Annotated in this window: 49 protein-coding genes, 1 pseudogene and 1 riboswitch (1 of these 51 only partly in view); of the genes and pseudogenes, 21 read left to right on the top strand and 29 right to left on the bottom strand. The window is 60.6% G+C overall.

Annotation, left to right across the window (positions count from 1 at the left end; genetic code table 11):
- Positions 1–373: the start of an LPS export ABC transporter permease LptF gene (gene lptF, locus G5182_RS15450; RefSeq protein ID WP_421223087.1), read on the bottom strand. Its footprint begins 740 nt before the window's first position; the window shows 373 of its 1113 coding nt (coding positions 1–373); it begins with the start codon at positions 371–373; the stop codon falls past the left edge of the window.
- Between the two features lie 172 nt (positions 374–545).
- Between lptF and pepA the strand changes: the two genes are divergently transcribed.
- The 3 genes from pepA (at position 546) to G5182_RS15435 (ending at position 5601) form a co-directional block, all read left to right on the top strand.
- Positions 546–2054: a leucyl aminopeptidase gene (pepA, locus tag G5182_RS15445; protein WP_005336423.1), complete on the top strand. Its 1509-nt coding sequence runs from the start codon at positions 546–548 to the stop codon at positions 2052–2054.
- Positions 2055–2228: 174 nt separating this feature from the next.
- Entirely contained in the window at positions 2229–2684 is a 456-nt protein-coding gene (locus tag G5182_RS15440) for a DNA polymerase III subunit chi (protein ID WP_040068777.1), read from the top strand.
- A gap of 64 nt (positions 2685–2748) precedes the next feature.
- Positions 2749–5601, top strand: coding sequence for a valine--tRNA ligase (locus G5182_RS15435; protein ID WP_421254513.1), 2853 nt, complete (start codon positions 2749–2751; stop codon positions 5599–5601).
- A 69-nt stretch (positions 5602–5670) separates the two neighbouring features.
- On the opposite strand, the gene G5182_RS15430 is transcribed toward G5182_RS15435, so the two are convergent.
- Positions 5671–6657 (bottom strand): sodium:calcium antiporter, encoded by a 987-nt coding sequence (locus G5182_RS15430; protein ID WP_227341555.1) that lies wholly within the window; start codon positions 6655–6657, stop codon positions 5671–5673.
- Between the two features lie 88 nt (positions 6658–6745).
- Positions 6746–6852, bottom strand: a riboswitch (yybP-ykoY riboswitch).
- 169 nt (positions 6853–7021) lie between these two features.
- Here G5182_RS15430 and G5182_RS15425 point away from each other — a divergent pair.
- Positions 7022–7609: a superinfection exclusion B family protein gene (locus G5182_RS15425; RefSeq protein ID WP_216952701.1), complete on the top strand. Its 588-nt coding sequence runs from the start codon at positions 7022–7024 to the stop codon at positions 7607–7609.
- 96 nt (positions 7610–7705) lie between these two features.
- On the opposite strand, the gene G5182_RS15420 is transcribed toward G5182_RS15425, so the two are convergent.
- Positions 7706–8560: an AraC family transcriptional regulator gene (locus tag G5182_RS15420; protein WP_421172994.1), complete on the bottom strand. Its 855-nt coding sequence runs from the start codon at positions 8558–8560 to the stop codon at positions 7706–7708.
- Between the two features lie 4 nt (positions 8561–8564).
- Entirely contained in the window at positions 8565–9062 is a 498-nt protein-coding gene (locus tag G5182_RS15415) for a GNAT family N-acetyltransferase (protein ID WP_216952700.1), read from the bottom strand.
- Between the two features lie 644 nt (positions 9063–9706).
- Here G5182_RS15415 and G5182_RS15410 point away from each other — a divergent pair.
- A complete protein-coding gene (locus G5182_RS15410; RefSeq protein WP_421251964.1) occupies positions 9707–10873 on the top strand; it encodes a hypothetical protein in 1167 nt (388 codons plus the stop codon).
- Between the two features lie 109 nt (positions 10874–10982).
- Positions 10983–11762, top strand: coding sequence for a substrate-binding periplasmic protein (locus G5182_RS15405; protein WP_421254512.1), 780 nt, complete (start codon positions 10983–10985; stop codon positions 11760–11762).
- 7 nt (positions 11763–11769) lie between these two features.
- Here G5182_RS15405 and G5182_RS15400 read toward each other — a convergent pair whose 3' ends face one another.
- Positions 11770–12579, bottom strand: coding sequence for a helix-turn-helix domain-containing protein (locus G5182_RS15400; protein ID WP_227341557.1), 810 nt, complete (start codon positions 12577–12579; stop codon positions 11770–11772).
- A 145-nt stretch (positions 12580–12724) separates the two neighbouring features.
- Between G5182_RS15400 and tyrS the strand changes: the two genes are divergently transcribed.
- From tyrS to G5182_RS15385, 3 genes are all read left to right on the top strand, one after another.
- On the top strand, positions 12725–13990 hold the full coding sequence (gene tyrS / locus G5182_RS15395) for a tyrosine--tRNA ligase (protein WP_227341558.1): 1266 nt from the start codon (positions 12725–12727) through the stop codon (positions 13988–13990).
- Positions 13991–14158: 168 nt separating this feature from the next.
- A complete protein-coding gene (locus G5182_RS15390; RefSeq protein WP_216954489.1) occupies positions 14159–15070 on the top strand; it encodes a lipase family alpha/beta hydrolase in 912 nt (303 codons plus the stop codon).
- Positions 15067–15807: a lipase secretion chaperone gene (locus tag G5182_RS15385; protein WP_216952695.1), complete on the top strand. Its 741-nt coding sequence runs from the start codon at positions 15067–15069 to the stop codon at positions 15805–15807. Before G5182_RS15390 ends, G5182_RS15385 begins: the two co-directional genes overlap by 4 nt.
- Positions 15808–15851: 44 nt before the next feature.
- Here G5182_RS15385 and G5182_RS15380 read toward each other — a convergent pair whose 3' ends face one another.
- Genes G5182_RS15380 through sgrR form a run of 3 tightly spaced genes read right to left on the bottom strand, consistent with a single transcriptional unit; the run spans position 15852 to position 18760 of the window.
- Complete coding sequence (locus G5182_RS15380) at positions 15852–16553, bottom strand: hypothetical protein (protein ID WP_216954488.1); 702 nt, start codon at positions 16551–16553, stop codon at positions 15852–15854.
- 44 nt (positions 16554–16597) lie between these two features.
- The gene (locus tag G5182_RS15375) at positions 16598–16993 is read right to left on the bottom strand and encodes an acyl-CoA thioesterase (RefSeq protein ID WP_216952694.1); all 396 of its coding nucleotides are present in this window, start codon (positions 16991–16993) and stop codon (positions 16598–16600) included.
- A 48-nt stretch (positions 16994–17041) separates the two neighbouring features.
- Complete coding sequence (gene sgrR, locus G5182_RS15370) at positions 17042–18760, bottom strand: HTH-type transcriptional regulator SgrR (protein ID WP_421254511.1); 1719 nt, start codon at positions 18758–18760, stop codon at positions 17042–17044.
- Positions 18761–18860: 100 nt separating this feature from the next.
- Between sgrR and G5182_RS15365 the strand changes: the two genes are divergently transcribed.
- The 3 genes from G5182_RS15365 to G5182_RS15355 all read left to right on the top strand — a co-directional run bounded on the left by G5182_RS15365 (position 18861) and on the right by G5182_RS15355 (position 21191).
- A complete protein-coding gene (locus tag G5182_RS15365; RefSeq protein ID WP_216952692.1) occupies positions 18861–19037 on the top strand; it encodes a hypothetical protein in 177 nt (58 codons plus the stop codon).
- Between the two features lie 152 nt (positions 19038–19189).
- Entirely contained in the window at positions 19190–20458 is a 1269-nt protein-coding gene (locus G5182_RS15360) for an O-acetylhomoserine aminocarboxypropyltransferase/cysteine synthase family protein (RefSeq protein WP_005336464.1), read from the top strand.
- A 106-nt stretch (positions 20459–20564) separates the two neighbouring features.
- On the top strand, positions 20565–21191 hold the full coding sequence (locus tag G5182_RS15355; protein WP_216952691.1) for a glutathione S-transferase family protein: 627 nt from the start codon (positions 20565–20567) through the stop codon (positions 21189–21191).
- Between the two features lie 64 nt (positions 21192–21255).
- On the opposite strand, the gene G5182_RS15350 is transcribed toward G5182_RS15355, so the two are convergent.
- Both G5182_RS15350 and G5182_RS15345 read right to left on the bottom strand, forming a co-directional pair.
- Entirely contained in the window at positions 21256–22155 is a 900-nt protein-coding gene (locus tag G5182_RS15350; protein ID WP_216952690.1) for a DMT family transporter, read from the bottom strand.
- A gap of 72 nt (positions 22156–22227) precedes the next feature.
- Complete coding sequence (locus G5182_RS15345; protein ID WP_216952689.1) at positions 22228–22668, bottom strand: DUF2214 family protein; 441 nt, start codon at positions 22666–22668, stop codon at positions 22228–22230.
- A gap of 83 nt (positions 22669–22751) precedes the next feature.
- Between G5182_RS15345 and G5182_RS15340 the strand changes: the two genes are divergently transcribed.
- Complete coding sequence (locus G5182_RS15340; protein WP_421254510.1) at positions 22752–24392, top strand: sensor domain-containing diguanylate cyclase; 1641 nt, start codon at positions 22752–22754, stop codon at positions 24390–24392.
- A gap of 98 nt (positions 24393–24490) precedes the next feature.
- Here the strand turns inward: G5182_RS15340 and G5182_RS15335 are convergent, their stop codons facing one another.
- Genes G5182_RS15335 through G5182_RS15310 form a run of 6 tightly spaced genes read right to left on the bottom strand, consistent with a single transcriptional unit; the run spans position 24491 to position 29755 of the window.
- Entirely contained in the window at positions 24491–25144 is a 654-nt protein-coding gene (locus G5182_RS15335) for an HAD family hydrolase (protein WP_421254509.1), read from the bottom strand.
- 39 nt (positions 25145–25183) lie between these two features.
- A complete protein-coding gene (locus G5182_RS15330) occupies positions 25184–26191 on the bottom strand; it encodes an ABC transporter ATP-binding protein (protein ID WP_421254508.1) in 1008 nt (335 codons plus the stop codon).
- A 6-nt stretch (positions 26192–26197) separates the two neighbouring features.
- Positions 26198–26974: an ABC transporter permease gene (locus tag G5182_RS15325; RefSeq protein WP_005355251.1), complete on the bottom strand. Its 777-nt coding sequence runs from the start codon at positions 26972–26974 to the stop codon at positions 26198–26200.
- Positions 26967–27866, bottom strand: a complete 900-nt coding sequence (locus G5182_RS15320; RefSeq protein WP_216979680.1) for an ABC transporter permease — start codon at positions 27864–27866, stop codon at positions 26967–26969. Before G5182_RS15320 ends, G5182_RS15325 begins: the two co-directional genes overlap by 8 nt.
- Positions 27866–28699: an alkaline phosphatase family protein gene (locus tag G5182_RS15315; RefSeq protein ID WP_421254507.1), complete on the bottom strand. Its 834-nt coding sequence runs from the start codon at positions 28697–28699 to the stop codon at positions 27866–27868. Before G5182_RS15315 ends, G5182_RS15320 begins: the two co-directional genes overlap by 1 nt.
- Before the next feature lie 9 nt (positions 28700–28708).
- Positions 28709–29755, bottom strand: a complete 1047-nt coding sequence (locus G5182_RS15310) for an ABC transporter substrate-binding protein (RefSeq protein WP_047440511.1) — start codon at positions 29753–29755, stop codon at positions 28709–28711.
- Between the two features lie 264 nt (positions 29756–30019).
- Here G5182_RS15310 and G5182_RS15305 point away from each other — a divergent pair, with 264 nt between their 5' ends.
- Positions 30020–30784 carry a UTRA domain-containing protein gene (locus tag G5182_RS15305; protein ID WP_394817999.1) on the top strand — a complete coding sequence of 255 codons (765 nt, stop codon included), beginning with the start codon at positions 30020–30022 and terminating at the stop codon, positions 30782–30784.
- A gap of 150 nt (positions 30785–30934) precedes the next feature.
- Here the strand turns inward: G5182_RS15305 and G5182_RS15300 are convergent, their stop codons facing one another.
- Complete coding sequence (locus tag G5182_RS15300) at positions 30935–31699, bottom strand: helix-turn-helix domain-containing protein (RefSeq protein WP_005336490.1); 765 nt, start codon at positions 31697–31699, stop codon at positions 30935–30937.
- A 1276-nt stretch (positions 31700–32975) separates the two neighbouring features.
- On the opposite strand from G5182_RS15300, the gene G5182_RS15295 reads away from it, so the two are divergent.
- Positions 32976–33602 carry a porin family protein gene (locus G5182_RS15295; RefSeq protein WP_227341564.1) on the top strand — a complete coding sequence of 209 codons (627 nt, stop codon included), beginning with the start codon at positions 32976–32978 and terminating at the stop codon, positions 33600–33602.
- A gap of 75 nt (positions 33603–33677) precedes the next feature.
- On the opposite strand, the gene G5182_RS15290 is transcribed toward G5182_RS15295, so the two are convergent.
- Both G5182_RS15290 and G5182_RS15285 read right to left on the bottom strand, forming a co-directional pair.
- Entirely contained in the window at positions 33678–34676 is a 999-nt protein-coding gene (locus G5182_RS15290; RefSeq protein ID WP_216952682.1) for a sensor domain-containing diguanylate cyclase, read from the bottom strand.
- A gap of 190 nt (positions 34677–34866) precedes the next feature.
- The gene (locus G5182_RS15285; RefSeq protein ID WP_227341565.1) at positions 34867–35763 is read right to left on the bottom strand and encodes a helix-turn-helix transcriptional regulator; all 897 of its coding nucleotides are present in this window, start codon (positions 35761–35763) and stop codon (positions 34867–34869) included.
- A gap of 75 nt (positions 35764–35838) precedes the next feature.
- Here G5182_RS15285 and G5182_RS15280 point away from each other — a divergent pair, with 75 nt between their 5' ends.
- Positions 35839–36237, top strand: a complete 399-nt coding sequence (locus G5182_RS15280) for a VOC family protein (protein WP_421205737.1) — start codon at positions 35839–35841, stop codon at positions 36235–36237.
- Positions 36238–36472: 235 nt separating this feature from the next.
- On the opposite strand, the pseudogene G5182_RS15275 reads toward G5182_RS15280, so the two are convergent.
- The 8 genes and pseudogenes from G5182_RS15275 to G5182_RS15240 all read right to left on the bottom strand — a co-directional run.
- A pseudogene (locus tag G5182_RS15275) lies at positions 36473–37228 on the bottom strand (AAA family ATPase); the annotation flags it as partial.
- A gap of 15 nt (positions 37229–37243) precedes the next feature.
- On the bottom strand, positions 37244–37735 hold the full coding sequence (locus tag G5182_RS15270) for a ParA family protein (protein ID WP_421254506.1): 492 nt from the start codon (positions 37733–37735) through the stop codon (positions 37244–37246).
- A 160-nt stretch (positions 37736–37895) separates the two neighbouring features.
- Positions 37896–39959: an exodeoxyribonuclease V subunit alpha gene (gene recD / locus G5182_RS15265; RefSeq protein WP_421254505.1), complete on the bottom strand. Its 2064-nt coding sequence runs from the start codon at positions 39957–39959 to the stop codon at positions 37896–37898.
- Complete coding sequence (gene recB, locus G5182_RS15260) at positions 39956–43564, bottom strand: exodeoxyribonuclease V subunit beta (protein ID WP_421254504.1); 3609 nt, start codon at positions 43562–43564, stop codon at positions 39956–39958. Before recB ends, recD begins: the two co-directional genes overlap by 4 nt.
- Entirely contained in the window at positions 43564–46917 is a 3354-nt protein-coding gene (recC, locus tag G5182_RS15255) for an exodeoxyribonuclease V subunit gamma (RefSeq protein ID WP_227341570.1), read from the bottom strand. Before recC ends, recB begins: the two co-directional genes overlap by 1 nt.
- 258 nt (positions 46918–47175) lie before the next feature.
- Positions 47176–47568 (bottom strand): DoxX family protein, encoded by a 393-nt coding sequence (locus G5182_RS15250; RefSeq protein WP_005342720.1) that lies wholly within the window; start codon positions 47566–47568, stop codon positions 47176–47178.
- 39 nt (positions 47569–47607) lie between these two features.
- Positions 47608–48294: a pirin family protein gene (locus tag G5182_RS15245; protein ID WP_421254503.1), complete on the bottom strand. Its 687-nt coding sequence runs from the start codon at positions 48292–48294 to the stop codon at positions 47608–47610.
- Positions 48295–48324: 30 nt separating this feature from the next.
- Complete coding sequence (locus G5182_RS15240; RefSeq protein ID WP_013723379.1) at positions 48325–48657, bottom strand: hypothetical protein; 333 nt, start codon at positions 48655–48657, stop codon at positions 48325–48327.
- A 258-nt stretch (positions 48658–48915) separates the two neighbouring features.
- Between G5182_RS15240 and G5182_RS15235 the strand changes: the two genes are divergently transcribed.
- Positions 48916–49830, top strand: a complete 915-nt coding sequence (locus G5182_RS15235) for a LysR family transcriptional regulator (RefSeq protein ID WP_043821788.1) — start codon at positions 48916–48918, stop codon at positions 49828–49830.
- A 99-nt stretch (positions 49831–49929) separates the two neighbouring features.
- Positions 49930–50349: a hypothetical protein gene (locus tag G5182_RS15230; RefSeq protein WP_216952673.1), complete on the top strand. Its 420-nt coding sequence runs from the start codon at positions 49930–49932 to the stop codon at positions 50347–50349.
- 162 nt (positions 50350–50511) lie between these two features.
- Here G5182_RS15230 and G5182_RS15225 read toward each other — a convergent pair whose 3' ends face one another.
- Positions 50512–50862 carry a hypothetical protein gene (locus tag G5182_RS15225; protein WP_005355311.1) on the bottom strand — a complete coding sequence of 117 codons (351 nt, stop codon included), beginning with the start codon at positions 50860–50862 and terminating at the stop codon, positions 50512–50514.
- A 199-nt stretch (positions 50863–51061) separates the two neighbouring features.
- Here G5182_RS15225 and G5182_RS15220 point away from each other — a divergent pair, with 199 nt between their 5' ends.
- The 3 genes from G5182_RS15220 to G5182_RS15210 all read left to right on the top strand — a co-directional run bounded on the left by G5182_RS15220 (position 51062) and on the right by G5182_RS15210 (position 54708).
- Positions 51062–51784 (top strand): response regulator, encoded by a 723-nt coding sequence (locus tag G5182_RS15220; protein WP_005336534.1) that lies wholly within the window; start codon positions 51062–51064, stop codon positions 51782–51784.
- 33 nt (positions 51785–51817) lie between these two features.
- A complete protein-coding gene (locus G5182_RS15215; protein ID WP_216954487.1) occupies positions 51818–53179 on the top strand; it encodes an ATP-binding protein in 1362 nt (453 codons plus the stop codon).
- Positions 53180–53319: 140 nt separating this feature from the next.
- Entirely contained in the window at positions 53320–54708 is a 1389-nt protein-coding gene (locus tag G5182_RS15210) for a diguanylate cyclase domain-containing protein (protein WP_421251974.1), read from the top strand.
- A 67-nt stretch (positions 54709–54775) separates the two neighbouring features.
- On the opposite strand, the gene G5182_RS15205 is transcribed toward G5182_RS15210, so the two are convergent.
- On the bottom strand, positions 54776–56728 hold the full coding sequence (locus G5182_RS15205) for a ligand-gated channel protein (protein WP_421251975.1): 1953 nt from the start codon (positions 56726–56728) through the stop codon (positions 54776–54778).
- Between the last annotated feature and the right edge of the window lie 638 nt (positions 56729–57366).

Raw genomic sequence — 57366 nt, 5'->3', positions numbered from 1 at the left:
GCGGGGCGATCCAGCCGGTGTTGAACGCTGCGACTGCAGCGGTCAGCAAGGCCAGCAACATGGCGCTGCGCATTACGAAACGGTGGCTGAAACCCACCGCATGCATCACCGTCATCTCGCTTTCGGCGTAGAGGCGACCATGGGCAAACAAAATGGCTAAAAAGAGACTGATAGGTAGCATCAACAGCGCCATATTGGGCAAGTTGAGCAGCAGCAGGGTGGAGACCAGACGTGTCGGCACCTCGCCATCGGCGGCATCACCGATGATCTTGATAAATTGTTGGCTGACAAAGATAAGCAGCAATACGAATAACACTGCCAGCTGGGTTTTCAGGGTTTCCCTGAACAAATATCGGAAAACGATCACAGTCATTCCCAAGTAAACTTGTGTTTTTAGTCGAATGCCTGAAAAATAGGGCCGTATATTGGATTTTTACCAGTTTGAACTGCGGAGCCTGTGGCTGTTCGCTCCGCCTCTGATACCCCAACAAGCACCGCATTATTCAATAAAAGGTGCCTTTTGTCTTTAGGATGTAGGAGATTCCATGGAGTTCAGTGTAAAGAGTGGCAGTCCAGAGAAGCAACGGAGCGCCTGCGTCGTAGTCGGCGTATTTGAGCCGCGTCGCCTCTCTCCGGTTGCCGAACAACTGGACAAGATCAGCGATGGCTATATCAGTTCGCTGCTGCGCCGTGGCGACCTGGAAGGGAAACCAGGCCAGATGCTGCTGCTGCATCAAGTACCGGGCGTGCTCAGCGAGCGCGTACTGCTGGTCGGATGCGGCAAGGAGCGGGAACTCGACGAACGCCAGTACAAGCAGATCATCAACAAGACCATCACCACCCTCAACGAAACCGGCTCCATGGAAGCGGTCTGCTTCCTCACCGAGCTGCACGTCAAGGGTCGGGATACCTATTGGAAGGTGCGCCAGGCGGTAGAAACCACCAAGGCGGGCCTCTACAGCTTTGATCAGTTCAAGACCAACAAGGCCGAGCCACGTCGCCCGCTGCGCAAGCTGGTATTCAACGTGCCGACGCGTCGGGAACTGACCATTGGTGAAAAAGCCATCGCTCACGGTCTAGCCGTGGCCAAGGGTGTGCGGGTCTGCCGCGACGTGGCGAACATGCCGCCCAACGTCTGCAACCCGGCCTATCTGGCCTCCCAGGCCCGTCGTCTGGCCGATGCCTACGACAACATCACCACCAAGGTGGTGGGCGAGCAGGAGATGGCCGAGCTCGGCATGAACTCCTACCTGGCGGTGGCCCGCGGCTCCGATAACGAAGCCATGATGGCCATCATCGAATACAAGGGTCATCCGGATGCCAAGCCCATCGTGCTGGTCGGCAAGGGTCTGACCTTTGACTCCGGCGGCATCTCCATCAAGCCGGCCGACGGCATGGACGAGATGAAGTACGACATGGGTGGCGCCGCCTCCGTGCTCGGTACCATGCATGCGCTGGCCCAGCTGCAACTGCCGATCAACGTCATCGGCGTGCTGGCAGGCTGCGAAAACATGCCGGGTGGCAACGCCTATCGCCCAGGTGACATCCTCACCTCCATGTCCGGCCAGACCATCGAAGTGCTCAACACCGATGCGGAAGGTCGTCTGGTACTGTGTGATGCGCTGACCTATGTGGACCGCTTCGATCCGGAAACCGTGATCGACGTGGCGACCCTGACCGGTGCCTGCGTCATCGCGCTGGGCCACCACACCTCGGGTCTGCTGGCCAACCACAACCCGCTGGCCCACGAGCTGCTCAACGCCTCCGAGCAGGCGGGTGATCGCGCCTGGCGTCTGCCGCTGTTCGACGAGTATCAGGAGCAGATCGACAGCCCGTTCGCCGACATGGCCAACATCGGCGGTCGTCCTGCCGGTACCATCACCGCGGCGGCCTTCCTGTCACGCTTCACCAAGAAGTACAACTGGGCCCACCTGGATATCGCCGGGACCGCCTGGAAGAGTGGCAAGGATAAAGGCTCCACCGGTCGTCCGGTGCCCCTGCTGACCCAGTTCCTGCTGAACCGGGCTGGCGTGGATATCGAAGAGAAAGAGTAACTCTCCGGCCCCTGCCGATGGCTGCATCGGAAGGGTTGGCGTTACCCTGAACCACAAGGAAGAGGCCCGCCTCTTCCTTGTTTCATTCTTGAATCAGTGAGTTGCGGACGGGAAACGCCCCGTCAGCCTCATGAGGCGGTCAACACTCCGTCACCGCAAAACGGGATCAACCTGATGAGCCAAGTGACCTTTTACCTGATGAGCGAACAGGATGACGCGCAGGCCTCTGCGGTCGAGCGACTGGCCTGCACTCTTGCGGCCGAGTCGTGGGGCGCGGGCCATATCTACCTCTTCTGCAACGATGAGGCCCAGGCCCTGCGCCTGGACGAGCTGTTGTGGCAACTGCCGCCGGAGCGCTTCGTGCCGCACCAGCTGCAAGGCGAAAGCGGCATGGCCCCGGTGGAGATCGGCTATCAGCCACCGAAACGGCGCTACGCCCGCCTCATCAATCTGGCCACTGCGACACCTTTGTTTGCAGGACACTTCGCTCAAGTGGTAGATTTTGTCCCCACTGACGAAACACAAAAGCAGCAAGCCCGCGAGCGCTACAAGCACTATCGCCAGGCAGGCCATACCCTCGAAATGAGGGATCAGCCCGTCCTTGCCGCACCGGATCCGGCGCAGCCCTGACTGCAACCAATTGATCCATAAAGAATCAACACCAGACTCCATCCATCCAGATTACGGCGAGACCATGGAAAAGACTTTTAATCACAACGCCATCGAACAGGCGCTCTACCAGCACTGGGAAGCCCAGGGTTACTTCAAGCCCCACGGCGACACCAGCAAAGACTCCTTCTGCATCATGATCCCGCCGCCGAACGTCACCGGCAGCCTGCACATGGGTCACGCCTTCCAGCAAACCCTGATGGATACCCTGATCCGCTACAACCGCATGCAGGGCAAAAACACCCTGTGGCAGGCAGGTACCGACCATGCCGGTATCGCCACCCAGATGGTGGTTGAGCGCAAGATCGCCGCAGAAGAGGGCAAGACTCGCCACGATTACGGCCGTGATGCCTTCATCGACAAGATTTGGCAGTGGAAAGAAGAGTCCGGTGGCACCATCACCCGCCAGATGCGCCGTCTGGGCGACTCCGTGGATTGGGAGCGCGAGCGCTTCACCATGGATGAGGGGCTCTCCGCCGCCGTGCAGGAAGTGTTCGTCCGTCTTTACGAAGATGGCCTGATGTACCGCGGCAAGCGTCTGGTGAACTGGGATCCGAAACTCAACACCGCCATCTCCGATCTGGAAGTGGAGAACCGCGAGATCAAGGGCCACATGTGGCACCTTCGCTACCCGCTGGCCAACGGCGCCAAGACTGCCGAAGGCCAGGATCACCTGATCGTCGCCACCACCCGTCCGGAGACCATGCTGGGTGATACCGCCGTCGCGGTAAACCCGGAAGACCCGCGCTACAAGGCGCTGATCGGTCAGCACATTCTGCTGCCGCTGGTGAATCGTCTGATCCCCATCGTTGCCGACGAACACGCCGACATGGAGAAGGGCACCGGCTGCGTGAAGATCACCCCGGCCCACGACTTCAACGACAACGAAGTGGGCAAGCGCCACAACCTGCCAATGATCAACATCTTCACCCTGGACGCCCACGTGCGTGCCGAGGCCGAAGTGGTCGACAGCAACGGCAACCCCAGCACCGCCTATGACGCCGCCCTGCCGACCGAATTCGCCGGGATGGAGCGCTTCGCCGCCCGCAAGGCCATCGTCGCCAAGCTGGACGAGCTGGGCCTCTTGGCCGAGATCAAGGATCACGTGCTGCAACAGCCTTACGGCGATCGCGGTGGCGTGCCCATCGAGCCGATGCTGACCGACCAGTGGTACGTACGCGTGGCACCGATGGCCAAGACCGCCATCGAGGCGGTGGAAGATGGCCGCATCCAGTTCGTGCCAAAGCAGTACGAAAACATGTACTTCTCCTGGATGCGCGACATTCAGGACTGGTGCGTCTCCCGTCAGCTGTGGTGGGGTCACCGCATCCCTGCATGGTATGACGACGCCGGCAACGTCTACGTGGGCCGCAGCGAAGATGAAGTGCGCGCAAAGCACAGCATCCCGTCCGTGACTACCCTGCGTCAGGACGAAGATGTGCTCGACACCTGGTTCAGCTCCGCCCTGTGGACCTTCTCCACCCTGGGCTGGCCGAACAACACAGAGGCGCTCAAGACCTTCCACCCGACCGACGTGCTGATGAGCGGCTTCGACATCATCTTCTTCTGGATTGCCCGGATGATCATGATGACCATGCACTTCATCAAGGACGAAAACGGCCAGCCACAAGTCCCGTTCAAGACCGTCTACATCACCGGCCTAATCCGTGACGAAGAGGGCCAGAAGATGTCCAAGTCCAAGGGCAACGTGCTGGACCCCCTCGACATGATCGATGGCATCTCGCTGGAAGCTCTGCTGGAGAAGCGCACCGGCAACATGATGCAGCCGCAGATGGCCGAGAAGATCGCCAAGCGTACCGCCAAGCAATTCCCGGAAGGGATCGATGCCCACGGTACCGACGCCCTGCGCTTCACGCTGGCAGCGCTGGCCTCTACCGGTCGTGACATCAACTGGGACATGAAGCGCCTGGATGGCTACAACAACTTCTGCAACAAGTTGTGGAACGCCTCCCGCTATGTACTGATGAACACCGAAGATCAGGATTGCGGTTTTGCCGGTGGCGAGATGCAGTTCAGTCTGGCAGATCGCTGGATCCAGTCCCAGCTGCAAGTGGCCATCCGTGACTTCCGCACCGCCCTCGATACCTATCGCTTCGATATCGCGGCTGGCGTGCTGTACGAATTTATCTGGAACCAGTTCTGTGACTGGTATCTGGAGCTGACTAAGCCAGTGCTGACCAAGGGTTCCGAGGCCGATCAACGCGCTGCCCGCCACACCCTCGTCAGCGTCCTCGAGACCCTGCTGCGTCTGGCGCACCCGATCATCCCGTTCATCACCGAGACCATCTGGAAATCGGTCGCCCCGCTGGCTGGCGTACACGCCGACACCATCATGATTCAGGCCTTCCCGGAGTTCGACGCCGCCAAGGTGGACGAAGCCGCGATGGCGGATCAGGAGTGGGTGAAGGAGTTCATCGTCAGTATCCGCAACATCCGCGCCGAGATGAACGTGGCCCCGAGCGTGCCCCTCAACGTGCTGCTCCAGTGCGATGCCAAGGATGCCCAGCGCGCCGCTGACAACGAGGCCTTCCTCAAGTCGCTGGCCCGTCTGGAGTCCATCCGCGTTCTGGCGGACGGTGAAACCGCCCCGCTGTCAGTGAAGAAGCTGATCGGTGCCACCGAGCTGATGATCCCGATGGCCGGTCTCATCGACAAGGATGCCGAACTGGCCCGTCTGGCTAAAGAGGTTGCCCGTCTGGTGGGCGAGTGCGGCCGTATCGAAGGCAAACTCGGCAACGAAGCCTTCGTCGCCAAGGCGCCGGAAGCGGTCATCGCCAAAGAGCGCGAGAAGCTGGAAGATTACCGTCTCCAGCTGACCAAGCTGGAAGCCCAGCAGGCCGAGATCGCCGCGCTGTAAGCACCGCCCCAACCGATACAGCAAAGCCCCCTGACCCAAGGGGGCTTTTTCATATCCGCGCTTCTCGCTTCAGCTCACCAGTAGCCAGCCGCAGAAGCCGAGATAGAGCAGACCCACCAGCGCCAACCGCCCGGCGGTCATCACTCCCTTTCTGAACCCCCACCAGAGCAACCCCACCGCCAGCAGCGTCACCAGCGAGGAGGCCATCATGGCACCATCCAGCAACCAGGGGGTGAAGATCAAGCAGAAGGCCTTGGGGATAGTGCCCTGGATCATCATGGCCCCGGAGATATTGGCCAGCGCCAGCCGATTCTTGCCCTGTCGCACCCAGATCAGCACGTTCATCAGCTCCGGCATCTCGGTCGCCACCGGACTCAACAGCAGGGCCGCCAGCACCGGCGAGAGGCCAAACAGTTCGCCCATGCTCTCCAGCTGATGGACAAACAGCTGTGCCGCCAGCGCCACCACCACTAACGCAGCCAGCGTCTGCAGCAGCACCTTGCCAAGAGGCGGGATCCCGGCATTTGGAGCCAGCTTGAGGGGCTCAGGCAACTCGACCTCATGGCTGTCGCTCTGCTTCAGCTCGCGCCTTACATAGACGAGGTAGACCAGCAGGAAGAGCGGGGCCAGCCAGCTCTTGCCGGTAAAGGCGACCAGACCCAGTACAGTGGCCACCAAAAAGATTCCCATAAACCAGCGCTGATCCCGGCCAATCTCGCGCTGTACCTCCCCATTGATGGCGCGCTCGGTACGCCCCATGCAAAGCAGCAGAGTGAGACCGACCGCACCATAGCCGATGGTGGCCAGCACCAGCGGCCCGCCGAGGGCGGCGCCGATGCCGATCTCCTGCTGGGCGGTTGTATTGCCTATCAGCAGGGCGGTCAGGGTGACGATGCATTCGGGCAGCGCCGTACCCAGTGCAGCCAGCAGCGAACCAGTGGCACTTTGCGAGAGTTTGAAGTGGTGTCCGGTCCATTCGATGCCGTTAACGAAGTATTCGCAGGCAAGGTAGATGGTGACCGCAGAGACGAGAAATAACAGCAGGGTAATCAACATAATAGATACCGCCAGGCGAGCAGAATAACCGATGGACCCGACATGGCTCGCCCGGCTGGCGTGCATATCGAGGCCAAAGGTCTTGCAGAGCGATAGTGCCTATCGCCGCCCATGCCATGGATGCGAGGATCCAAGAGTGTTGACATGGGCCCGGCCCGGAATACGGGCGGGTTGCTACTCCCCAATGACTGAGGGGACGTTTTACCAACTCGACCGTCACCTCACAAGGCAAATTACTGATAACTCATTCAATAAGTTGTAAGGAAATGTATCGCCAGCCTCCCCTCCCCGGCGCCATTACGCTGTTGGCACACCGATTGCTGTAGGTAGTTCACTATCCACAACAGTTTGGGAAGGATGAACAATGAAACGGTGGATCCAACATTTCTATCAACTCAGCCGCCTCAATTGGCTGATGGTCTGGTTGTTGCTCTGTTGCAGCATCATTTTGCTGTTTCCGGCCGGGCTGATGAAAGGGGCCGTCAGCCAGTGGGCTGCGGATCATGCGGCCTGGCTGGGGGTCGGCATGCTGATCGCCATCTCCTACTTCTGCAGTCAGGGCTTCCTGATCGCCTGGGAGTGGGCTTGCGAAGAGTGGCAGGCGCGCCGTCAGCAGGACCAGCTGGCCCAGATGATCGGCTTCCTCGACTTCAACGAAAAGGCGGTGCTGCGCGAGTTCGTGCTACAGCGTAAAAGCGTCATAAACTTGCCGATCACCGAGCCCGCCGTCAAAAACCTGATGGATGCCGGCGTCCTCACCTATGCCTACGGCAAGCCGACCCGAGATAAGGATGACGAGAACCAGATCCGCGCCCTGATGATCGCCCTGCCCGCCCGACCGCTGCTCACCTACAAGGTGCTGGGGCTGTCGCGTGGCAAGATGAGCGACGAACAGGTGGAGCAGATCATGAACGCCCGCCCCAAGTTCGCCCAGAAGGGGTTCCAGCGCTAACCGCCGCCCAACCGCCAGATGCAAAAGAGCCGGACACTGTCCGGCTCTCTAATTTCTGCGCGATGCTCTGTACCATCCCTTACGTCTTGTTGTGCCCTAACCCTTTAGGCTGGAGCAAAAGCTCACATCCGCAACCTTGGTCACCGGATCGAAGCTGTGATAGAGCTCGAAACAGGGTCGATCATCAAATTCGAAACCGGCCGCTACCACCTCACCGATATGTTGCTGCCAGAGTGCGGGGTACTGGGCCGGGTCGGTCACGGTAAAACGTGACTGGCCATAGCGGCCGCCCGCCAGCTGCTGGATCTCCACATTGCCACTTCCCCTGGTGCCCGCCGGCACGGTGACGCAAATATCGGTGCGGCGCTGCTGGGGAGCCGTCACTTCGGGGTTGTCGTGGTAGATGAAGATCCACTCCCCTTCGGCCAAGCCCAACCCGACAGCCCATTGATAGAGCTGGTCACACACCGGCTCATAGCCTATGCCGTAAGGGCCGGTGACCCGGATATAGGCCAGAGTGCGCGCAGCCATCTGTTCGGTTTTCATCTGTAGCCTCCTTTCACTGGAACGGCCTTCAGCATAATCAGAGACCCGGGCAGCCGCGTGTCCATTCTTGCTCAGTTGCAAGAGTGACGGCTGGCGGCGCAACATCCCCGGTGCCATGGCAAACTGCTTGCGAAACGCCTTGGCAAAGGCCTGTGAGCTGGCAAAACCGGCCGAGAAGGCAATCTCGGTGATCGGGTCGCGACTGTAGCAGAGAGAGCGAGCAGCCCGCTCCAACCGCAGGCGGCGCTGCATCTCGGTCGGGGTTTCACCGGTGACGGCGGTAAAGACCCGATGAAAGTGATAGCTGGAGAGCGCCGCAAGACTGGCCGCCTCACTGAGGCAGAGCTCGGGATTCTGCTCCAGCGCCCGGATCACCGGGCGCAATCTGGCCTGATAATCGACCATGCCATTAGCGACTGACGCCCCCCGCAACTCTGGCCATATAGAACACATCCACATAGCGCCCTTGCCGGAAGGCATAGTCACGAGCCAGCCCCTCCTGCGTGAAACCGAACTTGCGATAGAGCGCCTGTGCGGCCTCATTGTCGGTATAGACGGTCAGCTCAATCCGGTGCAGGTTGAGCCAGTTATCGGCCAGATCCAACGCCGCAGCCATCAGGGCAGAGCCCACCCCCTTGCCTGCCCAGTCATCCCGTACCCCCATACCGATACAGGCCACATGCTTGCGTCTCGGATTGGGCTCAACCAGCAGCGAGAGCTGGCCTACCAGCAAGCCGTCAACATCGGCGACCAGTGCCACCACGCTGTCACTCTCCAACCGCTTCTGCCACTGGCTAAGGGGAGACATAGGCAAGTGCAAAGTGCCCGCCTGGGCATTGGGCATGGCATAGAGATCCCGCAAGGCGGGGGCATCGGCGGATTCGGCATGACGGATGGTAATCTGCATATGAGGCTCCTTCTCGAAACGTCCATCATGCATCATCCATCGCATCAGTCCATACAACCGGCACGGTCAGAGTGATTTATTGTCGGCAGACAGGGCTGCACACTGAGCCATTCAGCCAGTTTCATAGGTGAAAAAAAACGGAGCAAACGCTCCGTTTTTCAATGCTTTATCAATCCCGGACGGAACGCGCTTCGCGCTCTTGCCGCTCCCTTGCCAACAGGCGTTTGTACCACCAGCTACTGCGACGACGTTGTGCATTGGAAGAGCGACGAGCCATTTCTTAGGTTCCAGCCAAGAGTAGAAAGGAGCTGCATTATGCGACAGGGATCACGTCCATGTCTTTAGCTGGATCAAGAAAAGCCTCACTGGCCCCCTGAAATCCTCTTCTGGTTTTGCTGCCATGTGGCCACTGGCAGCACCATCGCAGGGGAACGCCAGACTCTCAGGCCCACTCCAGCAATCAACCCGGCCCCGAGTTTACTTGACGGATAATCATACAGCCTGCTGGCATTGTGGAACCAATATGGTAGCCTGCCAGCGCCTGTGGGCAGTCTCTCGCTGCCACGCGCAAACTCCCGGTGAATTTGTCACGTCCTGACAAAATATAACCTTATTTATCAAATCGTTATTTGGATATTATCCCAATGCGTATCATGCCGTTGCTCAAGGCTGCCTGCCTGAGCCTGATGTTGTCCGCCTGCGTTGCTCCATTGCTGATGATGAGCCCCACCAGCCAGCTGATGTGGGCCCTGCTCAAGCCGCTGGTCGGCTTTGACCCGAACGAGGTCAATCTGTTCGAACAACCCCTGATCAAGGATCGGATGACCGCTATCCTTGGCCCCAACTACGACAGCACCATGCAGTTGCTCAAGACGGCCGACAAGTTACAGCAGGAGGGGCCGCTTTTCTATGTGGTCTCCGAGTATGCGCCCGTGCCGGATATCGCCAAGCAGGCGGGGATGGTGTGGAACTCGCAAACCAACCAGATGTCTGTATTGCTGCAAAAAGGGGATGGTACCACCCTGACCTTCGGCGAAAATCTGGCGGGCACGGCACCGACCTGGCCAACCGCCATGCAGGGCTGGCAGACCCCCACCAACCAGCTCACCCCGGCGGCTAATGCCCTGACCGGTACGGCAACCAGTCAGAGTGGCGCCTCCCCCTTCTCCCTTGGCAGCGCGCTGGGCACAGTGACTCGCGGCGTCACCGGCTCGCTGACCAACAGTGCAAGTCAGGCTATCAGCGGCGCAGCCGCCAACGCCACAGGGCAGGCCACCCAAGCGGTAAGCCAAAGCGCGACCGATCTGACCCGTAGTGCAACCACCGCAGTCACTGCACCCGCCAAACAGGCGGTGAGCAGCACCGCTGCGACCGCAACGCAAGAAGCCACCAAGGCCGTTGCCACTCCTGCCAAACAAGCCGTCAGCACCGCCGCCGCAACCGTGACGCAAGAAGCCACCAAGGCCGTTGCTGCTCCTGCCAAGCAAGCCGTCAGCAGCGCCGCTGCGACCGCAACGCAAGAAGCCACCAAGGCCGTTGCCGTTCCTGCCAAACAAGCCGTCAGCAGCGCAGCTGCGACCGCGACGCAAGAGGCCACCAAGGCCGTTGCCGCACCTGCCAAGCAAGCCGTCAGCAGCGCCGCTGCGACCGCGACGCAAGAGGCCACCAAGGCTGTTGTCGTTCCTGCCAAACAGGCCGTAAGCAGTGCCGCTCCCCATACGGCCGGAGAGAGCGCCACCGATGCCGCCATAGCAGCAGAAGCCGAGGCTCGCGCCAAGGCAGAGGCGGAGATGGAGGCCCTGCTAAAATAAACCGACAGGTCACCGCAAGGTGGCCTGTCGCGGTATCCGCGACCCGACTATGAACTTCCGGCCAAGGACACATAGACTGATAGGTAATTCCCTGCACAAGGAGTGCGCCATGCGATCCCTGCTCGCGGCCCTTATCGCCCTGCTCCTGCTGACCAGCTTCCCCGCACGGTCCGCATTTATCTATTACTCGGAGCAGAACATGCCCCTCAACGGGCTGGACAAGGAGGGCAAGCCCATCGGGCTGGCAGTTGAGCTGCTGCGGCTGATGTGGCGCGAGCTGGGGGAGCCGGAGCAACCGATCCAATTTCTGCCATGGGCCCGCGGTTGGTATCTGCTGACCCAGCAACCGGAGGCCGTTCTTTTTACCACCGCCAGAACCAAAGAGCGTGATCCCCATTTCCTATGGGTTTGCCCCATCAGCCACTCGCGAGTGACGCTGGTCGGACGAAAACAGGATGCCCCCAGAGTGGCCAGCAAAGCGGATCTCGCCAAGCTGCAGATCGGCGTGATGCAGGCGGATGTCGGGGAGCAGTTGCTGCTCAACCGCGGGATCAGCCCGGGCAATATGATGTCGGTGGAGCGCATGGAGCAGGTGGTACGCCAGCTCATCATGGCCCGTACAGATCTGGTAGCAGGCAACGAGGTGATGTTATTCCATCAACTGAAAGCTCTGGGATTTGCCGCGGAAGATTTCATCTCTGTCGCAGTGCTGGAGGAACAGGACAACTGCTTTGCTTTCAACCCGCGGGCGGATCGGCAGCAGGTCGCCCGGTTGCAACAAGCCCTCGATCAGGTTCGTCTCGGTAGCGAATACCGGCAGTTGATGGAACGCTACCAGCGACTCAGTAACCTTCCCCAAAGCGATAAGCCGCTACCGAAGATCGAGTAACCCCGGTTCATCCTCTTCCCTCTGTGGTGATCAGATGGTTGAGGAAGAGATGAAACAGCTCGGCCCGCGAGCCGAGCCGCAGCTTGCCATAGAGATGCTTGCGGTGATTCTTCACCGTGCCGCTGCCAATCCCGAGCGCTGCGGCAATCGCCTCCGTATCCAGCCCCTGCAGCAGCAACTCCGCCACCTGCCGCTCGCGCCGGGTAAGCCTATCGCCCCCCACACTCGCCATCGCCTGCTCCACCGCACTCCGGAGGCTGGCGCTGTCTGGCAGCACAGTGCCCTGGGCCAACAGCGGCTGGCTCTGCCGCCACTGCTGACGACAGAGCGAATGTACCAGCGGGAACAGCTGCTCCAGCCTTACCAGCTCGTCACGGCTGAGGGTACTGCGCTTGTCGAGTCGCCCGAGAAACAGCATCAGCGTCAGTCCGTCCCGCACCGGCAGGATCAGCCCCACCTCCTCCTGCCAGCCGGTGGCCTGATAGAAGTGGTGGCGATATTCGGGATCGAGCCGCCCTTGGGAGACCTGCGCCAGGGTCCAGACGCCGGCAGGCAAGCCCTGCTCCAGCGCCTGCATAAAGGGATCCTGACTGAAGTGGCTGGTGAGGTAGCGATCAAAGAGCAGAGCCCGCTGATGGTTGAGGTTGTCGTAGAGGTAGACGGGCCGCTGCCCCACCCCGAGCAGCAGGGCGCAATCAAACGCCACCTGCTGCTGGATCAGCCGCACCAGCGCCGCCGGAAAGGCGCTGCTGTGCAGGGCATCGACCACCTCGGTCATGCTGCGGGTCAAGGCATCTGTGGTGAATGGCTGGGTCATGTTGGCACGTTTCCGGTGACGGGGAGCGATTCTCCGCTATGGCTGAATACTAGCACGAGAGTGGCAAAAATGTCCCTCAGGGGACATATCCGCCACCAGCCAGAACGGCGAGGATGACGGCTTTTCCCCTGTTGTTGGAGCACACATGATCAACCCCCACCTGCTCGATGAGCTGACCGAGCGCGGCCTTGTGGCCCAGAATTCCGACCCGGCGGCCCTGGCCGATCATCTTGCCACCTCGCGCACCGTCTATTGCGGGTTCGATCCCACCGCCGGCAGCCTGCATATCGGTCATCTGGTGCCGCTCTTGATGCTGCGCCGCTTCCAGCTGGCGGGCCACACCCCGGTGGCACTGGTGGGCGGGGCAACCGGCCTTATCGGCGATCCCAGCTTCAAGGCGACCGAGCGCAGCCTCAACAGTGCCGATACTGTGCAGGGTTGGGTCGCCAGCCTGTCGGCCCAAATCAGGGCGCTGCTGCCCGCCGATGATGGCCTGTCGGCCCCGCAACTGGTCAACAATGGCGACTGGATGGGGCAGATGTCCGCCCTCGATTTTCTGCGGGATATCGGCAAGCACTTCTCGGTCAACGGCATGCTGGCGCGGGAGTCGGTGCGCCAGCGACTGGCCCGCCCGGATCAGGGCATCTCGTTCACCGAGTTCTCTTACGCCCTGCTGCAATCCTACGACTTTGCGGTGCTGCACCAGCGGCTCGGTTGCACCCTGCAGATTGGTGGCAACGACCAGTGGGGCAATATCACCAGCGGCATGGATCTGACCCGTCGCCTCCATCAGGCGCAGGTGCACGGCATGACCCTGCCCCTTATCACCAAGGCGGACGGCACCAAGTTTGGCAAGACCGAAGGGGGCGCGGTCTGGCTCGATCCGGCGCTCACCTCCCCTTACGCCTTCTACCAGTTCTGGCTCGGCACCGCAGATGAGGATGTCTACCGCTTCCTGCGCTACTACAGCTTTATGCCGCTGAGCGAGATTGATGCACTGGAGGCGGAAGATGCGAAGCGGCAGGGGCGAAAGCAGGCCCAGCAGGTGTTGGCGAACGAGCTGACCGAGCTGGTACACGGCAAGGCGGCGCTGGCGGCGGTGCAGCGCATCAGCGAGTTACTGTTTAGCGGCGATGTGGCCCGCCTCGGCGAGAGCGATCTGGCCCAGCTGGCGCAGGATGGCATGCCGTGCAGCACCGTCAGCGGCGAGACGGATCTGGTCAGCCTGCTGGTCAGCTGCGGTCTGGCGAACTCCAAACGCATCGCCCGCGAGCTGCTGGCGGCGGGCGCTATCAGCCTCAATGGTGTGCTCAAGCAAGATGATCAGCTGAGTGCCACTGATCGGCTGTTTGGCCGCTACCTGCTGCTGCGCCGGGGCAAAAAGCAGTATCACTTGGTGGCGTGGCAATAAGCCGCAGGGCGGGGAGCACAGCCTCCCTGCCCGCCCCCTGAATCCCTTTTGACTCCCGAGTTGCGATCCCCCTCACAGCCTCTCCCGTCAGCAGCCACCATACTGGCACCGGCGAACATGGAGTACGCCACACAATCTGTTCCTCACGAATCAACAAGGATGCTGATGATGAAGAGATGGCTTCTGGTGCTGCTCTGCACCCTGCCCATGCTGGCACACGCCAGCGGATACACCCAGACCCGCTACCCCATAGTGCTGGTGCACGGCCTGTTCGGCTTCGACAAGCTGCTCGGGGTCGATTACTTCTACGGCATTCCGCAAGCCCTGAGCCGCGATGGCGCCAAGGTCTACGTGGCTCAGGTATCTGCTACCGCCAGCTCCGAGCAGCGGGGGGAGCAGTTGCTCGCCCAGATTGAACTGCTGCTGGCCGCCACCGGCGCCGAGAAGGTCAACCTGATCGGCCACTCCCATGGCGGCCCGACCATCCGCTATGTCGCTTCGGTCGCCCCCGAGCTGGTCGCCTCCGCCACCAGCGTCGGCGGGGTCAACTACGGCTCCGAGATTGCCGATCTGGTACGGGCCAATGCCGCCCCCGGCTCGGCCGCTGAGAAGCTGGCGGCCGCCGCAGCCCACGCCCTCTCCGACATGATTTCGCTGCTCTCGGGCGGGAGCCAGCTGCCGCAAGATCCGGTCGCCGCCCTCGATGCCCTCACTAGCAAGGGGGCCAGCCAGTTCAACCAGCGCTACCCGGAGGGGCTGCCCAGCCGCTATTGCGGCGAGGGGCCGATGCAGGCCAGCAACGGCGTCTACTACTTCTCCTGGAGCGGGCGCGGCAACCTGACCAATCTGCTGGATCCGGTGGATCCTGCGCTGGCGCTGACCGGCGCCTTCTTCAAGGAGCCCAATGACGGGCTGGTCGGAGTCTGCAGCAGTCACCTCGGCAAGGTGATCGGCACCGACTACCGGATGAACCATCTGGACGAAGTGAACCAGTCATTCGGCATCCACCATCTGTTCGAGACCGATCCGGTCACCCTCTATCGCCAGCATGCCAACCGTCTCAAGGAGCTGGGACTATGAAGATCGCCACCCTGCTCGTCGTGCCCTGCGCCATCACCCTGCTGCTTGGCGGGGTGTTGCTCTGGCCCACAGCACCGACGGCAGACTCATCACAGGCTCAAACCAATCAGCATGCACAGAGCCACCCGCACGATCCCGAGCAGGAGGCCGCCGATGCCCTGCAGGCGCGCTATCGCACCTTTGTCTCCGCCCAGAGCAGCCTGACGGTGCCCACCGAAATCTCCCTCGCCAGCTTGCAGATCCTGTTTGACGAGCGGGAGCAGCTGCGCCAGCAGAGCTTTACCCCGGCCGAGCAGGCCCAGCTGTTTGCCGAGGATCGACTGATGGAGCAGCTGACCCTGCGCCGCAGGGCGCTGGCGGAAGCAAGAGACAGCGACAAGTCGCAGCTGGCCAGCGAGCTGGATCTCTGGCTGGCGGAGCAACCGGGCTGGTTTCGCGAGGCTGAGGCCAACAGCCGTCTGCTTGAAGAGTTGCAAGAGCTGGCACAGATGGAGCCAGCCAAACGGGATGCCCTGCTGCTGGAGACGGGGGGGCCGGAAGCGGTGGATCGGATGCGCCAGCTGGAGCAGAACCGGCAAGGGTTCGAGGAGCAGCTCAGCGGCTTTCTGGCCGAACTCAGGCAACTGCCGAACGAGGCCCGGGCCGAACAGCAACAGGAGCTGCTGGCCCGCTGGTTCGAACCCGGACAGTGGCGCCGGGTCGAGGCGCTCACCCGGCTCAAGCTGGGGGAACAATGAGCCAATGACAAGGGGCCCACGATGGGCCCCTTGCTGTGGTGCACTTATTGCGGCTTGTTGGTTGCCGGTAAAGATTGCCAGGTGAGGCGGGTCACCTGAGTGCCCTGCACCTCGCACTTGAGGCTCAACTCCTGCCACCCCTTATCCTGACGCAGGGAGACCTCCCCCTCGATCCCCTGCTCGCCAATCTTCAGCTTATCCTGCTCGAAGATCACCTTGTCGCCATGGGCAAGATCCATCAGTTTGCCGTTGCAGAGCCAGTGAGCGAGATCCGCCCCCTTCAGCTTGACGCCACCCTTGGCCGCCCTCTGCTCGGCCGCGCTCGGCGCGAACAGCTTGCTCAGCTCGGCGGCCCGCTTGGTGAGCCACTCCTGACGCTGCTGCATGCTCATCTTGCTGACAAACTCGGCGGGCTGGCCCTTCTCGTCCAGCCATTGGGTCAGCTTGCCGCTGTCGTCAAAAGCGAACTGGGCGGCGGGCTCTTTGACCCCGAACAGCTTGCCGCCCTTGAAGTAGTAGCGGCTCTCCCCTTCCAGCTTGCCCAGCTCGTTCATGATGGGCACGGCGATGATGACGGGGGCGCCATCGATCCAGGCCTTGATATCGACGCCGTCATGGCTGAATTGACGGATATCGAGGGCGCTCTCGGCCCCCTTCTCCATCAGGGTAAACTGCTCGGCGAGAGAAGCGGCCAGAGAAGGGAGGGAGCAGAATCCCAGGGTCAGCGCGATCGCTGTGTTGCGCATTGAGTTGTACATAACACTCCTGTGATGGGCCATCCGGCCCGTGGTTAACTCTCTGTCAGCCAGGCCCGCAGCCCTTCCCGGTGAACATCGCTCAGGGGCAGGGATTGGCGGGTCCGGTAGTCAAAATGGATCAGGGTCGTTTCGGCGGTGACGGCCAGTTCGCCGCCCTGCCAGGCCTCCTGCCAGACCGTAAATGAGCTGGTGCCGATGCGGCGCACGCCGGTCTTGATGGTGACCGGCTGGCCGTAGAACAGCTCCCGTTTGAACTGCACCGTATAGCCCGCGATGATCAGATGCCAGTTATGCACATCCAGATCGGGGGAAAAGATCCGGAACAGGGGATCCCGCGCCGATTCGAACCAGACCGCCGGCACCGTATTGTTGATATGGCCGAGGGCATCCGTCTCCTGAAAGCGGGGTTGGATCTGCATTTCCAGCATGGGTTGACTCCTTGTCATTGAACCGCGATCAGGCTAACGCGCCCCGCATCAGGACTCAAGCCTCCCCGTCTTATCCCAAGTGCTGACAGCCAGTTCCGGCCGCAACCAGGCGCTGCGAAAATCGAACCAGCCGAGCGCCGTCATCCGCACCCCGTGCACGCCGACCCGGCTCTCCAGCTCCAGCCAGTGGTGGAACAGCGGCACAAACCAGCTCTGCTGCTGCACAGTTGCCAGCAGGGCGCGGGGGCCAGGCTCCTCACCGCTGGCGCGCCACTGCATCAACCCTTGCCACAACTCATGCTGACTGCTCCACACCTTGCGCAGCAACGGGGTGCCCTGCAACCAGGCGTAGGGGGCAAAGGGGCCGGCATGTTCGAGGTTGAGGGTGCCGAGCCAGAGATCCACGTCTTCATCCTCGCCACTCACCCAACGACCGTAATCGAGGGTGCGCACCTCGAGCCGGATCCCCTGTTCGGCCAGCAGGCTGCTCATGGCGTTGGCGCACTCGTTGAACTCCAGATGCTGGTTGAAACAGGCCAGCACCAAGGTCGTCGGCAACTGCGCCGGTGTGGGCAAGGGCGCGGGCAGTGCTTCGCGCCAGTGGGGCAGCAGACCGAGGGCGCTGGTCCAGCCCCGTTGCAACTCGGGGGCGACCCGCCCCATCAGGGCTACCGGATTGAGCAGCTGGCCGAGCCACTGGCGCAGCGAGGGATCCTGCAAGGATCCGGAACGATCGTCCTGCAGCAGGAAGTAGCAGCCCGACTCCAGCTCTGATTCGCCGCGCATGGTACCGAGCTCAGGGCTGTCGCGCCCCAGCTGCAGGTGGGTCTCCAGTCGCTCCGCAAGCTCAGGCAGCATCCAGATATCGATCTCGTCGAGCAGGGCGCGCAGGCCGAAGTAGTCGTCAAACGCCGCAAGGCAAAGATGCAGGGGATCGTTGGCGGCCACCCGGTATGGGCCTGTGCCCACCGGTTGCAGGGCAAAGCCCGCCTCCCCCTTGAGCTCCCGTGGCAAAATGGTCGCCACCGGCTCCGCCAGCAGGTGGGGCAGCCAGGGATCCGGGCTGTCGAGATAGAGATCCAGCGTGCGCGGCCAAGGGCTCTCCAGCCGATCCAGATGGGCGAACAGCGGGCGATCCCGCAGGGCCAGCAGACTCTCCATCACATCCTCCACCACCAGCTCGCGGCCGTGGTGAAAGCGCACCGCCGGGCGCAGATAGAAGCGCCAGTGACAGGGGCCCAGACACTCCCAGTGGTGGGCCAGATCCCCTTCGATTTCCCCATTTTCCTCATTTCGCCGGGTGAGGCCGTTGAAGATCTGGCGGCTCAGGTGAATTTCGGAGCGGCGCATCGGGCCGGTGGGCAGCAACTGCGGCAGCGGCCGGTAGTAGGGCACCCGCAGGATCTGGCGCCCCTCACGGGTGGCCTGACCGAGCTGTTCGATCAGCAGCGGGGTGAGCAGATCGAGGCGATCCTCGGTCAGCCGCACCGCCTGTGCCAGCTGGCCCTGACTGAGCAGATCTCGCAAGCGGCGCCGGGTCAGGCTCTCCTGACTATCGAGCAGGGTGAGCCGGGAGCGCCGCCCCCGCCCCGCTTCCGCCGACCAGCTGAGCCAGCCCTGATCCTGCATCCGCCGCAGCAGCAGGCGGGCGTTGCGCGGGGTGCAGCAGAGCAGATCCGCCACCTCGGCGATGCTGATCTCCCGCTCGTCGCTGCCAAGCAGCTGGGCGAGTCGTTGAAATTGCTGGTAGAGGCGACCGGTCGGCATAAAAGAGGAAATCCTGTTGCTATAAGTCATCAGTTTTTACTTCCGCATTTTAGCTCAATACTGCTGATGAACGTGAGAACCACAGTAGAGGAGCACCATCATGAGCCACGCCAACCCCCTCAAACCGAACCGGGTCCAGCAGACCTTGCGCCGTTACTTCAAGCGGATCCTGCCGCGCCCGCTGGCGCTCATCGAGGATCCCATGCAGCAGCTCAACCGCCTGATGCAGTGGGATATGAACCAGATCGATGACAAGGAGTATCGCCGTCGCCTCTGAGCACGGCAGGCCTGCCCGCCACTCGGGACGCGCATCCCCTGCGGGCGACATTGCTTTGCCGGATCTTGCTGTTTACATCGGCCACGGGCCTGATAGATTGGACGTCTATCCATCTATAACTGCGACAAGCAACATCCAACAAGGAGTGTGTGATGAAAGATGCGACCCTGGCCCTGCACCACGGCTTTTCCAGCGACCCCACCACCAAGGCGGTCGCCGTGCCCATCTACCAGACGGTGGCCTACGAGTTCGAGAGCGCCCAGCACGGGGCGGATCTGTTCAATCTGGCGGTGCCGGGCAACATCTACACCCGCATCATGAACCCCACCAACGATGTGCTGGAGCAGCGGATGGCCGCGCTGGAAGGAGGGATTGCCGCGCTGGTGGTCTCGGCAGGTTCCGCCGCCATCACCTACGCCATTCAGGCGCTGACCGCCGCCGGTGACAACATTGTCTCCACGCCCCAGCTCTATGGCGGCACCTACACCTTGTTCGCCCACATGCTGCCGAGTTTCGGGGTCGAGGTGCGCTTCGCCAAGGATGACAGCGCCGAAGCCATCGCCGCCCTCATCGACGACAAGACCAAGGCGGTCTACTGCGAGAGCATCGGCAACCCGGCGGGCAACATCGTCGATCTGGCCGCGCTGGCCAAGGCAGCCCATGCCCGTGGCGTGCCGCTCATCGTCGACAACACGGTCGCCACCCCGGTGCTCTGTAAACCCATCGAACATGGCGCTGACATAGTCGTCCACAGCCTCACCAAATATGTCGGCGGCCATGGCAACTCGCTGGGTGGCGTCATCGTCGACTCGGGCAAGTTCCCCTGGGCAGATCACGCCGAGCGCTTCCCACAGCTGACCAAACCGGAGCCCTCCTACCACGGGGTGGTCTACACCGAGGCCTTTGGCCCGGCCGCCTTTATCGGGCGGGTACGCACAGTGCCACTGCGCAATACCGGCGCAGCGCTGGCGCCAATGAACGCCTTCCTGCTGCTGCAGGGGCTGGAGACCCTGAGCCTGCGCATGGAACGCCACGTCGACAACGCCCTGCGGGTTGCCAATCACCTCAAGCATCACCCCAAGGTGGCCTGGGTCAGCTACGCCGGTCTGCCGGGTCATCCCCACTATCTGCTGGCAGAGAAGTACATGGCCGGTCGCCCCTCGGCCATCCTCTCGTTCGGTCTGAAGGATGGTTACGAGGCGGGCGTGCGCTTCTACGATGCGCTCAAGATCTTCAAGCGGTTGGTCAACATCGGCGATGCCAAGTCGCTGGCCTGCCACCCCGCCTCCACCACCCATCGCCAGTTGAGCGAGGAGGAGCAGGCCAAGGCAGGAGTCAAACCTGAGATGATCCGGCTCTCGGTAGGGATCGAGGCGATCGAGGACATTCTGGCAGATCTGGATCAGGCGCTGGAGGCCTGAGTCTGGTGTTGAGCGAGCGGGCATCAGCCCGCTCTTTTTTTACTGCCGGTGAACCGCCCTCCTCACCCGCTCGTATACCCCATCCTGCCACCGAATCGAGGTCATTATGATAGTCCTGCACCACCTGAACAAATCCCGCTCCCAACGCATCATCTGGCTGCTTGAAGAGCTGGGCCTGCCCTATGAGATCAAGGCGTATCAGCGCGACACCACCACCTTTCTGGCGCCGCCCGAGCTCAAGGCCATCCACCCCCTCGGCAAGTCGCCGGTCATCGAGTTCGACGGCCGGGTACTGGCAGAATCGGGCGCCATCACCGAGTACCTGGTCGCCCGCTACGCCGCCGATCGGCTGGCTCCGGCACCAGATAGCCCGGAGTATCCCGAATACCTGCAGTGGCTCCACTTTGCCGAGAGCTCGGGGATTCTGCCGCTGCTGCTCGACATGTTTGTGCGCAAGGATGGCAGCCCGATGCGCTTCCTGCCGGACTACGCCAGGGCGGAGTGTGCCAAAGTGCTGGGCTACCTCAATGAGGTACTGGCGAATCGCCACTATCTGGTGGGGGATCGCCTCTCCGGCGCCGACATCATGAACTCCTTCCTGGTGGATCTGCTGGCGCAAAGCGGCCAGCTGGCCCACTTCCCGCATCTGCAAGCCTATTGGGAACGCCTCAATACCCATCCGGCCCGTCAGAAGGCGGTAGAGCTGGAGCACGAGCTGGATCAGCGCCCCTGACCCAACAGCCGCCATGCAAAACGCCCCGATAGTCGGGGCGTTTTTGTTATGCAGCGAGCGCGGTTTACTTGGTCGCAGGCACCTTGTCCCGGCGCGACTTCCACCACCAGCGCAGCCGGATCTGGGAGATCAGCATCCCCGCCAGCATCAGGGCGCAACCGGCAATGGCACGCTCGTCCAGCGTTTCATCCAGCAGCAATACGCCCCCCACGGCGGCAAAGACGGTCTCCAGACTGAGGATGATGGCGGCGTGGGCCGGATGGGCGCCCCGCTGCCCCAGCACCTGCAGGGTATAACCCACCCCGACCGACACCAGCCCGGCATAGAGCAGCGCCTGCCAGCCAGCTACTGCGCCAGCCACGGTCGGAGTTTCGATGACAAAGGCGGTGGCGAGACTGAGCAGGCCGCACACCACAAACTGCACACAAGCCAGCTTGATGGGGGCCACCCGGTTGGAGTAGTGATCCACCAGCAGCAGATGGATCGCCCAGAACAGGGCGCCAATCACCTGCAGCAGATCGCCAAAACCGATGGTGAACTCGTCGGTCACGCTCAACACATAGAGCCCGCTCAGGGCAATGAGGGCTCCAATCCAGGTATTGGTACCCGTCTTGTGCCGCAGCAGCAGCCCCAGTACCGGCACCAGAATGATGTAGAGCCCGGTGATGAAACCGGCCTTGGCGGCAGTGGTATAGAGCAGCCCCACCTGCTGCAGGGATGCGGCACAGAACAGCACCAGTCCGGCCAGCACACCACCGGTCAGCAATTGGCGATGGTCGCCAGTGGCGACCACTGGTTGACGGGATTTGAGCCACCAGAGCAGCGGCAGCAGGGAGAAGGCACCGAGCAGAAAGCGCAGGCCATTGAAGGTATAGGGCCCCATATGATCCATCCCGAGGCGCTGGGCGACAAAGCCCATACCCCAGATGGTGGCAGCCATCAGCAACATCAGATTGGAGCGCATGGCGATTCTTCCTTAAATCGGCGCGTGACGGGTTATCCAATCCAAGATACCTGCCTCCCTACCCTCTTGTCTTTAGAGCGATAGCTGTTTTGTCAGCACGGCCAGCAGGGCGACCATTACCAGATTGCCCCGCAGGATCCAGACCACCCGGAAGTACTGCTGGATCGAGATCATCGGCGCCTTGCCCAGACGCAGGGCACGACGCCAGCGATAGAAGAGGCGACTGGGATAGTCGAGGGAGCCGACAATCAGCAGAAACAACCCCACTTTGAGACCGTGGGCAGGATGAGCAAAGAGCTGCGCCACCGAGCTGGCGTGTTCGAGGGCCAGCAGACAACCGGTGGCAAAGATGGAGAAGAGCGCCAGCGCCGCCACCGCATCTGCCAGCAGCAGACGGTGTACCCGCAACATATTCAGGCCGCGACGAAAGATCAGATACTCGACACAGAGCGCCAGGACCAACAGCATGATGCCGCCGTAGTGAGCCATCAGGAGCAACGTGGGGTTCAGCATTGAACGGATCTCATTTTCTGCCTTTAGACGGGCGGGACGGCATCATATATGCTGGTGACACCCGAGCTGAAAAGGATCTGTGCATGTCCCCCGCCAAGCCCAAGCACACTTGGTCTTTAATCACCCGCATGCGGCTGGGCCTCCTCCTGCTCTTTATTCCCGTAGTGTTGCTCGGCAGCATCTACTACCTGCATATGGAACGTACCCTGCGCCTCGAGCAGCAACAAAACCTGATTGCCCGCAACACCCAATATCTCCATACCCTGCTCGAACCCTATCTGGAGACCCTCAAACGCCAGTTTACGCTTATTTATCAGCAGGTAAATTATCAGGATTTCAGCGGCCCAGAGATCCTTAACGGCGAGCGCTACCTGCAACAGTGGCAGGCCTATCACGAGGTGATGGAGCTCGACTACGTCTATGTAGGAACCGAGCATCGCCAGATGCTGATCCACCCCACCTGGCAGGCGGACGAGAAGTTCGATCCCAGAACTCGCCCCTGGTATCTGCTGGCAGCCAGCCACCCGAACCGGATCGTCTGGACCGATCCCTATTACGACTACACTCTGGGTACCCTCACAATGGCGCTGGCTCGGGTAATTCAAGACCCTGACGGCAAGCGAGTGGGGGTGCTCTCCCTCGATACCCAGCTCACCCCGCTCGCCAACTGGCTCAACAACCGGCATGAACAGAGCCATCATCTGGGCAAGGGCTATCAGATCCTGATCAACCATGACGGGCTGGTGCTGGCTCACCCGGATCGCGAACAGGTATTCAAACCGCTCACCCACCCTGAATGGCTGGCACACATGCAACAGCCGCAAGGTTTCTTCCTCGATAATGCCAGCGGCATGATGGTCTCCTACTACCGTGTCCCCGAGCAGCGCTGGTTCCTGCTCAGTGTCGAGCCCACCGCCAGCATGCAGCAGGTGATCGACAGCGTCTCCATCAACGTGCAGCTGATGATTGCCGTTGCCTGCTTTTTCTATCTGCTGCTAGCCCTGCTTTGGGCCCGCTACTTCCGCCGCATGCTGGGGGAGATTACCCTGTTGATCCGCACCAGCCGCTCTGGCGGGACTGCCTATCATGGCAGCCGCATGCTGGAGCTGGCCAAGGTCTATGAAGAGATGGATGCCGCCAGTCAGGACTTTGCCCAGATCCGCCAGCAAGCCAATCAGGACAAACTCACCGGTCTCTACAACCGCCGCTTCTTCGACGAGTGCCTGCAGAGACAGCTCAGCAGCGGTGCCCCCTTCCTAGTAGTGATGTTCGATCTCGATAACTTCAAACAGGTCAACGACACCTTTGGCCACCAAACAGGGGATATAGTGCTCAAACGGGTGAGCAAGCTGGGCATGAAAATGTTTGACCAGTGGGGCTGGCTCTGTCGTTACGGTGGCGAGGAGCTGGTGCTGATCTTGCGCCTGGAGATGCAAATGAGTGAGGCCACCTCGCTGCTGGAGAGCTTCAGACTTGCGGTCACTCAACTGGAGTGGCGAGAGCCGGAACTGACCATTACCCTCAGCGGCGGGGTGGCCTTGAGCCACTCCGGGCTCTCGACCAAGGAGCTGATAGAACTGGCCGACAGCGGGGTTTATCAGGCCAAGCGGGAGGGGAAAAATCGCATCTGCTTCCCCCAGCGTCGCACCTGCGACGTGACGGAAGAGGATCCTTCCCCTAACCTTGATTCTACCCGGCGGCCCCCCCGGCAGGAGGGGGGGTGAGCACAACCGGGGGAAAGAGACAAGGGAGAGGCAACTGCCTCTCTCAGTTGTTTATGTCGCTATTCTTGCCGTGCTTTAAGCCTGTTTGAGCACGCGACTCAGCGCCGCCACTCCCACACCGGCCAGCCCAGCTCCTCGGCTTGCTGGCGCAGCGCGGGGGCAGGATTGACCGCATGAGGATGGCTCACCGCCCGCAGCATGGGCAGATCGTTGTGAGAGTCGCTATAACCAAAGCTCCCCAGCCAGAGATGGTCCCTGCCTGCAAACAGCTGGTTGATGCGGGCCACCTTGCCCTCGCGAAAGCTGAGGGTGCCGCGAGTCTGGCCGGTCAGCATCCCCTCCTCCTCATCGAGCAGGATGGCGACGCAGTGATCCATCCCCAGCATCTTCGCCATGGGGGCCACCAGATGCTCGCCGGAGGCGGAGATGAGCACCAGATCGTCGCCCCGCTCCCGATGCCATTCGATACGCGCCAACCCCTCGAGGTAGAGGCGCTCGCGCAGCACCTGCTCGGCAAAGCGGGTAGAGAGCGAGTCGAGCCACTGGCGCGTCTTGCCCGCCAGCGGTTGCAGGGTGAAGGCCATGTACTGGTGCATGTCCATCTTGCCCTGATGGTAGAGGGACATCATGGCCTGCTCCTCCGCGATCATGCTGGCGGGCGCCAGCTCCTCGGCCACCATGTACTCCAGCCAGAGGCTGGCGGAATCCCCCGCAATCAGGGTCTCGTCCAGATCAAACAGTGCCAGTGCCATGAGGGCTCCTTGCAGTGAAAATGGAAATGAAATGCGGCCTCATGCTACCTCACAGAGTTGATCCCGGGCCACCGCCAGGGTCACGGCACTGCCGGTGGCCAGCAGATCGCCAGCCGAACGGTTGAGGCAATCCACCGTCAACAGCCCCGCCTCGCACTCCACCTGATAGCGGATCACGTTACCGAGCAGCTGTTGCTGGCGAACGATGCCGGGCAGGCTGGGTTCGCTGCTGGTCGCCCCGGCGGGCAGCAGGGTAATGGACTCCGGCCGCAGTGCCAGCTTGCCCTGAAAACGGGGGCCGAACAGCGACTTGCCCTGCTCGGCGCCAAGCAGGTTGTAGTTGCCGATAAAGCCCGCCACAAACTCGCTGGCGGGGCGGGTATAGATCTCCTCCGGCGTGCCGCTCTGGACGATGGATCCCTTGTTCATCAGGAAGATCCGATCCGACATGGTGAGCGCCTCCTCCTGATCGTGGGTCACGAAGATGGTGGTGAGCTCGAGGCGCTGCTGGATCTCGCGGATCTGCTGGCGCAGGCTGCGGCGGATGCGGGCATCCAGCGCCGAGAGCGGCTCGTCCAGCAGCAGGATCCGTGGCTGCACCACCAGAGCCCGGGCCAGCGCCACCCGCTGGCGCTGGCCGCCGGAGAGCTCGGCCGGATAGCGGCGCTCGAAACCGGTCAGCTCCACCAGCGCCAGCGCCTCTTTCACGCTGGCCGCCAGCTCCCGCCCCGGCTGGGGTTTCATCTTGAGGCCGAAGGCGACGTTTTCCCACACCGTCATGTTGGGGAACAGCGCATAACTCTGGAACACCATGCCAATGCCCCGCTTCTGGGGTTCCTGCCAGGTGATATCTTCACCGGCCACCCGCACCTGACCGCCATCCACCGGAGTGAGCCCGGCCAGCGCCCTCAGCAAGGTGGACTTGCCACAGCCGGAGGGGCCGAGCAGGGTCACCAGCTCCCCCTTGCGAATGCCGAATTCGATCCCCTCGAACACCGGCGTATCGCCGTAGGATTTATGCAACTGATTGACTTCTAAATGAAACATCTTGGATCACCGATGAAATCTGTTGGCCGCCCAAGTGAGCAGCAGGGTCAGCAGGAAGTAGCTCATCACCAGCGCACTGGTGAAGTGGCCAGAAGTGGCGCGCATGTTGTAGAGGTAGACCTGCAGGGTCTCGTAACGGGTGCCCACCAGCATGTTGGCAAACACGAACTCGCCGAGCAGGAAGGAGAGCGAGAGAAACAGCGCCGCCAGCAGCCCCTTGCGCAGACAAGGGATCACCACCAGCAGGAAGGCGCGCCGACTACTGGCCCCCAGCAGATGGGCGGCATCCATCAAATCCCTGAGCGGTACCCCTTGCAGGCTGTTGGCCAGCGCCCGATACATAAAGGGGAGCACCACGGTGAACCAGGTGCCGATCAGGATCCACGGCGTGCCGATGATGGGCAGAACGCCATCGGCGTAGATCTGCAGCAGCCCCACTGACGAGACCACAGGTGGCACCGCGAAGGGGAGCAGGATCAACAGGTTCATCCAGGGATCCAGCTTTGGGAAGTAGTAAGCCACCACCAGCACGGTCGGTACCAGCACCAGGGTCCCCAGCAGCAGAGTGGCGAAGCAGACCAGGAGGCTGCGGCCAAACGCCGCCAGAAAGCGCGGATCGCCCCACAGCTTGAGATACCAGTCGAGGGTGAAGCCATCCGGCAGCAGGGTCGCCCCCCAGCGGGTGGAGATGGAGTAGAGAAACGTGGCCAGCAGCGGCAGCAGCAGGGTGGCGACCAGCCCACCCAGCACCCACTTGGGCCAGCGCGGCGTCAAATCATGCATGGGATTGCCCCTTGTTCACATAGCTCTTTTTCAGCAGCCACTGGTTGGCGGCCGTCACTACCCCCAGCAGCACCATCAGGATCACCGCCAGCGCCGCCGCCATATTGGGTTCGAGGAAAATATCGCCGGAGACCAGACTGGCCACCCGGATGGTCACCAGATTGAAGTTTCCGGTGGTGAGGGCGTAGGCGGAGGCATAAGCCCCCACCGCGTTGGCAAACAGGATGATCAGGGTGCCGAGCAGCGCAGGTGTCAGCACCGGCAGTGCCACGTGCCACACATATTGTCCCTTGCTCGCGCCGAGCAGCGCGGCAGCCTGTGGCCACTCATCCTGCAGCGCATCGAACGCCGGATAGAGCAGTAGCAGAGCGAGCGGGATCTGGAAGTAGGTGTAGATGAGGATAAGGCCGCTACCCGAGTAGAGGTTGAAGCCGTCGATGAGGCCCCAGGATTTGAGCAGCAGAGTGACCGCACCGTTGATGCCGAGAATGATGATAAAGGCGAATGCCAGCGGCACCCCGCTGAAGTTGCCAGTCATGGTGACGAAGGCCAACAGTACCCGCTTGACCCGCTCGCCGCTGTGGCGCAGCGCCGCCGCCCCGAGGGTGCCGATGGCAAGCCCCGCCAGACTGGCGATACCGGCAATGCGCAACGAGTTGCCGAACGATTGCAGGTAGAAGGGGGAGCTCAAAATCTCCCGGTAGTAGTCAAGGCCCCAACCATCTGGGGTCTGAAAGCTGCCCACCAGCACCCACACCATGGGAGCGAGCTGGAACAGGATCATCAAGAGGATAAACGGCAGCAGCACCAGCGCGGGCAGCCAGTGGCGGCGCACCTTCTGCTTGGTTGCCACAGGTTGATCCGCGAGGATCTCGGTGGTTGCAGGCATCATCAGTGCACCTCACGCATAAAGGCCGCCTTGAGCAGCGGTGGCGCTGCCGGCTTGTCGTGGGAAACCCCCAGCAGATCGGCCATCAGGGCGCAGAGCTGGGTCTGGGCAATCGCCACCCCATCCGGCCAGCGCTCGATAAAGGCATCGCCAAACAGCCAGAGTGGCACGGTGCGCTCTTCCGGCAGGGTGCCGCCGTGGCTCAGATCGTTGTTCATGCCGTGATCCGAGGTGATCACCACCTGATATCCCTCAGCCAGCCACTGGGGCAGCAGATCGGCCAGCAGGCTGTCCATGCGGCGCGCCTGATTGCGGTACTGGCGGGAATCGAGGCCAAACTTGTGGCCCGCATCGTCCACCCCCATCGGGTGGATCAGCAGAAAATCGGGATCGTACTGGCTGCGCAGCCATTCCCCATCCATCAGCAGATGGCTGTCGGGATAGTTGTCATCCCAGTAGAAGCAGCCGTGCTGGATGGGCAACTGCTCGTCATGAGTAAAGCGATCACGGGCAGCCAGCCAGGGGCTGCGGTTGTAGAGTTCGCTCACCCAATGGTAGGCCGCCGCTGCGGTGCGTTTACCCGCGGCGCGGGCCAGATGGAAGATGGAGTCATGCAGACTGAGGCGACTCACCCCGTTGTGGGTGATGCCGCTCACCACCGGCGGCACGCCGGTCAGGATGCACTCGTAGAGAGGCCGAGAGAGAGACGGCAGGGCAGCATTCAGGGTCGTATGCAGGCCCCGCCCCGCCTCCACCATGCCACCGAGGTAGCCCATGGTGTGGGCTACCTCGGCTGCCAGACCATCCACAAGTACCACTATCACCTTGTGTTGCACTGGATTCCCTTACTGCATGTTGATCATGACGGTTTCTTGCCACTGGCGCGGCAGGGCTTTGGAGCTCTGCTCCCAGGCGGCGTGATCCTGCACCGGCTTGGCATTGGCGTACTGCTCGGCTGGCAGCAGCTTGGCCTTCACATCATCCGGCAGGGTCACGTTGCTGCGGATCGGGCGGGCGTAGCCGCGGGCCAGGTTGATTTGACCGGCATCGGAGAGGATGTATTCACGGGCCAGTTTGGCGGCGTTGGGGTTCTTGGCCCACTTGTTGATGATGGTGGTGTAACCGGCGATGACGGAACCGTCGCTTGGGATCACCACATCAAACTTCTTGGGGTCGATCTGGTCGCGGTAGTTGAGGGCGTTGAAGTCCCACAGCACACCCACTTCCACCTCGCCCTTCTCGATATTGGCGATGGTGGGATCGTTCAGGGAGAGACGACCCTGCTTGGCCAGCTGACCGAACAGCTCCAGTGCAGGTTTCAGATTCTTCTCGCTACCGCCGGTGGCATAGGCCGCCGCCAGCACGCCGTTGTTGGCCTGGGAGGCTACGCCCACATCACCCAGGGTCACCTTGTAGTCGCCACCCAGCAGGGATTGCCAGCTGGTGGGAGCGGCCTTGACCAGATCCTTGTTGATCAGGAAGGCGATGGTGCCGGTATAAGCCAGCATCCAGTGACCGTCCGCATCCTTGGCCCAGTTGGGAATGTCAGCCCAGGTGGAGGGCTTGTAGGGTTGGGTAACACCCTGCTTGACCGCAACCGGACCGAAGGCGCCGCCCACGTCGCCGATATCGGCGGTGGCATTGGCCTTCTCGGCGGCGAACTTGGCGATCTCCTGCGCCGAGCTCATGTCGGTATCCTGATGCTTGATGCCGTAGATGCTGCCCAGCTGCTGCCAGGTATCCTTCCAGTTGGCCCAGCTGTCGGGCATGCCGATGCTGTGGAGCTGGCCCTCGCCGCGAGCGGCCTTCTCAAGATCTGCAATATTTTCGGCGGCAAACAGCGGTTGACTGATGGCCACCAGAGCCAGTGCACTTGCGATCACGCTTTTCATCATCCCATCCCTCTGGACTAGGTCAGTTAAGGTTCGAGAGGGATGCTAGAGGGGAAATATGACGGTCGCGGGGCGCTTTGATGGCAGTTTGATGACAATCACCCTGTCATGGCGCTGTCATCCACAGCGGTTACAACTCTGAACCCGAGTGAGGCTGGACTACTCCAGTAAGGGATTGGCCAGCCACCCGCCTTCTGAATAAGCAACAGGGACAAGAGTGTGACCGAGCCGAGATTGAGCGAGCAGAGAGTGAACGAACAGAGCATGGCCGATGGCCGCTCCTCCTCCAAGTGCGAACAGATTTGCCAGACCCTACGCCGCTATATCGGCAGCGGCCAATTGGGGGCCGGGCAGCAGCTGCCCGCCGAACGGGCCCTGAGCGAACGCTTCGCCACCACCCGCATCACCATCAAGGAGGCGCTCTCCAGCCTCGAAGCGGACGGCCTTATCTACCGGGCCGAGCGGCGCGGCTGGTTTGTGGCGCCACCCCGCCTCACCTACGATCCCGCCATCCACACCCACTTTCACCAGTGGATCGGCGAGCAGCAACGCACCGCCGAAACCCGGGTGCTGGCCCACGGCAGCGAACTTGCCAGCAGCGAACTGTGCCGCTGGATGGGGCTGGAACCCTTCACTCCACTTTATGAGATCCGCCGCCTGCGCCTGATCGACGGTCGCCCGGTGCTCCACGTCAGCCACCACCTGCTGGCGAGCCGCTTTCCCGATATCGCCAGCGCGCCGCTGGCCAGCTCCCTCACCGAGCTCTATCAGCAGCGCTATGGCATAGGCCAGGGTGGGGCGAGTCTCGAGATCACCCCCTCGGCGGCGCGCGGCGCCATCGCCCGCGCCCTCAATCTGGCGGAGGGGAGCGCGGTGCTGCGGCTGGTGCGGGTCAACTACGACGAGCGAGGCGGTCTGGTGGATTGCGATATCGAGCACTGGCGGCCGGATGCCATCCGCATTTGTCTGGATACGCGAGCATTGCAGCCGCTCGCAGGCAAGCTGCAACAAACCCGGGTCGCCGATTAGGGAAAATATCCAGAGCACTGTCGAGCACAGTGGCGATCCGCATCTGCCTCGATAACCGGGTGCTGCAACCGGTCGCAAGCAGATCGCATACCGTTCAACTCACGGAATAACCAGACTCCAACATGGCGGATCCCGCAGGATCCGCCGGGATCAGTTGTCGATATTGGGGATCATGTCGTCGAAGCTCTGGTAGCCGCAGTCGGCCAGTTGCAGCGACATGGTGTAGGTCTTGGCGTGCTCCTGCTGGCCGATGGCGGGGCGGTTGAGCTTGATCTCCTGATGCCAGTACTCCTTCATCCGGTCGATCAGCGCCATCGCCTCCCCCTCGTTGAGGTGCAACTGGCAGAGCGCCATATAGTTGTTCGACTTGTGCATGTTCTCCACCAGATACTCCCCCAGCACCGACATCGCCTGCCGTGCCTGCTGGCGGGCGAAACGGCTGTGCTGCTCGAAGCTGATCCGCTCGCTGATCAGGAAGTGGTAACTGTTGTCGATACCAAGCTGCAAAATGCCGAGCTTCTCCAGCTTGCGCAGATAGAGGTAGCAGGAGGCATCGGTCAGGCCGTACTCCCGCTTGAGATCGATCAGCGTCTTGTCGCGCCAGAAGATATTGGCGAGAAAAGCGTAGAGCCCCGGCTCATTGTGAAACGCCTCGTCCTGCTCCTGGGTAAAGACGGCGCGGCGGCTCTGGGCGTCCTGAGTGCGATCCAGCAACTCCTCGAACGAGAGACCCACCAGATGGCAGATCTCCAGCAGAGTATCAAACGGCAGCGAGGGCTTGTTCATCATCCGTTTCACGGTCGCGATGGAGACACCCATGGCTTCTGCCAGGGTCTGATAGCGGATCCCCTTGTCGGTCAGGGTCTTCTTCAGGGTGTCGAGAATATTGTTGGCCAAGGTCTGGCTGTAGGTCATGCCACTCTTCCTTGTTATCGCACTTTCATTGCATGGTTATGCCGAGTCAGCTTCTGACCTGTTTTTACCTTCAAGGCTCAGATATTGACACCGAAAAAACAGCCTAGAGAAAAAATCGCCTACAACGCCCATCAGGACAGACCAGTTGAACGATGAGGTCGCAAAATCTGACACCAGACAGTGCATATCTTTCAACCCGCAAACATTTTGCTAGTGCTGCATAGAACATCGCGCATAATCGAAACGTATCGAATTCAAGACCCTTCCTGGTTGAGAAATCGATTGTTTGCTTCCAAATTTTTATCTTTTAAACCGCAAGGTTTTTTCTCTTTCCTGGCATTGGGCGGCGCTGATAGCACCGCCCTTTTCTTTTCCCTGAATTCGCAGGTCAGGTCAAGGGTCCCGGCAAGGGGAAGTGTCACAGGCCACCCGCCGCCCACTGATGCGCCAGCCACTACGACCTCTCTGGCAAGGTATCCTAAACGATCCTTAATACCGTCTCATTGCCATTAAATATATTTAAATGGCTTACTTGGAAAGCTTCACTCAATATAAAAACAAATATAATCAAGTAATTTAAAACATCAAAAACTTATCTTTTAAATGGCTTGCATATATAAGCAAACAAAATTAATCGGGCCGCACGCCCCATATCTGCTTATCACACCCCATGCCCACCCCAACAACTGCTACCGGGTGAAGAGAAAAGCCACCCACAAGCGCCCATTCGCGTATCTGGTGGGTAGCATAGCCCACGCAAAAACAGCCTCAAAAGACCACCAAAAGTTACAATGGGAACAATCCCAAACCTCAAAAAGAGCAAAAAACAGGCAAAGAGAGAAATTTTTTTCTCACGGTTTCACCTTGTGATGGGTTCAAAAAATCATCGAAAAGAACCTGATGCCAATCAGTGACATCTGAGATGCCAATTTTTAGACGGCTCATCATGGCCACGCTCGAATGAAAATTAAATGCTGATAAAAATCAATCACATATAATCAAAATAGAACTCGCAGCCGGTCATTTTCCTCACCAGTTAATTATTTAAACCTCAATAAAGCTAAAACTCTAATAACACCATTTATTAAACAAAATGGCCCTGCTTGCAGCCAGTCATATTTATAATGATGGGGAAACCACTCTCTTGTTATTCAGAAATGTGCTGACTATACTGCGGCCCCTCTGTGAAAGCAGAGCGATGACGGAAATATAAAAAGCTTCATGGATTGAGCAATATAAATTACACGCAGTTCACGCAACACAAGGTTATTTATCCATGAACAAGTTTAATAAAATTGCCGCTTTCTCCCTGCTTGCTCTGGCCATGAATGGCGGCGCCCATGCCGAAGGCTGGTATGCAGGTCTGGATCTGACCACCTCCAAGATGGATCTCGACGGTGACCTCCAGCGCGCCTATGACGCCAAAGTGATCGACGACCAGCTCGACGGCGGCAGCCTGATCGTCGGTTACAGCTTCAAACCCTGGCTGGCCATTGAAGGTGGCCTGCACGCCCAACAGATGGAGCAGCTGATCTGGGTGACCTCTCAGGGGGCAACCGGTTTTGCCGACACCACCATCGAAACCCGCAGCATCAGCCTGGCCGCCAAGCTGAGCCAGCCGCTGGCCTGGGGCTTCAGCGCCTATGCCAAACCGGGTATCGCCTACACCCGCACCGAATTGGAAGTTGTCGGCAACGCCACCTTCCTCGGTTTCAGCGATCAGGTAAGCAAGAGCGCAACCAAGAGCAAGGTACACCCCAATCTGGAAGTAGGTCTGGACTACGCCTTCAACGACCACTTCTCTGCCGGTATCGGTTACGAGCGCCAGTTCGACGCCCTGAGCCTGGGTGATGAGCACTACTCTCTGGATACCCTCAAGCTGGGTCTGCGCTACCACTTCTAAGTCGCGCCGCGTCAGTAACAATGCAAAAGGGCCACAGGTTTCACGCCTGCGGCCCTTCTATTGGCTGATGTGCCATCAGCAGATCTGATTCTTGCCCTGCTGCTTGGCCTGATAGAGCGCCCGATCGGCACGCACCATCAGACTCTCCTTCTGCTCACCCTGCTGATACTCCGCCACTCCGAAGCTCATGGTGGTGACACCGCGGGGACAGATGGGGTTCGTCACCATCAACGCCTGAAACTTGTTCGCCACCACCAACGCATCTTCACGGCCGGTATTGGGCAGCAGCACCATAAACTCGTCGCCACCCCAACGAGCCAGCAGATCAATCTCGCGGATATGGTCGCGCACCAGCGCCACTATGTTGATCAGGGTCTGATCCCCGATATTGTGGCCATAGCTGTCATTGATCTGCTTGAAGTTGTCCACATCCATGGCAATCACGGTAAAAGGCAAGTGAAAGCGGCGCGCCCGTTCGCACTCCAGCTGCAACGCCCGCTCCAGCCGATAGCGGCTGGCGGCACCGGTCAGGGCATCAGTCTCCGCCAGCTGACGATTCTCCTCCACCCTCTGTTGCAGTGCCTCGTTGACTCGCACCAGCTCGGCGGTGCGCTCCGCCACCAGTTGCTCCAGCGACTGATTGCGCAGCTCCAGCTGCTCCAGCAGCAACTTGCTGGCGTGGATATTGCGATGGGCGCCGATCATCCGCGCCACAGACCCATCGGGATTGCGCTCTATGATGCGGCCGCAATCCTCGATCCAGATATAGTCTCCGCCGCGACTGCGGCAGCGATACTCGACCCGGTAGTCGGGGGCTGCGCCGCTCAGATAGGCATCGAAGCTCGCCATCACCCGATCCATGTCGTCGGGGTGGATCACACTCTCCCAGGTGAAGACATTGTTGCCTAGAGTATGGGGCTCGTAGCCCAGCATCCGGTACCAGCCCGGGTTGCGATAGACGAAACCGGTGTTGGCATTCCAGTCCCAGATGCCATCGCTGATCACCTCGAGAATGCCATGTACCACGGCTTCGCTGACATCCGAGATCCTGATCGTGTCGCTGTCCTGCAGCATGGGAGACCATCCTTGTATTGCCGCCCCGCTGGGGCGCGGGGCATTCCAGCCTGATGTTGAGAAATGATAGCGGCAGACGGCTGCACAGTCCGCTATCCGTTGATCGATGAAAACCGCCACTACTTGTTCCGGTTATCGGCCGCCATCGGGTTCGTCTGAATAACATTAGCAACCAGTGTGGCTCAATATTTCACCCTTGTCCGGTTTTAAAGGCAGGATGATGCAGGTTGCGATAGTGGCTGGGCGCCAGGCCATGCTGGCGTTTGAAGGCGGTGGAGAAGTGGTACTCGTTCTTGAAGCCGCACTGCTCGGCCAGCAGCTTCACCGGGTCGGCCCGGCTGGCCAGCAAGAGCGCCGCCCGCTGCAGCCGCAGCCGTTGCAGCAGCGCCATGGGCGCCAGCGCGAAGTGCTGCTGGCAGAGCCGGTAGAGCTGGCGCTCGGAGAGATGCAGGGCGCCAGCCATGCGCGCTATGTCCCACGGCTCGGTCAGCGCCTCTTTGAGCAGCAATTCGAGGCGCAGCGCCAGCCGCTCGCCACGCCGCTGCCCCTCCCCCTTTTGCAACAGACGGCGCAAGTAAAAGCCGAGCTGCTCAACCAGCAGGGCGCTGAGCAGCGGGTCCTGATGGCGCTCCTGCTCCGCATAGAGGTTCTCGAGCGTGCGCAGCACGGTAGCCTGCTGGGAGGTACAACCGAGCCGGGGGTGGCTGGCGAAGGCATCCCAGGGGGAATCCTTGTGCAGCAGCAGCCACACCAGCTCCCACTCACTCCCCTTATTCACCTGCTGGTTCAACGGCTCACTCAACTGATAGCAGAGTGGCTCCCCGGCTGGGATCAGCGCCCACTCCCCGGCCTGCAACCGCTCGCGGCGATCGCCCACCTGCACCTCCCCCTCACCGCCCAGGGTCAGCAGAAAACAGTGCATATCGGCAAAGCGGCGCGCGATGCGGTAGCGGGTCTTGAGACGGGAATAGCCCGCCAGCCACACCTGCTCCTGTGCGAGGGCCGGCAGCAGACTGTCGCAACAGATCTGCTCGCGGCAGTCGGGGGAGACATCGATAATCTCGGTGTTGGCAGTTTCAGACATCATCAGGACGGGCTCAGCCATGTCGAAGGGACAGGCCCCAGCATAGCATTAAGGGCATCGAGTCACAGGAGACCAGCCATGCATATCCATCACGTCGCCATCTGGGCGCAGGATCTGGAGGCACTCAAGGCATTCTACTGCACCCTGTTTGGCGGGCAGGCCAATGAGCGCTATCACAACCCGAGCAAACAGTTCAGCTCTTACTTCGTGCGTTTCGAAGGGGGCGCCAGCCTGGAGCTGATGCACATCCCCATACTGTTTCCGGCAGATCTCACTCTGCCACACCCGTTGCAGGGGCTGGCCCACCTCGCCTTCTCCCTCGGCAGCGTGGAGGAAGTGGACAAGATGACCGCCCGCCTCAAGCTGCTCAAGGGCGCCGAAGTGAAACACCTGGACGGCCCCCGCTGGACCGGCGACGGCTATTACGAGAGCACCTTCCTCGACCCGGAAGGCAACCGGCTGGAGCTGACCATCTAATACCTGAATGCTCCCCTCACCCTGGCCCTCTCGTAAGTTCGATTAGCGAAGCGTAATCGGACAACGGTAACGGCATTGCTCCCTTCTCCCGTTTATTAAAAAAGGAGGAGAAGGGCTGGGGATAAGGGAAAGGAAAAAGAGATTTCGCGGTAAACGTTGGGCTTCGCTACGCTCGCCACAACCTACACAATCGGTAGATTGGTGCTGAGCCTGCGAAATCTAAATTTGTGATTAGTTAATGGTTTTCCACGATATATCTCTCAAGTTTTTCTTTCAAACGATCATCATTAACCCAATCTAGTGGGTCCAAATCTCGAATAGACGCTTTATTGGATGCTCGTATAAATGCGTAACACTCAGCGAAGACACGGTCAGCATAAGTCATAACTCTCTCAAGATGATCATCTCCTAAGCGAGCCAACATATTCATAACAAAAAACTGATACTTGAATTTTGTTACTTCATAGTCGCTTCTGTTCCCCCTTACCGTAGCCCGATCCTCATTATCAATATGTTCATAACTAGGGATATCCCACATGGGCAACTTATATGATTGTGCCATTCCCGCCAATGTATTATGTGTATGCATAATAGCTGTGTTTCCTATTGGCAAATCAACATATTTATCATTGAGCTCTACAAGAGCTGATTCTGGCATAGATTTTCTTATTGCGTGAGGAATTTGTAATGCGTGCTTATAATGACCAATAGCAAGATCCCATTCGTTGTCATTGTCGCTTCTTTTTTTTGCATTATATATCAGATAACCAATCAATTTTGCTTGTGCCTTGGGGAGCTCGTCATTGTATTGGCCATCAAGCATATAGTGAATTCGCTCAAATTCTTTATTCCATTCTGATATAGCTGTGCCAATGTTTTTTACCCCGTAAAGAGAAAATAAATCTGGTAGACATGGAACAATAAATCCGTCTGCTGTTGAAATCGCAACTTTATTCATTGCGCCCAGATTTGGAGATGTATCAAAAAATACGAAATCATAATTATATTATTTTGCATAATCTTCAGCCAGCTTTCTAAATGCGGATATAGTTCTGATTGCGAGAGGTTCTCGACTCGCGACACCATTCCATCTAGATGATATAGTATTTTCGTAGCTATACATACTTGGCCGACCGGGGATTATATGGAAGTTTTCTCTAACTTCTACCGGCGGAACTAAATTATCAAATCCTGTCGCACCATCCTGAATTGGCTTAAGAATAAAGTGGACTGATCGTGGGCTCTTTACAAACTCGGAAAAAACTTTTTCACCAACCCTATCTCTTTCTTTTGCAATATCAAATATATATGCCTCTTCTTCTCCCCACAACTTTTCAATATACTCTTCATCAATAGAATATATCGTAAAATTACACTGTGGGTCTACATCAACAACCAGAACTTTATATCCTAAACCAGCAAGAGATGTTGCGACATTATATCCAAGCGTTGTTTTCCCAACACCGCCTTTGTTGTTAAATATTGATATCGTTTTCATTTCAACCTCTTAAAAAATTAATTTTTTCCTGTACCAGCACTTTCTACTAATTACAAACCCAATAATAACCATGGGCCGTTGAATTAAAAAGCATTTTCTAGATAAATGTGACTGGATGAAAATATAAAACAGCGATAAATCCCTTTACCGCCGCCATCAATCACTCCCCCAACCTCTCCGCCAATCCGGAATAACGCTCGGTCTTTTTCCGTACCGCTTGTGCCAGCAGGGCGCGATCGCCGTAGAGATCGAGCCGCGCCTTGGCGCGGGTGATGCCGGTATAGACCAGCTCGCGGGTCAGCAGCGGGCTGGGGCTGTCGGGCAGCACCAGCACGGTATGAGCAAACTCGGAGCCCTGGGATTTGTGGATGGTCATGGCGTAGACCGTCTCGTGGGGCGGCAAGCGGCTGGGCAGCAGGGCGCGCAGGGTGCCGTCCGGCTGCTCAAACCATACCTTGAGGCGGCCAGTTTCATCGGGCAGGCAGAGCCCCATATCGCCGTTGTAGAGGCCGACGCCGTGGTCGTTGCGCACCACCATCACCGGGCGACCGGCATACCAGTCGCCATCGCGGGCGATCAGGCCAGCCCGTGACAGGGCCAGTTCGAGCCGCTCGTTTAGCCCCAGCACCCCGAACGGGCCATCGCGCAGGGCGCAGAGGATTTGGAAGCTGTTGAATGCCTTGAACACGGCGGCGGGCGCCTCCCCGGCGCGGGCCGCCTTCAGATAGCTGCCGTAACCGGCCACCCCTTGTGCAATCAGGGCGTCGTAGGCCTCCCCAGCCCAGGGGTGCAAGCTGATATCGGCGAATCCTGCGCCCCAGACTGATTCCACCGCCGTGGCATCGCCGCTGTTGCAGGCGCGTGCCAACTGGCCGATGCCCGAATGCTGATCAAAACGCCAGCTCTTGGCCAGCAAACAGAGGCTGTCGCGCACCGGCGCCCCCGCGGGCGTACCCTGCAAACGGTAGCTGGTCTGGCGGGAGAGCCAATCCGCCTGCTCCGGGCTGATGCCCTGTTCGATAAAGCTGCAGATATCGCCGAGCACGGCACCCGCCTCTACCGAGGCGAGCTGATCCTTGTCGCCGAGCAGGATCAGGCGGGCGTGGCTCGGCAGCGCATCGAGCAGGCGCGCCATCATCGGCAAGTCGACCATGGAGGCCTCATCCACCACCAGCAAGTCGAGGTGCAGCGGGTTGCCCGCGTGGTGGCGGAACTGGCTGCGCCCTGGAATGACCCCGAGCAGCCGGTGCAGGGTGCCCGCTTCGGTGGGGATCGCTTCGACCCACTCGGGGGGCAGATCCAGGGCCAGCAGGGCAGAGCCGATACTCTCGGTGAGGCGCGCCGCCGCCTTGCCGGTGGGGGCCACCAGCCGGATCGCCGGGGCCTTGCCCGCTTGCAGGCCGGTCTCCACCAGAATGGCGAGCAGTTTGGCCACAGTCGTGGTCTTGCCGGTGCCGGGGCCACCGGAGATCACCGCAAAGGGGCGCGCCGCCGCCGTGGCCGCCGCCAGCTTCTGGCCATTGCAGCAGAGCGCCTCGGGCACCAGCGCATCCAGCTTGCTCAAGTCGCTCGCCGCCTGCGCACTGGCGAGCAGCGCCTCGATGGCGGGCCAATCCACTTCATTGGGGAACACCAGATCCAGATACTTCTCGATAAAGTGGCGGGCCGAAAAATCGGGGGCGAGGCGGGCCTTGAGCAGCGCCGCGAACACCAACCCGTAGTCGCGGGCAAACAGCCGCGACAGGGCGGGAGCAATCTCCGGCCATTCGGCGCGCTCGCTCAAAGCGCGCAGATGGCGGGCTACCCCCAGTTCAAAATCGTGGTAACGGGTGAGATAGAGCCGCCCGTGCCACAGCCGCAGCGGCCAGCGCGGGATTAGCCCCTCATCCTGTTCCGTACCCACGAGCGGGCTTGCCGCAAACAGGGCGGGCCAGCGGGCAGGATCCGCCAGATCCCCCAGAAGATCCCGGCTCTGCTGGGGATCCAGCCCGAACGGGCGCAGAGATCCGGCAGCGAGCATCTCCAGCGGCAGACAGACATGGCCACGGCCCAGTTCGAAGCAGGTGAGCGCCGCCCCCAGCACCAGCTCGGGGCTGCCGCCAAGGTCGGCCACCAGCCTGGCAAATTGCAGATCCAGCTGGCGGATGCGGCCAGCCAGCGCCAGTGTTTTCAACCGTTCAACCATCATTGCGCTGGTCGCGGTGCTGATCATGGTGCCGCTCATGCCTCTACCTCGTTAAATGCTTGGGATCCCGCTGCTGGCAGCTCACTGCCTTCGCGAAACAACTTATCCAGCCCCAGCACCAGTTCACGGCTCGGGCGGGTATGGAAAATGCCCCCCTGCGGCATGCCGCGCAGGAACAGATAGAAGACCCCGCCAAAATGCTGCTCGAAGTCGTAGCCCGGCAGGCGCAGGGTAAGCAGCCGGTGCAGCGCCAGCGAGTAGAGCTGGTATTGCAGGTCGTAGCGGTGCTCGGCCATCGCCCGCTCCAGCGCCGGACGGCTGTAATCGGCGGGGCTCATGCCGAGGTGGTTCGATTTATAGTCGAGCAGATACCAGCGCCCCTGCCACTCGAACACCAAGTCGATAAAGCCCTTGAGCATCCCCTGCACGGTGGCAAAGCTGAGCGGCTTGTTGCCCCGCGACAGCGGGTCGTGCTGCTGGCAGAGCGCGGTCAGCGCCGGTGCCGTCACCCGCCCCATGGGCAGGAAGAACTCCAGCTCCACCTGTTTGCGCTCGGGGGCCAGATTCCGCAGCCGCACCGGCTCGCCAAAGCCTGTTTCCAGCGGGGTATCCAGCACCGCCTCCACCTGCTGTTGCAACACGGGGGCCCAGCTCTCGTCGAAGCCGTCCTGCGCCAGCAGGGTGGCAATATGCTCCGCCAACGGCTCGCCCGCGGCGCTTTGAAAGTCGATGGTCTCGAACAGACTGTGCAGCAAGGTGCCGGGGCGCGCCCCTTTCGGGAAGGTAAAGATGGAGGGCTGGGGCGCCTCGTCCGGTTGCTCGGAAGCCAGCGCGGCCGCCTCGGTCACTACCTCGTCATCGAAGCCGGGATTGGCCAGCACGCCTTTGCTGTGACCGTGACCCTGCGCCGCCAGCCCGGAGTAGGAGCTGATCCACCAGTCCCGCTCAAGGGAACCGCTAAAGTGGCGCACCTGCGGCTCGCCCAGCAGCTCCTCTTCTGGCGGCAGCGGGGCTGGACGGGTGAGCGAGGGCTCACCGACGGCCACTCCGGGCAGCGCCTGCGCCAGCTCGGTCAGCGCGGTCGCCAGCGTCTGCGCATCCCCCTCTTCGCCCTTTTGCAGCAGGTAGCCGATGGCGGTGTGGTGCAGGTCGGTCTTCTCCGACTTGCCCGCCCCCGCCCGCACCGGTGCCAGCCCCAGCCAGGTGGCGTAGACGCCCCGGGTCAGGGCCACATAGAGCAGCCGCAAATCTTCGGCAAGGCGCTCTTTGTCCGCTTCGGCCAAGGATCCCTCGGCGCCGGTGAGATCGAGAATGGTGCGATTGCCCGCCTCATCCGCCTCGTGATAGAGCGGGGTCTCGGCGGTTCTGTGGCTGCAGATAAAGGGCAGGAACACCAGCGGATACTCCAGCCCCTTGGATTTGTGGATGGTGACGATTTGCACCAATTTCCGCTCGGATTCGAGGCGCAGTACCTGCTCAGCATCTTGCCCGTTGGGGCGGCTCACCGCCTCCCCCAGCCAGCGCAGCAGGGCATATTCGCCATCCAGCTCGCTGCTCACCTGTTGCAGCAGCTCGCCAAGATGGAGGAAGTTGGTCAGCCGCCGCTCGCCATAGGGGCTCGCCAACAGCGAAGAGGCGAGATTGCGCCGGTGCAGCAGGGCCCGCAGCATGGCCAGCACGCCGCGGCGGTGCCAGATCTTGCGGTACTCCATAAACTCCTGCACCGCGCTCTCCCACGCCCGCTCGTCGCTGGCCAGCCCATCGAGCGCCTTGGCATCGAGATCAAACAGGCCGGTGGCGAGCGCCGCCCGCAGGCTGCGCTCTTCGCTCGGGTTCTGACAGGCGTGCAAAATCAGCAAAATCTCCCGCGCCTCCGTCTGCTCCAGCACGCTTTCGCGATTCGACAGATAGACGGAGGCGATGGCGAGGCGCGCCAGCTCCTGCTGCACCAGCTTGCCCTCGGCGCCGGTGCGCACCAGCACGGCGATATCCCCGGCCTTCACCGCTTTGTCGCCGATGAGCGCCTTGCCCTCGCGGGCCAGCGTCAGCAGGCGGTGGATCTCGGCAGCGGTGGCGCGGGCCATCTTGCTCTGGTAATCCCCCCGATTGAAGGTGGGCTGGCCGGTCAGCTGCCAGCAGTGGAGCACCGGCGCGGTGACACCATCGAGCAGCAGCGCCTTGCTCTTGCCCTGCGCCTCCACCGGCAGGAAGGGGATATCCGCCTCGTAGATAAAGGGATCCTTGGCCCGCTCGAACAGGCCGTTGACCGCCCCCACCAATGCACTGCTGGAACGCCAGTTGCGCCCGAGGGTGTAGTGGGCGCTCACATTTCGCCGCGCCTGAATGTAGGTAAAGATGTCGGCGCCGCGAAAGCCGTAGATGGCCTGCTTGGGGTCACCGATCATCAAGAGCGCCGTGTCTGTGTGGCCGCCGTAGAGCCGATGGAAGATGCGGTACTGCTGAGGGTCGGTATCCTGAAATTCGTCGATCATCGCCACCCGGTAGGTGGCGCGAATGCGCTCGCAGAGCCGCTCGCCAAGGCTGGAGCCGAGCGCCCCGTCGAGATCTTTGAGCAGGTCATCGAACGAGAGCTGATGAGCCTGCCGCTTGCTGGCCTGCATCCGGCTGCGCACCACCTTGGCTGCCCGTTGCAGGATGAGATCCCGAATGCCGGGGCGGCTCGCCAGCAGCTCATCGATTTGGCTGAACAGCGGCAGGGTCGGCACGGCGCCCCCCTTCTTGAGGTTCTCCTCCAGCACCGTCTGGCCGAAACGCTCCAGCTCCTTGGGAATGGCGTAACCACTGCTCTCCTCCTGCGCCCAGTCGGCTATCTTGGCAAGCCACCCTTCGTAGTTCTTGCCGGTGTAGCGGCTGATCTGGCCGTCGGTCTGGCGGCGGATCTCGTCCCCTTGCGCCAGCCATTCGCTCTTCACCGCCGCGATGCGACTCATGGCCGCCTGATGGCGGGCGGCGAGGGTCTCATCCCCCAGCACGGGGTGGATCTCCAGCTCGCTGTTGTCGAGCCAGCTGCCCATCTCCCGCAGCAGGGCCGCGGGGCTTGGCCAGAGCGCGCGCACGGCGCTGGCGAGGGCTTTATCCACCGGATAGAACTCGGATCGCCAGTAGTCGCTCACCGCCTGCAGCCTGAGCTGGCTGTCGTCGGTGAGAAATTCGGTTTCAAAGAGGGCGCCCGACTCGAAGGCGTTCTGTTTCAGCATCCGCTGGCAGAAGCCGTGGATGGTGAAGACCGCCGCCTCGTCCATCTGCCGCTCGGCAGCCAGCAGGCGGCGGGCCGCCAGCTCGTGATCCCCCACCTCTGCCAGCAGTTGGGCCAGCAGGGCATCATTGCTATGGCCGCGCATAAAGGCGAGGCGCGCCTCGTGAATGCGACCGCGGATCCGCCCGCGCAGCTCGGCGGTGGCCGCCTCGGTAAAGGTCACCACCAGAATTTCGGTCACCGAGAGCGGCCGCTCGTGGGCGCTCGGCTGACCGGCATCGGCGCCCTCACCGATCATGGGGCCGTGGCCCAGCAGCAGGCGCAGGTAGAGACCGGCGATGGTGTAGGTCTTGCCGGTACCGGCGGAGGCTTCGATCAGTCGTTCACCATGGAGGGGAAAACGCAATGTATTGAGCGGGTTAGCCATTATTTCAGCTCCTCCAGGGTCTTGAGCAGCGGGGTCAGGTGTTCGCGGGCCAGCGCCTGCAACTGCCCCAGCACCTCGTCATCGAGTTCGGGGAAGCAGCGGGCGACGTAAACGTCTTGCCCCTCCCCGTTGATCATCCAGCCGCCGTTGAAACGGGTGAGAGCCGCCTTGTCGGCCGCCTCCGGCTTGTCGGGATCCTTCTCGATCGCCTTGAGCCAATCCCAGGCGGTGTTGGGGAAGAAGGGCAGCGGCCGCTTCATCCCCTGCGCCCAGCACGCCACCAGCGCCGCCAGCTTGGGGCGCGCCTCATCGGCAGCGAGTACAGGCAGTCGCAGACTCTGTTTGGCATCGAACAGCAGGGTGTCGCCGGGGGCGCCGCTCAATGAGAGGCAGAGGTGCTGGATCCAACCCAGCAGCAGATCCTTGCCGTTGAAGCTGCCGGCTTTGACCACCAGCAAACGCCCCTTCTGGGTGTCGATCCACCCTTGCAGCTGGCCCTGAGTCAGGGAGATATCAATCTCCACCGCCTGTTTTTCTGACTCATTGGCCGCAACCCATGGCCGCAGCCGATCCGCCAGCTTGCCCATCTCGGCATCCAGATCGTCCAGCAGCAGGCTGCCGAACCACCCTTGCGGCAACAGGCCGGTGAGCTGCAACCGCTCGCGGCGCTCGGTACTTTCACCTTCCGCCAGATGGGCATCGAGCAGCAGATCTTTCAGCTGATAATGTTGCAGGCCATCCAGCTCGAACGGCTCGCTGTCCTCGATGTTGGCTTCGTTCAACTCAAACCACACCTTGAGGCGACGGTTGAGGAAATATTTGGTGGGCTGGCGATAGAAGCGCAGCAGCTCCGCCAGCTCCAGCCCCTGCTCCTTGCCCCATTCGGGGGGGAGAGGCAGCTCGCCGCTCTGGAAGTTGGCCGCGCCGCGCACCGGATTGAGGGCGGGCAGCCAGTCGGCGGCATAGGTAAAGAGGCGTGAACCCGCCTCCGGGTAGAAGTAGTTGCGGCTGTAGGGGGTGAGCGGATGTGCCACCATCAGGTGATTGAGCAGCCGCTTGCCGGAGGTTTCGTCGTCGAGATCCTCATCCCCCGCCAGCACAAAGCCCTGCCGCACATAGTCGATCAGCTCCGCCAGCAGCACCGAGGGCACCTTGTCGCTGTTGTCCTGCGCACTGAAGCCCTGATAGCTGATATAGAGCCCCCGCTGGGCACTCAAGAGCGCCTCAAGGAAGAGGTAGCGGTCATCATCGCGGCGGGAGCGATCCCCCCGCCGGCCCGCCACCGCCATCAGATCGAACCCCATGGGAGCCAGGGTGCGCGGGTAGACGCCATCGTTCATGCCGAGCAGGCAGACCTGCTTGAAGGGGATGGAGCGCATCGGCATCAGGGTGCAGAAGTTGACCTGACCGGCGAGGAAGCGCTGGCTGGAGCGGGACTCCCCCAGCACGCTGCCGAGGTAATCCTGCAGCAGATCGGCGGTGATGGGCTGCTCGAAGCAGGCCTCGCCGAGCCGGGTCTGCCACTCGGCCAGCTGACTGCGAATGAGCTGGAGCTGACGCTCCTCATCCTCGTCGGCCAGATAGAAGCGCTCCAGCAGCGCCAGCAGGCAGGCGTTCCAGTCGGCCAGCGGCTGCGCCTGTTGCAGCCGGGGCAAAAACTCGGCCAGCGAGTCGACAAACCAGGCGAGCTTGCCGAGCGCCAGCCCCTGCTGCCCCTCGATATCGGCATAGGGCAGAATGCCCGCCACCGGCTCGCCATCCCCCATGGCAAAGCCGAGCAGCATGCGGCGCAGACCGAACAGCCAGCTGTTGCCGGACATGGGCGGCAGATCGAAACGGACGGGGTAACTGTCGTCCAGCCCCCAGCGGATGCCGGTCTCCTGCACCCAGACCCGCAGTTGGTTGAACTCGTCGTCATCCAGTTCGAAGCGACGCAGCACGGCGGGCACTTCGAGAATGGCGAGCAGCTCCCCTGCCCCGAAACGGGCGTTGGGCAGCCTGAGCAGGGCGAGGAAGCTTTGCAGCAGCGGGCTCTCCTGACTCGCCGCCCGATCCGAGACCGCAAACGGGATCTGGCCGCGCGCGCCAAACACCGCCTGAATATAGGGGCCGTAGCTGTTCACATCCGGCATCATCACCACCACGTCTTTCGGGGTGAGGGTCGGGTCCTGCTCGAAAAGCGCAAGCAGCCGGTCGTGCAGCACCTCGAGTTCGCGCATCGGGCCGTGGCAGGCGTGGATCTGCAAGGATCCATCCGCCGGATCGATGGGGCTCTTGTGATGGCTGCTGTCGAGATCGAACTGACCGGCTCCTCGTTCTGCCAGCTCCAGCACATCCTTCTGGATGGCATGCAGCAGCTTGATATTGCCCTTGCCATCCACCTCGTCGATATCGACGAAGGCCTCGATTTGCGGCACCTCCAGCTCCATCAGCTGATGCAGGTAGTCGCGCCCCAACTTGCCCATGGAGGCGAGCAGCGGGTTGGCGGGGCCTTGCAATGTCTCGATATCGGTACCGGGTTTGAGCTTGTTTTCGAGGCGCGCCAGCGTCTTGCGATCCAGCAGATCCCCCCAGTAGTAGCGGCAGGGGTTGGTGACGAACAGGTGCACCTCCACCTCCGGCCGACTGCCGAGGGCCAGCAGCGCCTCCACATAGCGCGGCGGCAGCGCCGAGATGCCGAACACGAAGACCCGCTGCGGCAGCTTGCCCGGCAGATCGGCGGTACGCTCCAGCTCGTGGATAAACTCCTCGTAGAGGTTGGCGCGGTGGTAACCACTCGGAGAGAGCGCCAGGGTGCGGGCCACCAGCTCACGCCACAGCTCGGGCTGCCAATCCTGACCGCTCACCCCGGCCAGCTCCTGACTCAATCCTTCCCCCTCTTCCCAACGGGCGATCCAGTCCGGCCGGTAGACCAGATACTGGTCAAAGAGATCCGCAACCTTCTGGCAGAGCTGCCACAGCCGCACCTGCTCGGGATCCTTGGCGGGATCCTCGTCCTCTCCACCACCCAGATAGGCGGCAAGCGGGGCAAAGGCGGGGCGATCCAGCAAGGCAGGCAGAATGGTCATCAGCTGCCAGCTCATGGATCCCTTGTTGTAGGGACTCTGGCGCGGCACATCCGCCAGCACCCGGGTGAACATCTCCCAGATAAAGCTGGCGGGCAGCGGAAAGTCGATATTGGCGGCGATGCCGAAAGCCTTGGCCAGCTCCAGCTTGAGCCACTGGGCCATGCCCGGACTCTGCACCAGGATCTGCTCCCGATCGAAGGGGTGAGAGAGAGGGGCCTGCCGGATGCGGCTCACCAGCAGCTCCTTGAGCAGATCCAGCTGATTGGAGTGGTAGAGGGTAAACATGAGCAATTCCCGCCTGTGGATGAGAGGGGGCGAGGGAAAAGGCGAGCCATTTCCGTCACTTCACAAGAGAGGGAATTGTCGGGGATCGGGGGATAAGATGCAAAAGGCACTTGTGGCCAGCAGGCGGGTAAACCGCTGAATCATGAGGGGCGCCGCAGATTTGTGCCGTCACCTCACCTACCCGGAAAACGCAGACAGAAAAAAGCCGGTGCAGTTGCACCGGCCAAAAGGCATTGGAAAACTTGACTCTTCAGGGCATTACCAGTTTTTGCCGAGACGGGCATCCAGACTGAAAGCCCCTGCTCCGGCCGCCGCCAGGGCCAGGAAACCACCGGCTACTGAGACGTTCTTCATAAACATCAGCATCTGCATCTGTTCGGCAGGCTGATAATGGAAAATAAAGGCAGCCATCAGGGTGAAACCGGCCAGCAGCACGGAGAGGCTGCGGGTAAAGAGACCGAGCACGACGGCAAGGCCACCACCCAGCTCAAGCAGGATCACCAGCGGCAACATAAAGCCCGGCACGCCCATCGCTTCCATATAGCCCTGAGTACCGGCATAGCCGCCGATCTTGCTCCAGCCCGCCATTACGAACATCAGCGCCAGCAGTACACGACCCGCCAGCAGCGCTACATCTTTCATCTTGTCCATTTCATCTTCCTCGTTTGTGTCACATCACCGCTGACTGCTTCAGGGTAGGTCAAATAACAGAGCTTGGCTGGCACTGGTCGCAACCAGCTCCCACCGGTATTCATCACGACTGAGTACCCCGTCGCCGGGTCGGGCAACCAGACCGTTGGCGGCAAGCGTACCTGAAATCATCTGCAGGTAACCGTGTCGGCCAGCCAGTGCCCATTCGAGCGTCTCGCCCGGGGCCAGTTCCAGCCGCCATACGCGGGCCTGTTGGCGGATCCGCAGCGATCCCGCCTCGCCATCCGGTGACGCTACCAGCGTCATGCCCGGTCTGGACTCGATCTTCTTCTGCTGATACCCGGGTGGCGTGCCGAACTCGTTCGGCTCGATCCAGATCTGCAACAGGGAGAGGGGTTCCGTCTGCGAGGGGTTGTACTCGCTGTGGCGGATCCCGCTGCCTGCGCTCATCAGCTGGAAATCCCCTGCCGGGATCTGCTCGGCATGGCCGAGGCTGTCCTTGTGCTCTATGGTGCCTTGCAGCACGCAGGTGAGGATCTCCATATTGGCGTGAGGGTGGGTGGCGAATCCGCCACCCGGCGCAACCAGATCCTGATTGATCACCCGCAGTACCGAGTGCCCCATCCACTCCGGGTCATAATAGTGACCGAAGGAGAAACTGTGGCGCGCGTCCAGCCAGCCAAAGTTGGCCTTGCCCCGCGCTTCTGCGGCTCTCAATTGCATCATGGTCTGCTCCTCACCTACCGGGACGGTTGATTAACGCTGTTTGCCGCTACCGATACCGAATGGAATACGGTATTCGCTGCTCTGGTCAGCCAGGCTGACGGTCAGGTTGCCCTGGGTACGGCTCGGGATCCGCACCTGCTGGGTGCCAGTCAGGTTGGCGTGGACTGATGCCAGCAGATCGCCAGACTCGTCACGCACTTCCAGCATAGGATTGGCTTTGCCATCCATTGCGGCAGTGGCGTTCCAGTTCACAAACAGCACGCCGGGCATGGCATTGAAGTCAGCCGGTACGGAAGCTTGGGCGAAACCAGTGGTCATCAGGCCTGCAACGGCCAGCATCTTGATTACGTTTTTCATGTTCATTCACTCTCTTGTTTTATATGTCATTGCCAAGGCCTTTTCGGCCAGAATCAATGCATCCATGCAAGAGGTTATTCAAATAGTGTGTTGTTCTTTCACCGACGTCAGACAGACCGATTTGGTGTGTCACAGTGCGGAACTACCCGCATATTTGGCCGCTCGACGTTCCTGCCTAAGCGTTGATTGAATATTAAAGTGACATGACCTAACTTGTTAGCGAGATAAACTGGCAAACATATTCAAAAAAATTGAAGGTGAGGAATGGCCAAGGAATCGAACAAGGAGCGGGCGCTGACCCTGGAGGCAATCCGGGTGCTGGATGCCATCGACCGCCGCGGTAGCTTTGCGGCGGCGGCCGACGAGCTGGGCAAGGTGCCCTCGGCATTGAGCTATACGGTGCAGAAGCTGGAAGACGAACTGGATGCCATGCTGTTTGACCGCAGCGGCCACCGCACCAAGTTCACCCCGGCGGGACGCATGCTGCTGGAGCGCGGCCGGGTGTTGCTGGAGGCAGCCGAACATCTGGTAGGCGAGACCCGGGCGTTGGCCCGTGGCTGGGAGACCGACATCACAGTCGCCGTCGATGCGCTGGTCCCGGTGCAGGCCCTCTACCCCTTGGTGGAGAAGCTGGCCGAACAGACCGATACCCGACTGCGGCTGCGGGCCGAGGTGCTGGCGGGTAGCTGGGAGTGTCTGGAAGATGGTCGCGCCGACCTGCTTATCTCCTCCATCAACCCGGACATCATGATGACCGGCATCAAGCATCAGGTGATCAAGGACGAGGTGATGCTCTACGTCGCCCATCCCGATCACCCGCTGCATCAGGAGCCCGAACCCTTGGCCGACGAGACCCTGCGCCGCTACCGCGCCATCGCGGTGGCCGACACAGCCCTGCGCAAACCGGTTCTCACCTACCGCCTGCTGGACAAGCAGCCGCGCCTCACTGTCAGCACCATGACGGAGAAACGGGATGCCCTGCTGGCAGGGATCGGCGTCGGCACCATGCCACAGAGCTGGATTGAGGAAGACATCCGGGCCGGTCGGCTCAAGGTGATCAGCCCCGAATATCGCCATCAATTGCAGGTGGTGCTGGCCTGGCGGCGAGACACCATGGGCAAGGCCAAAAGCTGGCTGGTGCGGGAGATACCAAAACTATTTGCAACTGGTGAGAAATGAGATCCAGTTAACAGAAATGTTAATTGCATGCCTCACTTGACGCCCAATATCTTTGCTGATTTCATAGCCGCCTCATTGAACCCATGGAAGCTGTAGAAAATGAAAAAGAGTTTGCTGGTTGCCCTCACCACCCTGCCCCTGTTTGCCAATGCCGGCCTGATGGACTCGCTGACCGACAGCGTCACCAGCAGCGTCAAGGATGCGGCCAGCACTGCCGTATCCGGTGCCATGGACAGCGCATCCAACGAAGCCATCAAAAAGGCACTGGATATCAAGGAAGGCGGCTCCAACAAGCAGGCAGTCAAAGATAAGCTGGGCTCTCCTGCCACCACCAAGACTGAATCCGGTCTGGAAGTGTGGACCTATGATCTGGATGCCCTGAACAAGGCCTCTCCGCTGCTGGCAGAAACCACCAAAACCCTGCTGAAAGATACCGACGCCGCCAAGAAAAACGTGGTCATCAAGTTCGAAGGCGAAACCGTCAAGAAAGTAGACCTGACCGACAAGGCTCAGGGCTAAGTTCGCTCGTCCGGTGAAGTCGGTTGCACAGATAGCAAGAGGGGGAGCACAGGCTCCCCTCTTTTATTGGCAACCTCCAGCGTTTAACCAATCTGCTACTCAACGTAGTAAACACAAAAAGGGTGGCCTCGGCCACCCTTGGGTTGATAACAGCTGGCGCTGTTACTGGTTCGCTTCGGCGAACTGCTTCATCGCTTCGGCGTGCTTGGTCATACCGGCGGCACGCTCGTTGAGCTTCTTGATAAACTCCGCCTTCTTGGCCGGATCTTCAATGCGGTCATAACGTTGCTGCAGGTTGGCCTGGATCTGCTCCGGGGTCATGTTCTGCATGCGGGCCATCTTGTCGTGGCGACCACCGTGGTGTTTGCCACCCATCATGCCACCACCGTCCATCGGGCAATCCACCATGGCACCGGGCTGGCCGGTGGGGGCCGCTTCACTGGCAGCATAGGCACCCAGCGGCAGGCCAAGGATCAGGGTGGCGGTCAGCAGGGTTTTGGTCAGCTTTTTCATGGTCTATCTCCTGTAGGGATGATTCTGGTTCGGCGCTCTTGCCTTGCCCTCAAGTAAACACCCTATCGGTGTCTGAACTTTGCCAGCATCGCCCTTTTTTGTAGCAGAGTGTGGCATCGTGCGGATCTGGCACACTTTGACACAAACCGCCGTCCGGATTTTCGTATACTCGGGCCAACGCCAAGAAGGGGAGGTATTCATGAACCAGGGCAACACCCACATTCTGGTGGTCGACGACCACAGCGAGATCCGCGATCTCTTGAAACGCTTTCTGGAACAGCACGGCCTGCGGGTCAGCTGCGCCCGGGATGGCAAGGAGATGAAGCGACTGCTGGAGGAGCGGGAGTTCGACCTGCTGGTGCTGGATCTGATGATGCCGGGTGAAGATGGTCTGACCCTCTGCCGCGAGCTGCGGGTCAAATCGAACCTGCCCATCATCATGCTCACTGCCATGGGGGAAGAGACCGACCGCATCATCGGATTGGAGATGGGGGCCGATGACTATCTGGCCAAGCCCTTCAACCCGCGCGAGCTGCTGGCGCGCATCAAGGCGGTGATGCGCCGCACCCAGGCCGAGACCCAGCCTGCCGCCGAGACCCTGACCCGGGATCTGCGCTTCGATCGCTGGCTGCTCGACGTCAATCGTCGGGAGCTGGTCGATGAGGATGGGGTGGGCCTGAGCCTCTCCACCGCCGAATTCGATCTGCTCAAGGTGTTTCTCGAACGCCCGCAACGGGTGCTGAGCCGGGATCAACTGCTGGATCTGGCCCGTGGCCGCGAGGCGGTGGCCTTCGATCGCGCCATCGATACTCTGGTGAGTCGACTGCGCCGCAAGCTGGAGCGGGATCCCAAGAATCCGGAGCTGATCAAGACCATCTGGGGTGGCGGCTATATGTTCTCCGCCGACGTGACGCAGGTTTAAACTGTGGGCACCTTGCGACGACTGTGGGCACGGATGTGGCCCAAGGGGCTGACAGGCCAGATCATTCTGGTGGCGCTGGCAGGGCTGATCCTGATCCAGCTGCTCAGCATCCAGATCTACCGCTCGGATCGGGAGGAGGCGCTCGGCTTCGTCAACAGCCGCAACGCCATGCAGCGGATCATCTCTGTGGTCAGGCTGCTCTCTCTATCACCCCCATCTCTCTATGACGAGATCCTCAAGGCGAGCCGCAGCGAAACCCTGCTGCTGCGCCTCTCAGACGAACCACTGCAACCGGATAATCGCAGCCCCCGCTTCGAGCAGTTGGTGCGCTCTCGGCTCGGCTACCCGCAGGGTCTCACCATAGAGATCAGCGCCGAGCTGAAAGAGGATGCCCAGCGCAGCAAAGCCTGGGAGCATCACGCCCGCATGATGCGGGATCGCAAGGGGCCGCCCCCGCCACGAGATATGCGGCTCTATGGCTCCATCGAACTGCCCCAGGGGGGCTGGCTGCAGTTCAGCTCGCTGGTCGACAAGGAGGCGGGCAGCTGGTCGTGGCAGACCACCCTCAACCTGATGCTGGTCGCCAGTCTGGTGATCGGGCTGATGGTGCTGCTGTTTCGCCGTGCCACCCGCCCGCTCAAGCAGCTGGCAGGCAATGCGGAGCGGCTCGGGCGGGGCGAGGATATCGAACCCTTGAAAGAGGAGGGGCCGACCGAGATCCGCGAATCGATTCAGGCCTTCAACCGGATGCACACCCGGCTCGACCGCTTCGTGCAGGACAGAACCCGGATGCTGGCGGCCATCTCCCACGACCTGCGCACCCCCATCACCAGCCTGCGGCTACGCACCGAGTTTCTGGCCGATGGCGAGGACAAGGAGCGCATCCAGCAGACCCTGCAGCAGATGGAGCAGATGCTGGCGGCCACCCTCAGCTTTGCCCGCGAGGAGGGGCAGCAGGAGGCCACCCGCGAGCTGGATCTGGTCAGCCTGCTGGTCAGCCTGTGCGATGACTATGCCGATACCGGCCAGCCGGTCACCTGTCTGGCGGAGGGCAAAGAGGTCTACGCCTGCCGGGCCAACACCCTGCGCCGGGTGCTGCAGAACCTGATCGGCAACGCCATCAAATATGCCGGCAGCGCCGAAGTGTCGCTGGAGCGACGCAAGGAGGAGCTGTTGATCCGGGTCTGCGACAACGGGCCAGGGATCGATCCTGCGCGGCTGGAAGATGTGTTCAAACCCTTCGTACGGCTAGACGAAGCGCGCAACACCGAGTCCGGCAGCGTGGGGCTCGGGCTCTCCATTGCCCGCACCCTGGTCCATCAGCACGGCGGCGAACTGACCCTGCTCAATCGGCCACAAGGTGGGCTGGAGGCGCGGATCAGCCTGCCGCTGTAAGTAGTCACTCTATCCGCCGACCTTGTCATGGCGCCGTTTACATCATGCAAACTTCATCATTTGAGCGCTTGTTCTTCGATCAGAAAGGTGGTGATAATCGGTGACCACGGGACGGTATACGGCAACGGATTGGAGCAAGGATGGCCTCTTCCAGGACAGGAGTCATAGTCAGTATCGGATGGGGGCTCCTGCTGCTCGCCCTTGCCCTGCCTGCCTGGGCCAAAGCCCCGGAAGAGCCGATCATCATTACCAACTCCAAAGCCTGGCAGCCCTTCTCCTATATCAATGAGTCGGGCCAGCCGGATGGCCTGCTGATCGATTTGTGGCGTGAATATGCCCGGGTGACCGGCCAGAAGATCGAGTTCAGGCTGGTCGACTGGCAGGGCTCCCTCGACCTGCTCCATGAGGGGAAAGCGGATGTTCACGCCGGACTGCTCTGGTCACCGGAGCGGGACAAACTGTTCGACTATGGCCGGCCTCTCGCCCAGCTCGACTCCCAACTCTTCTTCTCGAGCGAATTGCGCGGCACCGATGTCCACTACTACCTGCTCCATGAAACGGTCGGTGTGGTAGCCGGTGGCTACGAGGAGTATTACGCCAGACGCTACTTCCCCGGCACCAGACTGCAAACCTTCAATGACAATGACACCCTGCTGGCTGCGGCCTTCAAGGGTGAAGTGAAGGCCTTTATCGCCGATCTGCAGGTCGCCAACTTCTACATCTATACCTCGGACGATCCCACCCGCTTTATTCCGGTTCGCCACCTCTATACCGACCAGATCCGCTTTGCAGTGAAAAAGGGCGACCTTGCCCTGTTAAACCGGTTGGAAGAGGGGTTCGCCAAGCTCAAAGAGAGCGATCGGGAGCGGATCATCCGCAAATGGATGCATGTCGAAACCGTCTACCCCATCCATCTCGGCCCCTGGCTGCTGTTGGCCGGAGTGTTAATCATGGTGGCCTACATAGTGCAACTGCGCCGCGCTGTTGCCAGCCGTACCACCGAGTTGAGCCGCGCCAACGCCAGACTGGAGAAGCAGGCCAGTACCGACCCCCTGACCGGCCTGCTCAACCGACGGGCATTCATGCCTGCCATGGAGCAACGACTGGCAAGCGGGGAGCCCTGTGCTCTACTGCTGTTCGATGTGGATCACTTCAAGGAGACCAATGACCGCTTTGGTCATGGCATCGGGGATCTGTTGCTGGAAAAGCTGGCCACGACTGTGACGAACCTGTTACCCGAAGAGGCTCTGCTGGCTCGCATCGGCGGCGAGGAGTTTTGCCTGCTGCTGCCGTTGGCCACGCTGGCAGAGACAGAGCAGTGGGCCAAACGCCTCTGTCAGGAGTGCAATCAACAAACCCTGTACACCAACAATAGTGCAGTGACACTATCCATCAGCACAGGTGCAGTCTGGGTAGCAGCAAACAGAGAAGCAGATGCTGACCAGCTATTGCGGCAGGCTGACGCCCTCATGTATCAGGCCAAGGGACTGGGGCGCAATACCTGGCAAGCCGCCGCCTATCAGGCATAGTCCCCTGACGAACACGCAATAAAAACGGCCGCCATCGGAAGATGGCGGCCGCATGACAGGTTCCCTATCAGAAGTTGTAAGTCACGCCCAGGTTGTAGCGGCGACCATCCAGCACAGTGCCATAGCTGCTGTAATCCACTGTCTTGTCGAACAGGTTGTAGACCCCGGCAGTCAGATCCAGATGCTTGTTGGCCTTGTAGACCAGGCCCATGTCAAAGAAGGTGTAGGAAGGAGTCCCTTCCGCCATCTTGACCCGGCTCAGGTACTCGGAGGTCTCGCCACGGAAGTTGACCCGTGACCAGAGGCTGAGATCCTCGGTGGTTTGCCAGTCAACACTGCCGTTGAACATGTGACGGGGCATCTGGTTGAGGGCATGACCCGCCAGTGGACCACTCTTCTGCTCGGACTGGGTAAAGGTGTAGCTGGAGCTGACCGACCAATCCTCGTTGATAGCCCAATCCATCATCCCCTCGACCCCGCGCATGTTCGCCTTGTCGACGTTGACCCGATCACTGATGAAGTCATAACTGTACCCATTGAGGGTACAGGCGGGATCGCTCTTGCTGGTGCAGCGACGCACTTCGGAGATCTTGTTCTTGAAGTCGGTGTTGAACAGGGTAACCCCGGCGTTGAAACCCTGATGACCGTTCCACAGCAGACCGATCTCTTCACTCACGCTAGTCTCGGGTTTGAGGTCCGGGTTACCGACAAGCATACCATCCAGGCTGCCACCACCGGTGACCTGACCCCAGTTGGCCGCTGACATCCGCAAGTCAGGAGAGCGGTAACCGGTCGAGACGCCTCCTTTCAAGGTCCAACTGTCATCCAGATGCCAAACTCCGTAGAGGCGAGGGCTCCAGTGAGAACCGTAGTTCTGATCCCGATCCATGCGTGCGCCACCGGTCAGGGCAAAGCTGTCAGTGAGTGACCACTCATCTTCGACAAACATCGCCCAGCTCCAGCGGGTCAGCTGCTCGGCAGGGTTGGCCACTTTCAGGGTATTACCCTGATCGTGCAGATCCTCATAGCGATACTGACCACCGACGCTCAAGTAGTGATCCCCCAGAATAAACTGGGTATGGGTATCGGCGATGGTGTTGGTGAGCTCCATCTTGCGGCCGGGGTTGGTGTTGGTTTCCTGCTGCAGATAGCTGCTGGAGGAGCCGAAATCATACTGACCATCATGGGTCAGCGCATAGTTGGTGCGCTCGTATCGGTTAAGGCTATCTTTCGCCTTGGCAGCCAGCGAATTGCCGGCCGTGCGATCCCGATCCTGCAGACTGCGACTGGCTTCCAGATCGAAGCGGTTATGGTCATCAGGCTTGAAGCTGAGCACCGCCGTGCCACTGCGAGTCTCCTGCTCGGCAAAACCCTGGATAAATTTGTCTTCACCACGATGGGCGAGCTGACCATTGAAACGCAGCCCCAACACGCCATCGATCAGTGAACCTGCGGTATAGGCATCGGTCTGGAAGCTGTTGCCAGCATCCTTGTTCTCCTGGAAGGTAGAATCAGCATGAACCGAGCCCTGCCAGGCCAGACCGGTGGTCTTGCGGGTAATCACGTTAATCACGCCCCCCATGGCATCGGAACCATAACGGGATGACATGGGGCCACGGACGACCTCAATGCGCTCAATCGCCTGCAGTGGCGGCAGCCAGCCCTGTTCGATACCCGGACCATCGCTGTTCGGGCGAGTGCCACGGCTATCCACCTTCTTGCCATCAACAAGCATCAGAGTGTATTTCGACCCCATACCGCGAATGCTGATATCACTGCTGCTGCCACCGCCAGTCACCACAACACCGGGAACATCCTTCAGGGCATCGGTCACATCGCGATATGCCCGTTTCTCCAGCTGCTCACGGGTAATCACGGAGATGGAGGCGGCAGAATCTTCAATCTTCTGCTGGAAGCCGGAAGCGGTGACGACCATCACCTCTTGTTCGGCAGCATAGGCCTGGGTCGCAAGAAGGGAGCAGATCAACAAGGCAAGCTTGTTCGGTTTCACTGTTGTCATGTTTTAGCCTGAACATTTTTAGTAGGAAGGTGACGTATTCCCTTACTTCACTCATTACAACGCCCTGGCATCCGGCCAGACGCAGCATTAGAAAAGGCTCATTTGAAAAGCACTTTATTAATCAGCCCGCATTGTAACGACCCCGACCCGATCATTCAAACAATAATCATTATCATTTGTATTGCATGGCATTCCTGCTGAAAAACAGCTCATTCTTGATAAGAGACTGCTTTAATGGAATAAATCCATAAGTAAAAAAGGGGATTATACAAACAAGTGGAAGCGATGACGTACCGTTGCAAGATGGCCTGGTTTAATCCTCAAGCTCTATCAGCTCGCAGCGGAACAATATGGCCAAGATGGGATGTGTTGCGATACAGAGGTGGAAACAGGAGCAAGAACACCAATAGGGGAAGGTATTGCCATCGTGGCGGGATATCGGCAGCTCACCAGCAGGCTAAAAAAACATCAAAGCCCAGTCGTAAGACCGGTCATGAAGCCGAGCTTTGGTATTTGTTCTGGTATGCAAACCTGTGGGTCACTTGATAAAAACGCCCATAACAAAAAGGCCTTCCCATCTGGGAAGGCCTTCAAATTAGTGGCGGAGCGGACGGGACTCGAACCCGCGACCCCCGGCG

This window comes from Aeromonas sp. 600948 (assembly GCF_049174875.1).
Classification (GTDB): domain Bacteria; phylum Pseudomonadota; class Gammaproteobacteria; order Enterobacterales; family Aeromonadaceae; genus Aeromonas; species Aeromonas veronii_A.
This window is presented reverse-complemented; position numbering and strand designations above follow the sequence as displayed.

What these genes read in the sequence shown, in the direction of transcription:
- pepA (WP_005336423.1), top strand. Translation starts at nt 546, where the DNA reads ATGGAGTTCAGTGTAAAGAGTGGCAGTCCAGAGAAGCAACGGAGCGCC.
- G5182_RS15440 (WP_040068777.1), top strand. Translation starts at nt 2,229, where the DNA reads ATGAGCCAAGTGACCTTTTACCTGATGAGCGAACAGGATGACGCGCAG.
- G5182_RS15435 (WP_421254513.1), top strand. Translation starts at nt 2,749, where the DNA reads ATGGAAAAGACTTTTAATCACAACGCCATCGAACAGGCGCTCTACCAG.
- G5182_RS15430 (WP_227341555.1), bottom strand. Translation starts at nt 6,657, where the DNA reads ATGTTGATTACCCTGCTGTTATTTCTCGTCTCTGCGGTCACCATCTAC.
- G5182_RS15425 (WP_216952701.1), top strand. Translation starts at nt 7,022, where the DNA reads ATGAAACGGTGGATCCAACATTTCTATCAACTCAGCCGCCTCAATTGG.
- G5182_RS15420 (WP_421172994.1), bottom strand. Translation starts at nt 8,560, where the DNA reads ATGGTCGATTATCAGGCCAGATTGCGCCCGGTGATCCGGGCGCTGGAG.
- G5182_RS15415 (WP_216952700.1), bottom strand. Translation starts at nt 9,062, where the DNA reads ATGCAGATTACCATCCGTCATGCCGAATCCGCCGATGCCCCCGCCTTG.
- G5182_RS15410 (WP_421251964.1), top strand. Translation starts at nt 9,707, where the DNA reads ATGCGTATCATGCCGTTGCTCAAGGCTGCCTGCCTGAGCCTGATGTTG.
- G5182_RS15405 (WP_421254512.1), top strand. Translation starts at nt 10,983, where the DNA reads ATGCGATCCCTGCTCGCGGCCCTTATCGCCCTGCTCCTGCTGACCAGC.
- G5182_RS15400 (WP_227341557.1), bottom strand. Translation starts at nt 12,579, where the DNA reads ATGACCCAGCCATTCACCACAGATGCCTTGACCCGCAGCATGACCGAG.
- tyrS (WP_227341558.1), top strand. Translation starts at nt 12,725, where the DNA reads ATGATCAACCCCCACCTGCTCGATGAGCTGACCGAGCGCGGCCTTGTG.
- G5182_RS15390 (WP_216954489.1), top strand. Translation starts at nt 14,159, where the DNA reads ATGAAGAGATGGCTTCTGGTGCTGCTCTGCACCCTGCCCATGCTGGCA.
- G5182_RS15385 (WP_216952695.1), top strand. Translation starts at nt 15,067, where the DNA reads ATGAAGATCGCCACCCTGCTCGTCGTGCCCTGCGCCATCACCCTGCTG.
- G5182_RS15380 (WP_216954488.1), bottom strand. Translation starts at nt 16,553, where the DNA reads ATGCGCAACACAGCGATCGCGCTGACCCTGGGATTCTGCTCCCTCCCT.
- G5182_RS15375 (WP_216952694.1), bottom strand. Translation starts at nt 16,993, where the DNA reads ATGCTGGAAATGCAGATCCAACCCCGCTTTCAGGAGACGGATGCCCTC.
- sgrR (WP_421254511.1), bottom strand. Translation starts at nt 18,760, where the DNA reads ATGCCGACCGGTCGCCTCTACCAGCAATTTCAACGACTCGCCCAGCTG.
- G5182_RS15365 (WP_216952692.1), top strand. Translation starts at nt 18,861, where the DNA reads ATGAGCCACGCCAACCCCCTCAAACCGAACCGGGTCCAGCAGACCTTG.
- G5182_RS15360 (WP_005336464.1), top strand. Translation starts at nt 19,190, where the DNA reads ATGAAAGATGCGACCCTGGCCCTGCACCACGGCTTTTCCAGCGACCCC.
- G5182_RS15355 (WP_216952691.1), top strand. Translation starts at nt 20,565, where the DNA reads ATGATAGTCCTGCACCACCTGAACAAATCCCGCTCCCAACGCATCATC.
- G5182_RS15350 (WP_216952690.1), bottom strand. Translation starts at nt 22,155, where the DNA reads ATGCGCTCCAATCTGATGTTGCTGATGGCTGCCACCATCTGGGGTATG.
- G5182_RS15345 (WP_216952689.1), bottom strand. Translation starts at nt 22,668, where the DNA reads ATGCTGAACCCCACGTTGCTCCTGATGGCTCACTACGGCGGCATCATG.
- G5182_RS15340 (WP_421254510.1), top strand. Translation starts at nt 22,752, where the DNA reads ATGTCCCCCGCCAAGCCCAAGCACACTTGGTCTTTAATCACCCGCATG.
- G5182_RS15335 (WP_421254509.1), bottom strand. Translation starts at nt 25,144, where the DNA reads ATGGCACTGGCACTGTTTGATCTGGACGAGACCCTGATTGCGGGGGAT.
- G5182_RS15330 (WP_421254508.1), bottom strand. Translation starts at nt 26,191, where the DNA reads ATGTTTCATTTAGAAGTCAATCAGTTGCATAAATCCTACGGCGATACG.
- G5182_RS15325 (WP_005355251.1), bottom strand. Translation starts at nt 26,974, where the DNA reads ATGCATGATTTGACGCCGCGCTGGCCCAAGTGGGTGCTGGGTGGGCTG.
- G5182_RS15320 (WP_216979680.1), bottom strand. Translation starts at nt 27,866, where the DNA reads ATGATGCCTGCAACCACCGAGATCCTCGCGGATCAACCTGTGGCAACC.
- G5182_RS15310 (WP_047440511.1), bottom strand. Translation starts at nt 29,755, where the DNA reads ATGAAAAGCGTGATCGCAAGTGCACTGGCTCTGGTGGCCATCAGTCAA.
- G5182_RS15305 (WP_394817999.1), top strand. Translation starts at nt 30,020, where the DNA reads ATGGCCGATGGCCGCTCCTCCTCCAAGTGCGAACAGATTTGCCAGACC.
- G5182_RS15300 (WP_005336490.1), bottom strand. Translation starts at nt 31,699, where the DNA reads ATGACCTACAGCCAGACCTTGGCCAACAATATTCTCGACACCCTGAAG.
- G5182_RS15295 (WP_227341564.1), top strand. Translation starts at nt 32,976, where the DNA reads ATGAACAAGTTTAATAAAATTGCCGCTTTCTCCCTGCTTGCTCTGGCC.
- G5182_RS15290 (WP_216952682.1), bottom strand. Translation starts at nt 34,676, where the DNA reads ATGCTGCAGGACAGCGACACGATCAGGATCTCGGATGTCAGCGAAGCC.
- G5182_RS15285 (WP_227341565.1), bottom strand. Translation starts at nt 35,763, where the DNA reads ATGATGTCTGAAACTGCCAACACCGAGATTATCGATGTCTCCCCCGAC.
- G5182_RS15280 (WP_421205737.1), top strand. Translation starts at nt 35,839, where the DNA reads ATGCATATCCATCACGTCGCCATCTGGGCGCAGGATCTGGAGGCACTC.
- G5182_RS15270 (WP_421254506.1), bottom strand. Translation starts at nt 37,735, where the DNA reads ATGAAAACGATATCAATATTTAACAACAAAGGCGGTGTTGGGAAAACA.
- recD (WP_421254505.1), bottom strand. Translation starts at nt 39,959, where the DNA reads ATGAGCGGCACCATGATCAGCACCGCGACCAGCGCAATGATGGTTGAA.
- recB (WP_421254504.1), bottom strand. Translation starts at nt 43,564, where the DNA reads ATGGCTAACCCGCTCAATACATTGCGTTTTCCCCTCCATGGTGAACGA.
- recC (WP_227341570.1), bottom strand. Translation starts at nt 46,917, where the DNA reads ATGTTTACCCTCTACCACTCCAATCAGCTGGATCTGCTCAAGGAGCTG.
- G5182_RS15250 (WP_005342720.1), bottom strand. Translation starts at nt 47,568, where the DNA reads ATGGACAAGATGAAAGATGTAGCGCTGCTGGCGGGTCGTGTACTGCTG.
- G5182_RS15245 (WP_421254503.1), bottom strand. Translation starts at nt 48,294, where the DNA reads ATGATGCAATTGAGAGCCGCAGAAGCGCGGGGCAAGGCCAACTTTGGC.
- G5182_RS15240 (WP_013723379.1), bottom strand. Translation starts at nt 48,657, where the DNA reads ATGAACATGAAAAACGTAATCAAGATGCTGGCCGTTGCAGGCCTGATG.
- G5182_RS15235 (WP_043821788.1), top strand. Translation starts at nt 48,916, where the DNA reads ATGGCCAAGGAATCGAACAAGGAGCGGGCGCTGACCCTGGAGGCAATC.
- G5182_RS15230 (WP_216952673.1), top strand. Translation starts at nt 49,930, where the DNA reads ATGAAAAAGAGTTTGCTGGTTGCCCTCACCACCCTGCCCCTGTTTGCC.
- G5182_RS15225 (WP_005355311.1), bottom strand. Translation starts at nt 50,862, where the DNA reads ATGAAAAAGCTGACCAAAACCCTGCTGACCGCCACCCTGATCCTTGGC.
- G5182_RS15220 (WP_005336534.1), top strand. Translation starts at nt 51,062, where the DNA reads ATGAACCAGGGCAACACCCACATTCTGGTGGTCGACGACCACAGCGAG.
- G5182_RS15215 (WP_216954487.1), top strand. Translation starts at nt 51,818, where the DNA reads ATGTGGCCCAAGGGGCTGACAGGCCAGATCATTCTGGTGGCGCTGGCA.
- G5182_RS15210 (WP_421251974.1), top strand. Translation starts at nt 53,320, where the DNA reads ATGGCCTCTTCCAGGACAGGAGTCATAGTCAGTATCGGATGGGGGCTC.
- G5182_RS15205 (WP_421251975.1), bottom strand. Translation starts at nt 56,728, where the DNA reads ATGACAACAGTGAAACCGAACAAGCTTGCCTTGTTGATCTGCTCCCTT.